42 protein-coding genes (1 of these 42 running past the window's edge) are annotated in these 57,671 nt (G+C 33.5%); 26 read left to right on the top strand and 16 right to left on the bottom strand.

Going from position 1 to position 57,671, the window contains the following annotated elements; genetic code table 11:
• The 4 genes from AC2A07_RS03355 to AC2A07_RS03340 all read right to left on the bottom strand — a co-directional run.
• On the bottom strand, positions 1 to 2,285 hold the 5' portion of the coding sequence (locus tag AC2A07_RS03355) for a reverse transcriptase domain-containing protein (protein WP_484049204.1). It extends 1,039 nt beyond the left edge of the window; 2,285 of the gene's 3,324 nt are visible here — the first part of the coding sequence; it begins with the start codon at positions 2,283 to 2,285; the stop codon falls past the left edge of the window.
• A 464-nt stretch (positions 2,286 to 2,749) separates the two neighbouring features.
• A complete protein-coding gene (gene drt3b, locus AC2A07_RS03350) occupies positions 2,750 to 4,705 on the bottom strand; it encodes an antiviral reverse transcriptase Drt3b (RefSeq protein ID WP_317739368.1) in 1,956 nt (651 codons plus the stop codon).
• 1 nt (position 4,706) lies between these two features.
• Entirely contained in the window at positions 4,707 to 5,924 is a 1,218-nt protein-coding gene (drt3a, locus tag AC2A07_RS03345) for an antiviral reverse transcriptase Drt3a (protein ID WP_317739369.1), read from the bottom strand.
• Between the two features lie 223 nt (positions 5,925 to 6,147).
• Positions 6,148 to 6,369 carry a helix-turn-helix domain-containing protein gene (locus AC2A07_RS03340; protein WP_484049203.1) on the bottom strand — a complete coding sequence of 74 codons (222 nt, stop codon included), beginning with the start codon at positions 6,367 to 6,369 and terminating at the stop codon, positions 6,148 to 6,150.
• Between the two features lie 622 nt (positions 6,370 to 6,991).
• Between AC2A07_RS03340 and AC2A07_RS03335 the strand changes: the two genes are divergently transcribed.
• From AC2A07_RS03335 to AC2A07_RS03325, 3 genes are read left to right on the top strand one after another with little or no spacing between them, the layout of a single operon-like run.
• Entirely contained in the window at positions 6,992 to 8,293 is a 1,302-nt protein-coding gene (locus AC2A07_RS03335; RefSeq protein ID WP_484049202.1) for a TlpA family protein disulfide reductase, read from the top strand.
• A 55-nt stretch (positions 8,294 to 8,348) separates the two neighbouring features.
• Complete coding sequence (locus AC2A07_RS03330; protein ID WP_484049201.1) at positions 8,349 to 11,528, top strand: SusC/RagA family TonB-linked outer membrane protein; 3,180 nt, start codon at positions 8,349 to 8,351, stop codon at positions 11,526 to 11,528.
• An 11-nt stretch (positions 11,529 to 11,539) separates the two neighbouring features.
• Positions 11,540 to 12,889 (top strand): RagB/SusD family nutrient uptake outer membrane protein, encoded by a 1,350-nt coding sequence (locus tag AC2A07_RS03325; RefSeq protein ID WP_484049200.1) that lies wholly within the window; start codon positions 11,540 to 11,542, stop codon positions 12,887 to 12,889.
• A gap of 59 nt (positions 12,890 to 12,948) precedes the next feature.
• Here AC2A07_RS03325 and AC2A07_RS03320 read toward each other — a convergent pair whose 3' ends face one another.
• Positions 12,949 to 13,263: a hypothetical protein gene (locus AC2A07_RS03320; RefSeq protein ID WP_484049199.1), complete on the bottom strand. Its 315-nt coding sequence runs from the start codon at positions 13,261 to 13,263 to the stop codon at positions 12,949 to 12,951.
• A gap of 280 nt (positions 13,264 to 13,543) precedes the next feature.
• A complete protein-coding gene (locus tag AC2A07_RS03315; RefSeq protein ID WP_484049198.1) occupies positions 13,544 to 13,972 on the bottom strand; it encodes a MauE/DoxX family redox-associated membrane protein in 429 nt (142 codons plus the stop codon).
• Between the two features lie 312 nt (positions 13,973 to 14,284).
• Here AC2A07_RS03315 and AC2A07_RS03310 point away from each other — a divergent pair, with 312 nt between their 5' ends.
• The 14 genes from AC2A07_RS03310 (at position 14,285) to AC2A07_RS03245 (ending at position 34,802) form a co-directional block, all read left to right on the top strand.
• Positions 14,285 to 15,946: a helix-turn-helix domain-containing protein gene (locus tag AC2A07_RS03310; protein WP_484049197.1), complete on the top strand. Its 1,662-nt coding sequence runs from the start codon at positions 14,285 to 14,287 to the stop codon at positions 15,944 to 15,946.
• Between the two features lie 778 nt (positions 15,947 to 16,724).
• Complete coding sequence (locus AC2A07_RS03305) at positions 16,725 to 16,985, top strand: helix-turn-helix domain-containing protein (RefSeq protein ID WP_034706501.1); 261 nt, start codon at positions 16,725 to 16,727, stop codon at positions 16,983 to 16,985.
• Between the two features lie 15 nt (positions 16,986 to 17,000).
• Entirely contained in the window at positions 17,001 to 17,327 is a 327-nt protein-coding gene (locus tag AC2A07_RS03300) for a hypothetical protein (protein WP_484049196.1), read from the top strand.
• A 149-nt stretch (positions 17,328 to 17,476) separates the two neighbouring features.
• Entirely contained in the window at positions 17,477 to 19,618 is a 2,142-nt protein-coding gene (locus AC2A07_RS03295; protein ID WP_484049195.1) for a hypothetical protein, read from the top strand.
• The gene (locus AC2A07_RS03290; protein ID WP_484049194.1) at positions 19,611 to 20,777 is read left to right on the top strand and encodes a hypothetical protein; all 1,167 of its coding nucleotides are present in this window, start codon (positions 19,611 to 19,613) and stop codon (positions 20,775 to 20,777) included. Before AC2A07_RS03295 ends, AC2A07_RS03290 begins: the two co-directional genes overlap by 8 nt.
• Positions 20,778 to 20,779: 2 nt before the next feature.
• On the top strand, positions 20,780 to 22,843 hold the full coding sequence (locus tag AC2A07_RS03285) for a hypothetical protein (RefSeq protein ID WP_484049193.1): 2,064 nt from the start codon (positions 20,780 to 20,782) through the stop codon (positions 22,841 to 22,843).
• Positions 22,836 to 24,155, top strand: a complete 1,320-nt coding sequence (locus tag AC2A07_RS03280) for a hypothetical protein (RefSeq protein ID WP_484049192.1) — start codon at positions 22,836 to 22,838, stop codon at positions 24,153 to 24,155. Before AC2A07_RS03285 ends, AC2A07_RS03280 begins: the two co-directional genes overlap by 8 nt.
• On the top strand, positions 24,125 to 24,772 hold the full coding sequence (locus tag AC2A07_RS03275) for a condensin complex protein MksE (protein ID WP_484049191.1): 648 nt from the start codon (positions 24,125 to 24,127) through the stop codon (positions 24,770 to 24,772). Before AC2A07_RS03280 ends, AC2A07_RS03275 begins: the two co-directional genes overlap by 31 nt.
• On the top strand, positions 24,769 to 28,011 hold the full coding sequence (locus AC2A07_RS03270) for a DNA repair protein Rad50 (protein WP_484049190.1): 3,243 nt from the start codon (positions 24,769 to 24,771) through the stop codon (positions 28,009 to 28,011). Before AC2A07_RS03275 ends, AC2A07_RS03270 begins: the two co-directional genes overlap by 4 nt.
• Before the next feature lie 3 nt (positions 28,012 to 28,014).
• A complete protein-coding gene (locus AC2A07_RS03265; RefSeq protein WP_484049189.1) occupies positions 28,015 to 28,968 on the top strand; it encodes a toprim domain-containing protein in 954 nt (317 codons plus the stop codon).
• 15 nt (positions 28,969 to 28,983) lie between these two features.
• Complete coding sequence (locus tag AC2A07_RS03260) at positions 28,984 to 31,137, top strand: KAP family P-loop NTPase fold protein (RefSeq protein WP_484049188.1); 2,154 nt, start codon at positions 28,984 to 28,986, stop codon at positions 31,135 to 31,137.
• A gap of 16 nt (positions 31,138 to 31,153) precedes the next feature.
• Positions 31,154 to 32,056 carry a hypothetical protein gene (locus AC2A07_RS03255; protein WP_484049187.1) on the top strand — a complete coding sequence of 301 codons (903 nt, stop codon included), beginning with the start codon at positions 31,154 to 31,156 and terminating at the stop codon, positions 32,054 to 32,056.
• The gene (locus tag AC2A07_RS03250; protein WP_484049396.1) at positions 31,972 to 32,367 is read left to right on the top strand and encodes a HEPN domain-containing protein; all 396 of its coding nucleotides are present in this window, start codon (positions 31,972 to 31,974) and stop codon (positions 32,365 to 32,367) included. Before AC2A07_RS03255 ends, AC2A07_RS03250 begins: the two co-directional genes overlap by 85 nt.
• 1,346 nt (positions 32,368 to 33,713) lie before the next feature.
• Complete coding sequence (locus AC2A07_RS03245) at positions 33,714 to 34,802, top strand: fatty acid desaturase family protein (protein WP_484049186.1); 1,089 nt, start codon at positions 33,714 to 33,716, stop codon at positions 34,800 to 34,802.
• 616 nt (positions 34,803 to 35,418) lie between these two features.
• On the opposite strand, the gene AC2A07_RS03240 is transcribed toward AC2A07_RS03245, so the two are convergent.
• Positions 35,419 to 37,824 carry an outer membrane beta-barrel protein gene (locus AC2A07_RS03240; protein WP_484049185.1) on the bottom strand — a complete coding sequence of 802 codons (2,406 nt, stop codon included), beginning with the start codon at positions 37,822 to 37,824 and terminating at the stop codon, positions 35,419 to 35,421.
• Between the two features lie 694 nt (positions 37,825 to 38,518).
• Here AC2A07_RS03240 and AC2A07_RS03235 point away from each other — a divergent pair.
• Positions 38,519 to 39,574 carry a hypothetical protein gene (locus AC2A07_RS03235; protein WP_484049184.1) on the top strand — a complete coding sequence of 352 codons (1,056 nt, stop codon included), beginning with the start codon at positions 38,519 to 38,521 and terminating at the stop codon, positions 39,572 to 39,574.
• A gap of 282 nt (positions 39,575 to 39,856) precedes the next feature.
• Here AC2A07_RS03235 and AC2A07_RS03230 read toward each other — a convergent pair whose 3' ends face one another.
• Positions 39,857 to 40,570 (bottom strand): hypothetical protein, encoded by a 714-nt coding sequence (locus AC2A07_RS03230; RefSeq protein ID WP_484049183.1) that lies wholly within the window; start codon positions 40,568 to 40,570, stop codon positions 39,857 to 39,859.
• A gap of 24 nt (positions 40,571 to 40,594) precedes the next feature.
• Positions 40,595 to 41,152 (bottom strand): hypothetical protein, encoded by a 558-nt coding sequence (locus AC2A07_RS03225; RefSeq protein ID WP_484049182.1) that lies wholly within the window; start codon positions 41,150 to 41,152, stop codon positions 40,595 to 40,597.
• Positions 41,153 to 41,421: 269 nt separating this feature from the next.
• On the opposite strand from AC2A07_RS03225, the gene AC2A07_RS03220 reads away from it, so the two are divergent.
• The 3 genes from AC2A07_RS03220 to AC2A07_RS03210 all read left to right on the top strand — a co-directional run bounded on the left by AC2A07_RS03220 (position 41,422) and on the right by AC2A07_RS03210 (position 44,385).
• Entirely contained in the window at positions 41,422 to 42,108 is a 687-nt protein-coding gene (locus tag AC2A07_RS03220) for a hypothetical protein (RefSeq protein ID WP_484049181.1), read from the top strand.
• A 199-nt stretch (positions 42,109 to 42,307) separates the two neighbouring features.
• Complete coding sequence (locus tag AC2A07_RS03215; RefSeq protein WP_484049180.1) at positions 42,308 to 42,682, top strand: hypothetical protein; 375 nt, start codon at positions 42,308 to 42,310, stop codon at positions 42,680 to 42,682.
• 566 nt (positions 42,683 to 43,248) lie between these two features.
• Positions 43,249 to 44,385 carry an alpha/beta hydrolase-fold protein gene (locus tag AC2A07_RS03210; protein WP_484049179.1) on the top strand — a complete coding sequence of 379 codons (1,137 nt, stop codon included), beginning with the start codon at positions 43,249 to 43,251 and terminating at the stop codon, positions 44,383 to 44,385.
• 181 nt (positions 44,386 to 44,566) lie between these two features.
• On the opposite strand, the gene AC2A07_RS03205 is transcribed toward AC2A07_RS03210, so the two are convergent.
• Both AC2A07_RS03205 and AC2A07_RS03200 read right to left on the bottom strand, forming a co-directional pair.
• Entirely contained in the window at positions 44,567 to 45,118 is a 552-nt protein-coding gene (locus tag AC2A07_RS03205; protein WP_484049178.1) for a hypothetical protein, read from the bottom strand.
• Between the two features lie 772 nt (positions 45,119 to 45,890).
• Positions 45,891 to 46,784, bottom strand: a complete 894-nt coding sequence (locus AC2A07_RS03200) for a cation diffusion facilitator family transporter (RefSeq protein ID WP_484049177.1) — start codon at positions 46,782 to 46,784, stop codon at positions 45,891 to 45,893.
• Positions 46,785 to 47,187: 403 nt separating this feature from the next.
• Here AC2A07_RS03200 and tkt point away from each other — a divergent pair, with 403 nt between their 5' ends.
• The 4 genes from tkt to zwf all read left to right on the top strand — a co-directional run bounded on the left by tkt (position 47,188) and on the right by zwf (position 53,009).
• A complete protein-coding gene (gene tkt / locus AC2A07_RS03195) occupies positions 47,188 to 49,197 on the top strand; it encodes a transketolase (RefSeq protein WP_484049176.1) in 2,010 nt (669 codons plus the stop codon).
• Between the two features lie 230 nt (positions 49,198 to 49,427).
• Positions 49,428 to 49,892 (top strand): RpiB/LacA/LacB family sugar-phosphate isomerase, encoded by a 465-nt coding sequence (locus AC2A07_RS03190; RefSeq protein ID WP_484049175.1) that lies wholly within the window; start codon positions 49,428 to 49,430, stop codon positions 49,890 to 49,892.
• A 129-nt stretch (positions 49,893 to 50,021) separates the two neighbouring features.
• The gene (gene gndA / locus AC2A07_RS03185) at positions 50,022 to 51,458 is read left to right on the top strand and encodes an NADP-dependent phosphogluconate dehydrogenase (protein WP_484049174.1); all 1,437 of its coding nucleotides are present in this window, start codon (positions 50,022 to 50,024) and stop codon (positions 51,456 to 51,458) included.
• A gap of 36 nt (positions 51,459 to 51,494) precedes the next feature.
• Positions 51,495 to 53,009: a glucose-6-phosphate dehydrogenase gene (zwf, locus tag AC2A07_RS03180; RefSeq protein ID WP_484049173.1), complete on the top strand. Its 1,515-nt coding sequence runs from the start codon at positions 51,495 to 51,497 to the stop codon at positions 53,007 to 53,009.
• Between the two features lie 249 nt (positions 53,010 to 53,258).
• Here zwf and glk read toward each other — a convergent pair whose 3' ends face one another.
• On the bottom strand, positions 53,259 to 54,335 hold the full coding sequence (gene glk / locus AC2A07_RS03175) for a glucokinase (RefSeq protein WP_484049172.1): 1,077 nt from the start codon (positions 54,333 to 54,335) through the stop codon (positions 53,259 to 53,261).
• Between the two features lie 256 nt (positions 54,336 to 54,591).
• Here glk and AC2A07_RS03170 point away from each other — a divergent pair, with 256 nt between their 5' ends.
• Positions 54,592 to 55,083: an RNA polymerase sigma factor gene (locus AC2A07_RS03170; protein WP_484049171.1), complete on the top strand. Its 492-nt coding sequence runs from the start codon at positions 54,592 to 54,594 to the stop codon at positions 55,081 to 55,083.
• 515 nt (positions 55,084 to 55,598) lie between these two features.
• Here AC2A07_RS03170 and AC2A07_RS03165 read toward each other — a convergent pair.
• From AC2A07_RS03165 to AC2A07_RS03150, 4 genes are all read right to left on the bottom strand, one after another.
• Complete coding sequence (locus AC2A07_RS03165) at positions 55,599 to 55,841, bottom strand: hypothetical protein (protein WP_484049170.1); 243 nt, start codon at positions 55,839 to 55,841, stop codon at positions 55,599 to 55,601.
• A 56-nt stretch (positions 55,842 to 55,897) separates the two neighbouring features.
• Positions 55,898 to 56,158 carry a hypothetical protein gene (locus tag AC2A07_RS03160; RefSeq protein WP_484049169.1) on the bottom strand — a complete coding sequence of 87 codons (261 nt, stop codon included), beginning with the start codon at positions 56,156 to 56,158 and terminating at the stop codon, positions 55,898 to 55,900.
• Positions 56,159 to 56,282: 124 nt separating this feature from the next.
• Positions 56,283 to 56,756 carry a hypothetical protein gene (locus tag AC2A07_RS03155; RefSeq protein WP_484049168.1) on the bottom strand — a complete coding sequence of 158 codons (474 nt, stop codon included), beginning with the start codon at positions 56,754 to 56,756 and terminating at the stop codon, positions 56,283 to 56,285.
• Positions 56,756 to 57,671: RHS repeat-associated core domain-containing protein (locus AC2A07_RS03150; protein WP_484049167.1), on the bottom strand; the 916-nt coding region annotated here is incomplete at its 5' end. The genes AC2A07_RS03155 and AC2A07_RS03150, both read right to left, overlap by 1 nt.

Raw genomic sequence — 57,671 nt, 5'->3', positions numbered from 1 at the left:
GACTTCATTTCATCAATTTCTTCATCATATACTTCATCATTATATTCTTCAACAATATCATACAAAATATTTGTTTCAAATATTTCGGATCTTGTGATTGTATTTCGGTTGAATTTTTGAAATTCTTCAAAAGCAGAAGCTATGCAACATTCCCAAAATTTTATTGGTCTTGGCGAATTTTCAAGAAGTTTACGATCAATTTCATATTCTCTTATGTGTAAATTTTTATCAATCATATTTAAGTCACCACTTTTACCTTTTTTGGTAAAATTCAAAAGGGGTATAGAGACATAATGATGTCTAATCATATTTGCTTTTCTAATTCTAAAACCTATCCTTGCTTTCTTGCCGTTTTGGTAAGGATTTGCAAATGAAAATTCAGAAAATAACAATGAGAAATTTCTGCGACTTATTTTATTGGATTGAAATTCGAAATTTTTATTTACATCATAATTTTTTAAAAATTTTAAATTCAAAGAAATGCTCATTTCGAATGCAAAAAATAAATATTGATTCAGGGTATCTTGAATAAGCATTGCGACATTTCTCCTCAGATTACTATCATTATTTTTATTATTAACATTAATATTTTCTATTTGTTCTAAACTATGAAATAGAAATTCTGTAAATGCATTTGGATCGTCATTTACTACAAACAGCGTTAATATTTTCTCCCAAAGCTTGTAAAATGTTAAACAATTTTCACCTTTAAAGAACCTTAAAATTATTTCTTTTTCGAGTTCTGGTATTTTTTCTCTTTTTCTGAGTCCTTGATTTATTTTTTGAGATAAGTAAACAGATAATCCAAATCTATCTTCTTTGTAATCTTTCAGTGTTCTTATCTTATCCTCCGTACCATCATATGATAAATGATATGCACTTTCCTCGAATTCGATTAAATTGTCTTCGTCATTTGGCATATCCCGAAACTCACTGGACTTCTCTTCAATTTCTTTTTTTAGTTTATCAATAACAATGCTTGATTCATTTTTGTCAAAATAGTAAATTAGAGTTTTGTCACTTTGACAATACAGAGAACTATATCCATTTATTTTGAAAATCCTATTTTCTGGTTTACTAAAATTTCTATCCGTGGTAAATGGAGAATCAACAACTTTTATTAAAGGATAGAAGTTTTTTAGAATATAAATCTCAATTTCGGTTAGATCATCTAAATTAAAATTAACATTTTTATTATGAGCTTTTTCTTTATAATCTTTGAATGATGTATAATATTCGTCAAACATAGCACTTTCATCATCTGTTGTGTTAGGCTCTGATAAAACAATTAGTATATCATCTACATATCTACCATAATAAGCAGGTTTGTATTTATCTAATATAATTTTGTCAAAATCTTTTAGATATTCATTAGCTATTACCAGAGATGATTGAAGACCTATTGGAATTATAAAAGTATTAATTATACCATTTTCTGTAACCTCATTGGTGAAATCGAATGGAATTTTTAATTGCAGAACTTTTTCTGTAAATACTCTATGAATCTTCTCCATTATTAGATTGAGATTATCAGGAATTTCTCTTCTATTACTATAATAGCGAAAATAATTTTCAGGTATCCTTGCAGAATAGTAATAGTCTTTTATATCTAAATTTAAAAAAAGTGTGTTTTTGTTATTACTTAGTAATTGCTGTGCGGTAGTAACTGCATCATCTCTCCATTTCTGATACTGAGAAAAGTACGGTTTGAATAAAGCGGATCCAAAAACAACATTTGTTTTGTCTTTGTTTAATAACAATCTATTTCCTAAACATTCATCAACTAAATCCGCATCCTTTTTTACGCCATCATTAATTGTCCATAAGACAGAAATTATATGAAGTTCAATTGGTGCATTTATAAATGCAGTAACTTTATCAAGTAGATATTCTTTTTTAATTCTTTTATTAGAAATGATAGTATTTAGCGCGTTTTTTTGGGAAAATTTTTTTGGATAAACTGTTACTGTAATATCGTTTAGAAGATCATCAAAAAACTTTGCATTTTGGTTGTAATCATTTAATGCTTCTATTAATATTTTAAACTTATCTTCTAAACTTATTTTCCGCGCATAAAAAGGTTTTTTTACGCCATCATCATCAATTTTTAATCTAGCATATCTACTTGTAAATTTAAAATCAGAAAAGATGAAATCATCTTTTGAAGAATTCGTTTCAAATTCGACTAATTGTTCTCTTAACAATAAATCACCTGAGTCATAAAAAATCGTTGTTTTTAATTTATTATAGGCATTTTTAATTTCTTCAACGGTGAATTTTCTCATATTTCTTTGGAGCATAGTATTTTAGTTTTTTTTATAGCTCACAATTTAATGAAAAAAGCTATATATTTAAATGTAATTATAATAAAAGGATTTTAATGACAATTAGGCAAAATTGCAATCAATTAGTCAAAAAAGATATTATCAATTTTTCAATATAAAGTATCATTCTTTTAATATAGTAACTAATAATTAAAGAAGGCTGGAAGTTACCTTCCAGCCCGCATTCTATAAATAAATATTCAAATAGTTTCCTAATCTTCAATCAATCTATAAAACGTGTTACAATTTAACAAGCTATCGTGTGTGATCTGACTTTAGATTTCTCTAAAACTAAATCTTCAATTCATTGTTTTTTGTTTTCTTACGCGTTGAAAACGCAAACTACAATTGTGTTATTATACTTTATTTTAGTAAACATAAATAAAGTAAATTCGCCCCTGCTCAATGGTAACCAGAAAGAATTTCTAGTAACTAGAACTCCATTCCTTTTTCTTTAAAATTCTTTCTAAGTCAATATCTTGATCCCAATTCATAAACCATTTTTTTTGTAATTCAATTTTATCAATTTCCAATTTAATTTCAGCATTACTAGCTTGCAAAATTACATAATTTGAACTTTTCATTATTGTTCGCTTATGTTTTTCCTCAATAAAAGGACAATTAATCATATCAAAGAAAAGTAATAAATATTCAGATTTTAAAAATATATTTTCTTGTTTAAATCTTTCAATAATTTCTGTAACTATTTTTTCTTTTATATCTGCGTAAATAGTTTCATCACTAAAATAATAAATTAGAGTTACGAAATGAAAATAATTTAAATTACATAATTTACCATCATCTAAGTTAAAATAATCTGTAATTTTTTCAGCGCTGAACTGATAATCGATTCCTAATTTTTTTAATGCAAGCAATAAATTAATAGTTTCAATACTTGTTTCATTTTTCACTTGTTTTCGATGAAAATTAGTTAAAATAAATTCACTATCTCTATAAATCTTTGAATAAATTGAATGTTTTATATCTGGTCTTGTTTTACTTTCCAGGTACTTTACTAATAAAACAATTATTTGAGCTATTCTAAAAGTTGTGTTAGTATTAATATTTACAGAATAGCAGTATAATACAATATCCAACAACATTAAAAAGAAGTTTTCACTGCGTTCAATGTTGTAAAGTTTAACCTCATTTTTTAAAATGTCAACCAATTTTGATTTAAAGAATCTTACAACATCCTTACTTAAGGCATCATAGGTTAAGTCATTTCTTTTTACAATAGTTTGAAACTTTTTGATAAAGTTTTGTGATAGAACATATGGTTTATTTATCTGCTTTATTTGTTTTACAGTATCATTATCTACAATACTTTCTTCAAATAAGTTGTCGTAAAATTCAATTAAGAACTCTTTTATTTCTAACTTTCCAACTGTAATATTTGATAAAAATGGAGAGATTTTTATATTTCCTTTGTTTGGGTTTAGATAAAGTTTGTAAAATTGTAATTCATTCTGAAACGTTTTCTTGACAAGTTCAAGTGTTTCTGAAATATTTGAGAATACGAAATAGTCATCAACATATCTTCTTACATCATAATCAATTCCAAATTTCAGATTTAGGTTATTCAATTTTGTTAAAACATTTAAATCTATTTGCTGTAATATTATTTCCGCAAAAATTCTAGAAATTTCAGGACCAACCACAATTCCGTTAGTTTCATTATAGTTTGAATGTTGCATTAACTTATCAAATGTATTCTCAAAAGTAGATTTGTTACTGTGAATTTTAGCTGATTCTTTATCTTTAACTGCCCAAGTTATAGAATGTGTATATATGTGATAAAAACATTTACTAATGTCAAATTCCATTAGAAAATTATATCGTTGTTCTAATCTTTGAAATTCGGTTCTTTCATAAAATTTATATATTAAATCAATAGGCCTGTAAGTGTAATATGATTTGATATATTGAGATTCCGCATCTAAAATATCTGGCTCAACTTCTTTGTCCGGATTCATTAAATTTTCTTCATCAAAAACAAAATTAGGAGAAAAATAAAATTTAGCGATTTTATTTATTTTTCTCAGCGAAAATGGACTCTTAGAACAAAGATGTAACATCAAAGAGTCATAGTTTTCAAATAAATTAATATATCTTTTTTGAGTAAAAGGATGAATAACACTCAATGTTCTAGTATCACCAATAATATTTTTCTTTATGTCATAATTGAAAGGTAGTGTGAATTGTTCATTCCAATCTTTATATTTTGAGCCTTTTACTTTTTCTTCAAAATAGGTTAATTCTCCATTTTTTATAATGTTATATAAACCCTCATTGGAAAACAACATAGGAACTTCATAAGGAAGTAGTTCGGTTAGAATAACTCTTGATTTATCCTCTTTATTTATTTTTATTCTTCCCATTTTACCAACTTTTAATTATTTGTCCCATTTCCACAAAAGTGAAAGAGTTGAATGTTTTATTTCTAAACCCAGCAATAAAACAATGTTTTTTCAAAATATCTCTTTGAGTATTTGATAATCGTGCATTTAGTTTAATGCCAAGATTTCCTTTTCGACTGTAAATAATTTTTTTATGGAATATATTTAATTCTTTTAAAATTTCTAAGTTATTAATGTGGGTATAATTAAAGTATATTCCTGCTTTCAAAATACTTCCATCGTTACTTTTACTTATTCCATAATTTCCTGTTAAAAATTTTATTCGTTTTTTTAGCAGTTCAAAATCATTAGTTTTTGCGTAATCTACGTATGATCTAACTATTCTTGATTTTATTTTTTTTATTTTTTTATATGCTATACTTACTTGTAATTTATTCTCTCGTTTGCTTTCCGTTTCATTTAAGTAAAATCTATAACCCAAGTACTCAATATTATTATGGATAGGTCTTTTATTGTATCCTTTTTTTAATATTTTAAAATTTGTTCCGTCTATCAATTCTGTTTTGTCATCATTGATTTGTAAATCAAGTTTTTCTTCTGAAATAATAGAATTTAAACTTTGAAATAATTCTAATGCTCTTTCTTTACTATTTAGAAATATAATTATGTCATCGACAAATCTTGCATAATAGTAGACATCTTTGTGTCTTTGAATTGCTTTATCAAAGTTTCTCATATAAATTTCTGATAGTGAAGAACTAATATTTAATCCTCTTGGGAGCCCAGGGTAGGAAATTATATTAGGATTTTCAAAAACTTTTTTAAGCAGGAAGATTGAATAATAAGAAAGCATCGCATCATTTTTCAATTTTCTGAAAATTCTATCTCTATTTATACTTTCATAAAATGCTCTAATATCTGTTTTTATTATCCAAAATGGAGCGGTTTCTTTAAGTAAAGTTTTAACTTGATGAATGATAAATTTTCTATTTGCTTGTTCATCTTTATAAATTCTTTTAATATTATCATTAAGCTTTCTCAAAAGTAATTTTTGAGATATGTTTTCTAAAAAATAATATTCGTCATTGAATTTAATATCAAATTCAAAGCTCTCGTTTAAAACTTGTTCTTCAAGAGTAGCAATTTCAGATTCAACATCTTCTATGTCCAACTCATTACGAATTAGTTCACCTTTTTTTAAGTATTTTATTAGTTCTTTAGAGTTGAAGTTTTGTTTCATCTATTGTGATCTTGACCAAAATTTATCTTGAAATTTTACCAGTACTAAAATACATTTAGCTTTTTAATTTTAATTACGGATTTCCGTAAACAACAAAAATAAAAACTATAACAAAATTCTTACTCAGTATTTTCACTGAATTTTCCAGCCATTATAAAAGTTTTGTATATTCTATAAAACCGAAAAATCCCAACTGTCGTTAGGATTTTTTTATTATCTTATTTTAAAGTCCAACCATTTCAAAGAATTTGGATAATTTAATATTTTTAGCCTCACATATTCTCATTATGGTAATTAAACTTACTTGGTAATTTTCGTCTTCTCTAATTCTCCTTACAGTCTTCTCATCAATATTATTTTCGGTTGCAAATTGACTATTATTGTTGATAGGAACAACCCATTTATCCCTTATAAATTCAACAATCTTTCTATTGGCAATTTTCATATAAGCAAATAAAAGTGATATTTCATAAAATAATTCGGACTTGAATCCGAATTGTCAATATTTTTATTATATTTGTAAAATAAGTTATTGAAATGTAACTTTGCGATACTTCAAAGAATATTAGAAGCTATTGCTTAGAATCTCGACTTGAAAACTGGTAATTAACGAAACGAGAGGATAAGTAAAGTAGCTCACGACCTAGGCGTGGGCTCACTTATCTGTTTCAAGGTATACCAGTACCCCAAGTCGGATATGTTGAGTTCCATGCCGTTTTTGTTTTCCATGCTGTCAGCCATCTCTACACTCCTAAGCCGCTTCCACGATATACAGTATCAGATTGCATGATACAATGGGGTGTACAACCCATTGCGGCTCTACAGCTTTCACGGGACACAATTTTCATTCATATTAATTTTTTTATGATTGTTTGGGCAGGAGATTTTCTCTACTAAGGAAGTCTCCTCCCAAGCATATCATTTTCAAACAGCAACTAAAAACAAATATCAAAACACAGATAATTTAAAGCAACCATTAGAAAAAGAAAAAGCCCTTTCCTCAGTTTGCAGGCCACAGGAAAGAGCATAATCAGTCATTAATAATCATTAAAAACCTATTCAAAAATATGAAAAATATTTTTTGCAGGGGATTTATGTCCTTTGCTTTTACCATAGTGTCAGCAACCACATCCTTTGCCCAGAACAAGTCTCTTAAAATTGGAGATCCCATTCCTGAAAGTTTTTGGTCAACACCTTTAAGGACGGTCAACCATCCTCAGAAAACAATTAATCTTTCAGAAGATAAGAACAAATTAATCCTAATCGATTTCTGGAGTACGTGGTGCAGTGCCTGTTTGATGAGTCTGCCTAAAATTGAAGCCTTGCAACAAAAGTTTGGGGACAAGGTAAAAATACTTCCTGTAAGCAGTCAGGATAAGACCGCTTTGGAAAAATTCTTCTCTTCTTCAAATGGAAAGAAATATAAAAGTATGATGTCCACCTATGAAGACAAAAAGCTTCACGACCTGTTTCCACACGCAGGTGTTCCGTTTATCATATGGATCAAAGACGGAAAGTTGTTCAATACCACCGATGCAAGACAACTCACTGAACAGACCATCAATGAGGTGCTAAACGGTGACAAATCATCATTGCAGACCATTATCCAAATGGACAGAGCAAGACCATTGATGCTTTCAGAAGATTACGACCGTCAAAGAAATGTCCAACTTCTCAATTATTCATTCTTTGCCAAAGGACAAATCCCTGATATTGGTGCAGGAGGAACATATCGCAAAACAACATCAGGAAAAATCCACGGTAGACAATTTACCAATGTTCCCTTATGGAGTATATATTATCCTATAGGATATGAGCTTATCAAAAAGCAAGATAAAATGTCTTTCACAGGAAAAAGGATAATTATAGATGTCAAGGAACCAAAACAATTAATGCCGATAGAAAAAGCAGACGGTTCAAATGATGGAGCAAACCTCTATAACTACGAATTCATCATCCCTGAACAGAAATCTGATTCTCTCTACAATTATATGCTGGAAGATCTCAATCGTTATTCAGGCTATACTGTAACTTTTGAGAAAAGACCTGTTAAATGTTTTGTTTTAGTGAGAACAAGCACGAAAGACAAACTGGCAACCAAAGGAGGTGAAAAACGTTCCACATTTCCACTGACACCATCCATTCTTAAAAATGTACCGCTTAAAAATATGGTCAATATGCTTAACGGCGAGATTCCCATCATGGAATTGTTTATCGATGAGACAGGATACACAGGAAATGTAGACCTTGAAGTTTCGGGAGTCAGAGATATTGCCACCTTAAAAAAAGAGCTTCAGAAATATGACCTTGACCTGATAGTTCAAGAACGTCAGATTTTGATGATGATCATAAAAGACCGACGGAATTAATATTCCATCGCTTGAAAATCATTGAATTTACATTAACGCAAAACTATATCAGACTATGAAGAAATTATTAGTGCTTCCCGCCCTATGCTACTGTGTGCCTATAATGGCACAGCAGATGTTTACGGGAAGTGTTATCGACGAAACAACCCGTTTACCTGTATTAGGCGCAACCATCGCCATACAGAACTCAAAAACCGTGACTACTACGGACAGATATGGAAACTTCAGTCTCACAACCAATGAGAAGAAAATCAATCTTGTTATTCTTGGAAGAGGTTATGAAGAACAGATCATTGTTTTGGAGCTTCCTTTGAAAGAGCCCTTAAGAATCAATCTATCCGAAAAGGTAGCTCAAATTGATGAGGTAGTTCTAACGACAGGTTATCAGAAGATCCCTAAAGAACGTTCAACAGGTTCTTTCTCATCCGTGAGTAATGCAGCCTTAAATACACAGGTTTCCGCCAATATCCTTGACCGATTAGCTGCCACAGCCAATGGAATCGTTATCAACAAAGGAACATCCCAAGGAGGCTCACAAATTATGGTCAGAGGTCTAAGTACCATTCAGGGACCTAAATCGCCTTTGATTGTCGTAGACAACTTTCCTTATGACGGGGACATCAGCAACATTGACCCCAACATTGTTGAAAACATTACCATTCTCAAAGATGCCGCCGCTTCGAGCATTTGGGGAGCGAGAGCCGCCAACGGAGTAATTGTCATTACGACCAAAACAGCAAAATACAATCAGCCTGTGACGGTCAATTTCAATACTTATCTAATGACGAGTCCAAAGCCTGATTTCAATTATCTGAAAACAATGTCAAGCTCAGACTTTATCGATGTGGAACAGGAATTATTCAAGAAGAATTTTTACAACACCGATATAAATTCTACCAGTCACCCCGTATTATCTCCTGTGGTTGACCTTATGAATAAAGAAAAGAAAGGACTGCTTTCACCTGCATATGTACGAAATGAAATAGAACGACTGAAGACCATTGATTCCCGTGACCAATACAAAAAGTATATGTACCAGCCTTTGGAAAACAGACAGTATTCACTGAGTATGGCTGGAGGAGCTCCTCAATTTTCTTGGACTTCATCTTTAGGATATGATGACAATACCGGAAACCTAGGAGAAAAATATGAACGTGTGAATCTTCGTTTCCAAAATACCTGGCAACCGTTGAAGAATCTGACATTAAACACAGGAATCTTCTTTACCCATTCAGCAACCCAAAGCGGTCGCAGTGCTTTTGGAAGTATTATTATGAAAACAAATGCCGTCCCTTATATGGAAATGGCAGACGCATTCGGAAATCCATTGGCAGTTTCAAAATCCTATGAACAGGCTTACAAGTCAGCATTGGGTAACGGAAAATTACTGGATTGGAATTATTACCCACTTACCGATTGGGAGCACAATACAGCCAAAAGCAAAAGCTCAGAGATCATTCTCAATGCAGGATTGAACTACAAAATATTGAAAGGATTGGATGTTGATATAAAATATCAGTATCAGAGAACCACAGGACTTGCCAATACGCTGTATGATGAGGAAAGTTACTTTGTAAGGGATTATGTGAACAGGTTCACAGTCATCAATAGTAATGGTAGTCTGACTTACAATGTTCCCAAAGGAGCGATAATGGATAAGACCAACTCGCAATTACTGATCAATAATTTCCGAGGACAGCTCAATTTTAACAGAGGTTTTGACAAACATCAGATTTCAGCCATTTTGGGAAGCGAGGTAAGGGATGCCAACTCACAGTCGGGCAATAACCGATATTATGGCTATGACCCCAACAACCTTTCGTTTGGAATGGTCGACCTCAGCAAGAGATTCCCGATTATTGCAGGAGGTACAGGCTTTATCGACAATCTGAACTCTTTGAGGGAATCCACCAATCGTTTTGTATCGGTTTATGCGAATGCTGCCTACACATTTGATAACCGATATACCATCTCCGGAAGTGCCCGACGTGATGCCAGCAATCTGTTCGGATTGAAGACTAATGACCAATGGAATCCTTTCTGGTCAACAGGGATTTCGTGGAATCTAGCCAATGAAAAGTTTTATACTGTAAGCTGGCTTCCGAATCTGAAGCTAAGAGGTTCATACGGTTTCAATGGGAATATCAATCCTGCGATGGTTGCTGTAACGACTATGGCATTACTCGGTGTTTCAACATATACACAGGAGCAGATGGCAAGATTTGACAATTACTACAATCCCCAGCTTCGGTGGGAAACGGTCAGAATGATAAACGCAGGATTAGATTTTGCAACCAAAAATAACATGATCTCAGGTTCTGTGGAGTATTTCCAGAAAAAAGGAGAAAACCTTTTCGGACAGGTTCCGCTGGATTATACCATCGGATTGAGCAGTCTTGTATGGAATGTTGCAGGAATAGAAGGAAAAGGCGTTGATGTGGAACTCAAGACAATCAATATCAATAAATCCTTTAGATGGCTTACCACAATTAACTTCAGTACTTACAAAGATAAAGTGACGAAATATTATCCGAGCAGTACCATAGCAAGGAACTTCGTGCTTGCCTCTGTTCCTATATCCGGAATTGAAGGCTTGCCTGTCTATTCGATGTTTGGCTACCAATGGGCAGGACTCGACCCTCAGACAGGCGATCCAAGAGGTTATCTGGACGGAGAGGTCAGTAAGGATTATGCCAAGATAATGGGAGCCGATGTCAAAGACCTTCAGTATTTCGGTTCTGCAATACCTACTGTTTATGGTTCCTTCACGAATACCTTTGCTTACAAACAATTAAGCCTTGATGTAGGGATTACCTACAAGATGGGTTATTATTTCAGAAGACCATCCATTAACTACACCAGCTTATTCAGGGAATGGAACGGTCACAGCGATTACGAGCAAAGATGGCAGAAACCAGGTGATGAAGTCTTTACCAATGTGCCTTCTAATCAATATCAGACGAATTCCAATAGGGATGCATTCTACGCAGGTTCGGCTGCACTTATTGAAAAAGGCGACCATATCCGTCTGCAGTACATCAATCTTGGATATGAGATCGGTAAAAGGCAATGGCGTGATCTGCCAATTAAAAGTTTACAACTGTATGCCAACGTCAGCAACCTCGGCTTACTCTGGCAAGAGAGCAAAAGCGGGATCGACCCCGATTTCAATTTGGGAAACAACACCTTAAAACCTCCTATGACCTTTACATTAGGATTAAAAGCTAAATTTTAAAATGGATAGAAATGAGAAAAATTAAAATACTACTAACATCGTTATCATTAATTCTAATCTCTTTTGGATGTAGTGATTTTTTAGACGAAAAGTCTGACCTGAAGCTGGCAACTCCCGACAGATTGGAGGACAATCAAATGCTTCTCAATAATTATGGTTTCCTCAACGTTGATTTTGCTTCGAGTGGAGAAACAAGTTCAGATGATTATTATCTTACAGATGCAGATTACAATGGTTTGAGCTTCGAGGCGACCAAACGTCTTCATATATGGATGCCGGACAATGTAGCTCCTCCCATTTCCTCAGGAAATGATTGGTCTACGTGTTACAGAAGTATTTATGTCTGTAATGCAGTTTTATTCAATATGCAGGATAAAAACTTTACAGGTGAGCAGGCAGATAACATCAGAGGACAAGCGTTGGCACTCCGTGCTTTCCGATATCTAGATGCAGCTCAGATCTGGTGTCCGGCTTATAACCCTCAAACCGCCGGAACAGACTTGGGACTTCCGTTAAGATTAGACCCTGATATGAATATCCCATCGGTACGCTCAACGGTCAGGCAGACCTATGATCAGATCATCAGTGACCTGCAAACTGCAATACCGCTACTTTTGCCTAAGCAAATTTCAGGGATGCGCATATCGAGAGCAGCAACTTATGGTTTATTGGCTCGTACCTATCTTTTTATGGGAGATTATGACAATGCCCTTAAGAATACAGAACAAGCACTAAACATCAATAACGACTTGATGGATTTTAATACCCTGAATCCCAATGCTGATTATCCCATTGAGGAAATGAATAAAGAAATTCTTTTGTGGACAGCTATAACCTACGAATCTCATTTAATGCCTGCAAAGATTCCCGATCACATTTACCAGATGTATGATAACAATGACTTACGAAAAACCATTTTTTTTGGAAAAAATACGGCTAATGAAATTCTATTCAAAGGATATTACAACAATGTCAACGGGCCGATCATCAGTGTGGCAACCGACGAGCTTTACCTGATGGCTGCAGAATGCAATGTAAGACTGAACAAGATTCAGGAAGGTATGGGGTATCTCAATAACCTGCTTGTCAAAAGATGGAAAACAGGAACTTATGTTCCGATAACAGCCAGTTCACAAACAGATGCGTTGAATATTATTTCAAGAGAAAGAAGAAAAGAGCTTTTGATTCGTGGGCTAAGATGGTCTGACCTAAAGAGGTACAATCGTGATGGGGCAAATATTACATTGACAAGAACTGTTAATGGGCAAACCTATACTTTACCGCCCAATGATCTGCGATATGCCATAGCAATTCCTGAAGATATTATTTCGCTTACAGGAATGCCACAAAATCCAAGATAAAATAATAGGGTTGACAAATTATTGTCAACCCTACTTTTTAATACTTATTGAAAGGACTCTTATTGTCGTTTTTCAGTAGGATTAATATCAAGGACTTCACCATTAGTTAATCCCCCAATCACATCAATTAAATCTTGTCCTTCAGGAACTGTGATTTTACATGGTTTATTCCCTGTAGTAACACATCCTGAACCTGCTCCTTCTGCCCAATTGGATACATTAGAGAATGCACCAGCAGCAACACTACTACTGTTATAAAAATATTGCATTGGTGCTGCCTTTTTTTCTGCGATTTTAAAAGACATAAGAGCACCTGTAAACATAATGGCAGCTATCGCTACTGCATTGATTTTCAAAAATTGGTTGAATTTCATTTTATTGGACTTTTTATACATCAAAAAAGATTACCATAAAAACTTTTAGAATCTGCCTGAGAAGTACGATTGAGAAGGTAAAATAATTAGCTATACCCATAGATTAACGAATCTTGTCGTACCAAAATATCCTATTCTACCTATTCTCAAACAAATTGTTGTTAATAAATTCATTTTAGAGTTTCGGATTGTTAGACAGTTTTCGACCGTCTAATTCTAAGGTTAAACTTCAATAACAAATTCCAATCATAATCGTCCGTAAGTAATTACGGTAACATACTTATTCAGCAGGCCTGCTGTATTTTAGATTTAAACCTAAAGCGATAACAGAAAGAACGACACATCCAATGTTAAAATACAGATGATGATGCCAGCTCATTTTTTCCAAAATTCCTCCGCAGGAACAAGGAAGATTTTCAGAGGTGTGGATTATAAAAAAAATATAACCTGTGAAGATGAGCATTAAAATAAAACTTCCAATCAATCCTGTATTTCTGGTCTTCCGATAACACAATAATCCAGCAATGATCAATTCTAGAATAACGATTGCAAAAGGTATGAATCCAGGGTATGCACTTAATAAAGGTGATTCCGAAATCTGAATCTGAAAATTTTCAAAATCCATTATTTTACTGATGCTGGCATAACAAAACAACAGTATAAAGAAATAGCTGATGAATTCTACGACTCTTGTTTTGACTTTTTTCATAATATTTTATGATTTATTTAAAATTGATTTGCTGATTGATTCACTTGGAATTCTGAAGTCTAAATTACACTGACTGTGAGGTTGAGAAAAACAATAGTGGGAAAGAAATATGTTTTCTACGTAATGAAATATACATCTTTCCCACTATATTAATTTTTAACTAATTGAAAATTAATCATTTATAAAGCTAGTGGTAATAGAACCGAACTCGAAGCTTGTTCAAGTACATTTTGTAATAGATTTTTCAGGTAAATTTGAATATATCATAATGTTATGCATTATCATCATAAGATTTCATTTCTGATTTTTAATTTGTTCTTCTTTTTTCTTAACGCCCAGGAATTACAAAGTTTATCATACAAGACGATTTCAGACTTGTATGAAAACTATCCTGAAAACGATTCAAGGGCAATGGTTTTTGTGAATAAGTATATAGGTAAAGCAAAAAAAGAAAGTAATTGGAAAAAGCAGATTATAGGTTATGAAGATGCCATATACTACACCGAAGACATAAACCGCAAATTGTCTTATGCCGACAGTGCTATAGTGATGGCATTCAAATCAAGTGACCGTGATATCATTTCAAGGGCATACCTCGGAAAAGGCATTATCTACTATTATAACAAGAGACAATATAAATATGCTTTGGAGCAATACCTTAAGGCTTATCAATTCTCTCGGAATTCAAGCAACTATTATCTGATAAATAAAATAGACTATCATCTCGGGATGGTAAAAAGTTATCTGGGCTACTACGAAGAAGCTGCAGTTCACTTTAGAAATACTACGAAGTATTTTGAGGAACATATGAAAGACAACCATCACCCAAACATAAGGTTGAATAATGAGTCAGGCTATTTTAATAGCATTTACCGCCTGAGTAATTGTTATGAAAATCTTCGTTTATACAACAAGGAAGATTCATTGATTAGCATCGGGTTACAAAAATTGAAAAACATTAATGAGCATTTACTTGAATATGGCTACTTTCAAAAAGGGAAAGGTGTACAACTTTTAAGAAAAGGGAATACAGATGAAGCACTTAAACATTTGAAACTTTCACGTGATATTTTGGTCAATAATCAGGATTATAACTCATTAACCGCTGTTTATTTTTACTTAGGGAAACTGTATTGGCTCAAAGGAAACAGAGCAGAATCACTGGTTTATATGAATAAAGTGGACTCTATGATTAACAAGGTTCAATTTACTACTCCCGAGATCCGGTCAAGTTATAAATACCTCATTAAGGATGCAACAGAGAATGGTAGTTTGGGTAAGCAATTGTATTATAGTGACCAGTTTTTACAAACGAATTCAACTTTGAATGTTGATTTTGCAATGCTGTCTTCAAAAATCCACGAAGAATATGATACGGAAAAATTACTAGAAGAAAAACAAATATGGGAGAATAAACTGCATAATGATTTTTACTTTCTAATTGCTACGCCAGTTGTGATTTTTCTTCTATTTTTTTTTGTAATCAGACTGCGTAATAGAGAAATTAAATTTCCTGGAAAATTTATTAAACTATGGAAAAAGTTCAGGAAGTATTATTCTTTTCTAATTGCAAACAAAAAAACTTCTGAAAAGAAAAAAACACACAGTCCCGAAATCATTGAAGATATTAAAGAAAAACTCAAAAAGTTTGAAGAAGACAAGCGATTTCTTGACAAAAACCTGACATTACCAATGGTTGCGAAAATGTTTGGCAGAACACATTCCCAACTATCTTATGTACTGAATGAACATCTGAATGTTTCTTTCCCGCAGTATCTAAAGATTTTACGAATCGGATATATTACCAATCTGCTTGTGGAAAATAAAATGTATCTGCAATACAAAGTTAAAAACCTGGCTCAGGAATGTGGAATGTCTAGCCGACAATTATTCTCAACCCATTTTTTCGAAATTAACGGAATAAGACCGATAGAATTTATAAAGAACAGGATGAAGGAAATCGGTGAAAATTGATTTCTATATAAATGCGGTGCTGCTCTTTTGGGATGTCCCAAATACATTTTGCAATGTAAAAAAAAGCGCATTTATTGAAATATGGAAAACTCATCCCGGCTTTTCCTTCAGAGTTTCCCACATTCCAACAAAGTTTTCACAACAACAGCAGACCTTTTAAAAATTCATAGATGTGTAAAATAGATACAGGTACTCAATCGACCTGCGTAAAAAAGATATAGGTAGGTATTTTTCCTGTATAATATCAACCTGAGTAAAAGAGATACAGGTATTCGATTGACCTGCGTAAATTAGACACAGGTTCTTGGCTGACGTGTGTAAAATAATACAAGGTCAACATGCGTAAAAAGAGGCTAGGTGTTATTTTCATCATATGTCATCTTCCAAAATAGATTTACAAAAAATAGATATTGGTTTTCAATTAATTACATAATAATTATGATTCTGTTTCTTTTTTTGGAGCTCTGAAATAACATTCGTTGATTTTAACGGCAAGATGTGTCTTTGTATATACAAACTTTTCAAGTTTTATATACAAAGACTCTCTTGCCTTTTTTGCAAAAAGGGAAAAAAACTGCGGAACTTGTTTTTTGTTTTTCTTAAAATTAGTTTAAAGATTCCAAATCATTCTTATTTATTCTTTTTTAATCTCCACGTATTTCCAAATTATTCCAGATTGTTCTTATTCAATCCAACTCCCTTCAATACTATTGTTTTAACGATTTTGATGTTCCAATTTTGCAAAAGAAATTTTATCAAAAACAAAAATGAAGAAATTATGAGAGTAAACCTTGTTACCAAAGAAGACCTTCAGGAGTTCAAAACCGAATTGCTTGAAGACATTAAAAATCTTTTTAATATCAAAATTTCAGAGCAGAAATTATGGCTGCGCTCATCAGAGGTCAAAGAACTTCTGAAAATTTCTACCGGAACATTACAGAACCTCCGTGTCAGTGGAACATTATCCTATACTCGTGTCGGTGGCACATTATATTACAATTACAAAGACATCGAGAAAATGTTAAATGGCAAAGGATAATTTATTATTAAGAAAATGAATTACATAAAACATCTTACAGGCTTCTATGAAAAGGTGGCTCAGGATAATACACTTAATCCCACACACATCAGCCTGTACTTAGCATTATTCCAATTCTGGAATTTCAACCGTTTCCGAAATCCGGTCAGTATTTCACGTGATGAGGTGATGCGAATCAGTAAAATCCATTCAAAAGCCACCTACCACAAATGCCTGAAGAATCTGCATTCTTCGGGCTATATTGATTATCGGCCGTCTTATAATCCGTTTACAGGAAGTCAAGTTTTTATGCTGGATTTTGCTGGGGATTTGAGATGTATTCCTAAGCAGAGAAAAACATAATTGTGAATGTCAATGACTAAAATAAATATTTTATAATAATTATTTTATCTAATCATAATTTTAATAAATTTATAGAGTTTCGAGCTTGTTTTATTAGAGAATACGGAAAACCGTAATTTTTAATAAATATAAATTTTTAAATTTATTAAATGATATTATCATCAGTATATATTATTGACCATTTCTTATTTGAGGATGCTCAAGTTTTAAATTTTGGCGGACATAACTTTTATTCATTTTCAATAGATAAAGATTTGAAAAAAATATATGTTACAGTCACTCAAAATCAATCTTATATTCCTGAATTTTGGAATAAAAACATTCAGAACATTTCTGCAATAGTTGGGTCTAACGGAACAGGTAAAACAAATATCCTGAAAGCTATAAATAAGTCTTATAAGGATAAAACAAAGAGCATTTTTATTTACGAAGATGTTTTAGAAAATGACAATATAAAACTTGTTATACATAACAGAACAGCAGATTTTGCGGATGAAAACAGAACACTTGAAGGTTCTGAATATGAAATTATTTTAACTAACGTTGAAAACTATGTTCTCTATAAAGCAGAATCCGTAATACCGTTATACTATTCTGCCATTTACGACACGTCAATTCCAGATTTCTATTCATTATTGCCACTAGAATCAGGAAGTATTAGCAAAAATCTTTCTAATATATATTCTGACACTATTTTAAAGCAAGTTGCTTTCTTAAATAATCCAGTTAGTAAATTAATAAAACAATCTTTTCCAGATTTTCCTGTCTATAATTTGTTTGAAATCAGTGTGAAAAATTTAAATAAAAGAAATTTCACCCAAGTTTATAGTGATTCTAATATAGGAAATCCTGAGAAAATAGAAACACTTAAAATTAATATCGAAAGTGACTTAATGGAACAAAAATTTGGGAATCCAGAAAGTTTATTAAGGCACTATATATCAATAATTGGTAATGATAATTTATTTGATACTTTACAACAGATTTGGAATTTACCTCAATATAAAAATGAGTTAACTGAGAAATCTCATATTGTTCCTGACTCATCAAACTTTATCAAAAATTTTGAAATAATTATTCTATCTTTTTTAACGTTAAATGACACATTTATTATCACCGGAAGCAATGGAAGATTTGATTTTAATAAAATATTAGAGTCTTCAAATTTTGAAGAGTTTCTAGATAATTTTTTGAAAAAATACATAATCAGCCAAGATAAAATTTTTGAGAGTAATGAAAGCGATATTAAGCTTGAGAACTCGAATGAATTGATTAAAATTATTTCTTCAGCGTATGAAAGAATCACTCAAGTTAATGGTATCGATACATCGATGTTTAGAGATAAAATGCTTAGAGATATTGAAGGCTTACATAATATATTAGATTTCTATAAATTAATAAACGAACTTCAAATCCATAAAGAATTATCAAGCCTTAATTTTTTTATCAATAATGAAGAGATAGTTGAAAGCTCAGAGTTATTTTTTGCTTTATATTCTAAAGTTGTTGATTATTTCAGTAATATTCCCGGTATAAATCCGGATTTTTTGGAGGTTAGAACTGATATTAATCTTTCATACGGAGAAAAGTGCTTACTAAATCTATATTCTACGATGTTTAATTTTACAGTAAGTAATGATCATACTAGGAAAAGAGAAAATTACCTTGTAATATTAGATGAAGCAGATTTAGGCTATCATCCTATGTGGAAAAGAAAATTTGTAGACGCTTTAAACAATACTCTACCAATAATTTTTGAAGAATTAACCCCATTGATTTTCGAAGGTAATTCTTGGCTTCCAAATCCACTTTATTCAATTCCTAATATTCAAATAATATTTACTACTCACGATCCATTATCATTATCAGATATACCCAATAATAATGTTATCTACCTCAAGAGAAATCATGGTTTTACAAAGGTTCTTGAATTTGATGATATCCAGCGTCCAACCAAAACTTTTGGAGCCAACATTAGTGATTTGATTGCTGATTCTTTTTTTGTTACGGATGGCTTGATTGGAGATTTTGCTAAAGAGAAAATTGAGAATATTATTATTAAATTAAATCAATTAATAGAACGTAAAAATACTAATCAAGTTATTGATATTACAGAGGAGGAACGAGATAAAATTTACAAAACAATCAGTATTATAGATGAACCTATTATTAAAAATAAATTGATAGAAATGTACAATTCTGTCTTTGACATCGCTATTGAAAATGAAATCCAAGAACTTGAAGAAAGAATTAAACATCTAAAAAAATTAAAAGGCAGTCAAAATGATTAGTATTAGAGAGTGCGTTACAAAAGCAGATTTACGAAAAGTAAAAGATAAACATATCAGTTTTGTCTCCAAAGAAATTGAAAAAAGGATAGATTTTTATATAAATTTATTTGAATCAATTAATTCTTTTAGTACAGGTACAAAAGAAATTACTATAAAAAATGCAGTTAATAAGTTTATTCATGTAAAACAATATAATCCTTTTATTAAAATAATTTTTGCTGATCAAAAAAAATTTGATGAAACTAAATATTTAAATTTAAAGAAAACTCTACTTTTTAAAGCAGCAGCTCAAAATATTAATCTAGTTATAGAAAAACTAAAAAAATTAAAGTCTAAATATAAATTAATTATTGGCTTAGATTTAAGCTTAGCTAGTCAAATCAAGTTAGATTATTATAATAATTTAAGAGATATTTATTTTGAACCAATAGATTTTCTATTAAAAAAGATCTTTGATTACGAAGAATGGTTTGAAAATATTGCTCCTGATAAGGACTGGGGGCCTTATCAACTTACTCAAAGTTTAGGAATAAAGGTTTGTAGCTATTGTAACCGACAATATACATTTAGTTTATCAAAAGGTAAAAATAAAATTACCCGACCAGAATTAGATCATTTTTTACCGAAAAATGAACACCCATTATTAGCTTTAAGCTTTTTTAACCTTATTCCGTCTTGTACAATCTGTAATAGAGATTGTAAGGGTAAAGTGTCTTTCTCTTATACAGATTATTTTTCGCCGTACGAACCAAATCCAAAACATGAATTACTAAAGTTTGACTATATTCCAACTTCATATTTAGGTTCAATTGGCGAAACAGACGAAATAAAAGTTTTTGTCAAAAATGATGGAGCCAAACTTGAACCAGGCTTAAAAAATAAACTAGACAATACTTCAAAGATATTTGAGCATAATACAATCATAAACGAACACAAAGATATTGTTCAAGAAATAATACGAAAAAGACATATTTCTAATGATAGTTATATTCAATCTCTTCAAAAAGCTTTTCCTGAAGCTAAACTTACACTCGAAGAGGCATATAGATTAGCGTATGGTAATTTTTATAATGAAAAAGAATTTAACAAAAGACCTTTAGCAAAATTGACTAAAGACATTGCAATTTCTATTGGAGCCTTAAAAAAATATTGTAAATAATTATGAGTCTACAAATAATTGCTATAAAACCTTTAAAAGAATGTAATTCTGAATATTTAAAACTTTTGAAAGAAGATTTTATTTATTATTTCTACAGAGAGTTTTCAATAAATCCAAATAGCGATGAAGTTACTTTTAACAGTAAAAGTCCCGAAGGATTATACAATATAGTTAATCTAAATAATAAAGAAATAAAAGTTAATATTTCGGCAGTTTCAGGTAAAAATGGCTCTGGAAAAAGTACTTTAATTGAACTATTATTCCTTGCTATTAATAACTTTTCGTATAGGTTTAACAAGAAGAATAAAAAAGCAAATTTAACTTATGTAAATGATGTAAAAGTTGAGCTATATTTTAAAACTATTGAAACAGTAAGCAAAAAAGAAATTGTAAGGTTTTATAAATTAAAAGTTTATGACGATACAGTTGAGATTAATCAATATAAAAAAATTGGAGATAAATTCGTTATTGGAAGAAAGATTGAGGAATCAAGTTTCAAATTAAAAAATTTCTTTTATACTGTTACTATTAATCATTCTCATTATGCATATAATACTGATGAAATGGGAATTTGGTTGGATGGATTGTTTCATAAAAATGACGCCTATCAAACTCCCCTGGTATTAAACCCTATGAGAACCAGAGGAGATTTTGAAATTAACAAAGAGAATCATTTGGCAAAGTCACGACTCATTGCAAATTTAGTAAGGCCATCGACAAAGTTTGATTTCAGAAAACTAACGGATTATTTAGAAGCAACAGAGTTTAAAATTACTCTAAATGATACTAAGAAACATAAAGTTATTTATAATCTACCTATCAAAAATAGTGAAAAGAAGGAAGAAATTAATCTTCAAAATCTAAACATAAATGAAGATTTAGTTTATAGAAAACTTAATAAGTATTACAAGTTTAAATATGATAACAATTCTAAAGAAGAACTTCAAATTGCTTTTGATTATTTAAAATATAAATTGGTAAATATTTGTGTAACTTACTCTGATTATGAAAAATATTTTCTAAAAGAGTTGAAGAACTTTGATGAAAGGCTATTAGACGATTATTTTAAAAGACTATTTGATGAAGATCAAAGTCACATAACATTTAAATTAAAACAACTACTAAATTATTTACGTTTCATTGATTACGCTGGTAGTATAAAACTTATCGAAGAGCAAAAAATTCCAGTAAAATCGATTTCTGATTTTATTGCTAATATTAAAAATGAAAAAAAATATTTTCAAATCAGTTTTATAGAATTGATTCCTCCCTCAATTTTTAGTATTGATATATTATTAAAAACAAATAAAGGTAAACTTACTGAATTTAAAAAATTAAGTTCAGGTGAAAAGCAAATGATTTATTCAGTAAGTTCAATTCTTTATCATTTAAGTAATTTAGACTCCGTAAAAACCACAGCTACTAAAACAGCATATAACAATATAAATATTATACTCGAAGAAATTGAACTATACTTCCATCCGGAAATGCAGCGCAATTTTATAAATCATATTCTTAATAGTATTTCTGGGATACAATTAAATAATATCAAAACAATTAATTTTTGTTTTGTAAGTCACTCTCCTTTTATACTCTCAGATATTCCTCATCATAACATAATGTTTTTGGAAAATGAAGAAGATGAAGCAATTCAACTCTTTGTGGAAAAATCAACATTTGGTGCTAATATTCACGATTTATTAAAAGACGGTTTTTTTATGGACAAGGGCTCTATTGGAGAATTTGCAAAAAACAAAATTTCAGAGACTATTAATTGGCTTAATGATTTGAAGGATAAAAAAAACAGAATAGAAGAGTTAGACAATCTTAAAAAATTAAATACAAGACAAATTATTGAAAAAAGACAGGTTAGTGAAGTTATTAGAAGCCTTTCCTTCGCAAACAAAGATCACTTAGAACTTATCAAAATAGTCGACGAACCAATTATCAAGAGTAAGTTACTAGAAATGTATTCTGAGATTTTCAGTAATGACGAAAGAATAATTTATTTAGAAAAAGAGAAGAATAGAATTGAGGAAGAAATCAAAAAATTAAAGAGTGAATAAAGAAACCAATCCAAACTTTGACTTCGTCAAAATACTAAACGAAGACAAAACGTATAAACTTCTTTTCCCAGAAAGGGAAGTGGGATTGGCTATTGTTCTAATTTTTGAGAAAATTGAAAACAAAATCTTTGAGGATGGTAAATTCACAGAAAAAGATTTACATGAAGCATTTGAACAGATTTATATAACCAAAGAGCGCTATCCTAAAGAAGTATACAGTGAGCAGATAATGAACTTACAAGAATACTTCTTGGATTATGACCAACAAACTCAAAAGTACTATTTCAAAGATTATGCATATAAGTTTTGTAAACACGCAAAAGAAACTTTACAGGGAGCCTTTAACCCAACCCGAATTCAGAAAATCTGTATTCATCTGACAAACACTTTAAGAAACTCTAATGATCTTAAATTTTGGTTAGAAGATGAGTTTAAGAAATACGAACCCGACTTAAGAGAACAAATAGACTTTCTTGATCGCCAGATTTCTCTATCAATAGACGACTTAAAGAAAGAAACCAATCTGTTAAACCAAAGCTTTATTGATGTTTTGGTAGCAACCGAAGATAGTTTGACAAAGTCCCAATCTCATGTAAAAGAATTACGATCCGCTTATTCAGAAACCAAAACTATGAGAGGTTTATTAGAACAGAAAGACAATTCTGATAATGATATTAACACCTTGATTTCTGAGGTACATTCTTTCATTAAATATATCAATGACCGATTAAATTCAATTGACCGTAAATTAGACAGGATTCAGCCTAAAATTCGCCAACTTTTTTCAACTTTAAACAAGCCTGCCTTCAATTCGAAAATTGAAAAATTTATTTCATTTCTTCTTAAGAATAGCGTACTGGATAATAAAAAAAATATTATTTTTACTCAGGGCATTCCCTGTCCAGTCATACATATACCTACACCGAATTTTACCATAATTAGTAGAGATAAGGAACTGTTTCCGCCTAAACCAAAAGAAAGAAAACAGTATAAACAGAACGAAAAAGTTATTCGTGAAAACAAGGAAAGAATGCTTGCTAAAATTAAGGAAATTGATACGATTCGAAAATGGGAAAATTTTATTTTATCTGAAATAGCATTGAGAGACCAACTTAATTTGTCTGACGTATTTTTTAGAATTTTAAAAGAAGAAAACAATAGCCAGATAGCCGTAACGGTTCTTTTTAACTTGATAAAACATATATACGGTAATCCTGAAAAATTACAGTTAATTACAGAAAAATCATTAGTGACAAATGATGAATTTAAAAATGTTTCACTATGGAAAATGTTGATAACAAAGCTACAGTAAGTGATTTTTTATATGCAGAAAATGCAAAAGAATTTTTTGCAGAAATAGATTATCTTTTAAAAGATGGAATGCACTTTCAGAAACAAAGTAATCAGATTCGTTATTTTAATTTTATCGATAAGAACATTGACAGTCTAAAGCTTTATTATCAGGATTTTTTTGATGTAGAGCTTTCTGAAGGAGGTGAAAAACCAAATAATTATTTCTTTTTAGATTTTTATGGTAATAGTCGTGGAAACATATCTCCACGACATAGGGAAATATTGAAAAGTGAGTATGTAATCATTGGTTTTATAATCTATAAAATCATTTATATTGATAAGGAAATAGATTTAGATTCAGTTCAAAAGCTAAAAGAAAAAATAAGAATTGAATATGAAGACTTTAAACCAGGAATATATAGGCTAATTGCAAAATCAAGAAATATTACTCCGGGAAATCTTAATGATAATGCAATAGACAATACAATACAATCAGCATTGGAAGAGTTTAGAAAAATTGGCTGGATTGAATTAAGTAAAGATGAGTTTGGCTTACTTCCGGCTTTTGACAGGCTGATAAAGGTTTATGAAGAGTATATTCTGAATATTGATGAAACACTAAATGAATTGAAATGAAAGACTATCCAAGAATAAAAAGGTTATCTACTTTGGGAATTGTTCATCATCAGAATTTTGATTATGAATTCAGTTCTTTCAGAACAGATTTTGTTGGAGAAGGAGGAGCAGGAAAAAGTATGATTTCCGACCTTCTGCAATTGATTTGTGTGGGAACAAAAGCATTTCATTCTCCAACAAAAGGTACCGGGCCAAGAAATCCACAAACGATGGTGCTACGAACTGAAGGTAAAGGAACAGATATGGGATATGCATTTATCAATATTGAAAAGGATGAAAATCAATATTTGGTTATAGGTATTTATTTGGAGAGTTCAGGCACTTCTAATATGTTTATTATTCAGGACGGAAATAATTTTGAGACGGATACTCAGTTGATTCCATTTTCGAAATTGTTGGGTGTTGAGGATTTTCAAAAGAACAACATCATTTTTCCAATTAATGAATTAAAAGAACACATACAGAATAATCTAAACCTTACTTGTGTATCTTGGGAAAGAACAGCTAATTATCATAAGATACTTTTCAACAATAAAATATTACCAATAGATCTTTCGCTCAACAGTAAAACTTTAGATAATTATGCTAAAATCATACAGGCTTTTTCCAGAGAATCTTTAGATGTTAGTAAAAGCTATAGTTTACAATCTTTCTTATTTGGAGATGATAAAGAACAAGAATTAATTAAAAAGTTTTATGATACCGTAGAAGAATTACAAGAAGACACAAGACAGTTTGAAAATAATTTGGAAGAAATAGAGTCGTTAACCATCAAACAGACTCAACTTAGTAAGTTACTGGATTTAAAAACTACAAAAGAAGATGCTCAAATATTATATTTAAAATCTTCCTACAAATACTATATAAATCAAATTTCCATAAACTCGAATAAACTTCAAACTCTGTTAAGTGATTATTATCACAGTCTACAATCATTTCCTTTGTTGAAAGAAAATGTTTACGAAAAAATCACTTGGATAAAAAAAGAGTTAGAAAATATAGAATCAAAATGGGAAGAAGCTTTTAAAGCTAAAAATGAATTGGATAGTAAAATATTTAAAAGAAAAAAATTCTTCTCGTGGATGCTGGCGTTTAATTGTTCACAAGAAGAGCTTATAGAAAAGTTCAATAAATACCATAAATCGAAAGATACTATAAACAAAATAAAAGAATTAGAAGAAATTTTAAAATCTAAAAATATTCTTACTGCATTCAAAAGTAATGAGTATAAGGAGAGAAATATCGTCAATCAAATTGATAAACAACTTGAGAAGTTAGAAAGAGATTTAGAACTTAAGAATAAACTCAAAGCTTTAAATAATATTGATGACAAAAATTCTTTGGCTCATTGGGCTTTAGAATCATCAAGTGAACTAAACTTGAATCAGGAAGCCATTATTCGTAAATATCAGAATGAAGGTGTTAAAATAGAAACTCCGGTTGATTCCTCCAAAAGATATATTCCCACTCCTGAAGCGTTACTAAACAATATTGTTGTATATAAAATTGAAGATAAGGCGTTTTGGCTTAATCTTAACGGTGTTATTGAATTTTTTTCAACGGATTTTTCTCCAATTTTCAATACCCAAGATAAAAGTAAGATAAAGGAACATTTTGAAAAAGAAACTACAAGTATTCTAAGTGATATTACAAGCTTAGAAAAAGAGATAAAAGAAAAAACAATTTTAAAAAATGTTTTCGAGAATTTAGAAAACCCCGATGGATATCTAAAAGCGTGGAATACTCAAACAGATTTGGAAGACCAACTTGAGACTCACGAAATGTACGATATAAATACAGAAGATTTCTTAGAATATTCCAATCTCTATACTCAAAATTCCATTGAGGAAGTTTATAAACAAAGTAAAGCGGTTTATTCTGAATTAAATATCAAGAGAAGCAATTTAATAACCCTCAAAGATAATTTAACAAGAGATTATGAAAACTTCTTTACGCCAGAGACTAGTCAAGAGATAGAAAATATTAAAAATAATCACGGTTTTGCTTTCGAAGAAAATTTTGACAAAAAACATTTTTTCTCTTCTATGTTAGATACTGAAGATTATTATAAAGAGTTCAATAAGATTTATCTTCAGGAAAAATCAAAATATGACACAACGGAAGATATCATTAAATTGGATAAAAGAATTGTAGAATTGACTTCAAACAAAAATGAGATATATTCACAAAATATTGATGCTTTAAAGGATATTTCCGATTCTTCAGAGGAGTTAACCCAGCAACCAATAGAAGAATTTAAAAACAATTATGATTCAACAAAAAATAATTACGATTTAGAATATAACCTCTTAGTTAGACAGTACTTAAAAAATAATGTAAATCGCTTCGAAAATACTGGAGACTTCCAGTCTTTATGTGAAGAGATTTTGCCATCCGAAATTTTGAATGACATTACCATATTAGAAAAAGAAGTTATTGAAAAAATAGGTAAACATCTTAAAGACATTAACTTAAAGAACCGGAGATTAAATAGTCGAAAACTTCAAAAACTTGCCGTTATCGTTGAAGAAGTATCCAGTGAAGTAAGTGACCAAAGAAATGATATCAGATTAATCAATAATTTTCTTAATTCTAGCGAAAAAGAAATAACAGGAGGTCACATAGTAAGTCTAGAGGATTTTAGTGAAGATTCATTTTCTTCTGGATGGATGAATACTTTTACCGATAATATTACTAAAGATTTTGAATTAGGTTTGGATGATTCATTATTTGAATCAGAAAAAGGAATTTCAAATGATTTGGAAAGATTTCCTTCTTTAAAAGAAAAATTATTAGAAGCATTTTACAGATCGGGTGGTTCGAGAAACTTAAAGCCAAAAATTGAAGAACTATTGAATCCGAAATCGTATTATAATGTAAAATTTTCAATTAAAACAAATCAAGGGAAAAAGAACGATGGCAGTACGAGTCAGGCGTATGCTGCGATTGCTTTATTATGTATTGCGAAATTATCTTTATTAAATAAACAATTAAAAAATAAATTTATTGAATCTATTCGGTTTATGGCTATTGATGAAGCAGAAGGTTTAGGAAGTAATTTTGATATGCTTTACAAAATTGCTCAAGCAAATGACTATCAGTTGCTGTCTCTATCTATTAATCCTAATAAAATTGATATAGAAAAACAAAACATATACTTACTTCATAATAGTCGAGAGGATGAAAAAGTTAATTATGATCCAATACCTATTTTTGGATCAACATTCAATAATTTATAAATTATGAGAAGCATTGAATGGAAGCATTTAAAAGGTCTTCATCAACTTTATGAAAATGGAAAGACTAAATTAAAAATTCTCAATAACGAGTATATTAATTTAGTACTGTTCAAGCAAAAAAAACTAATTAAGTTCCAAGAAGGAAATCATTCTGTTGTAATGGTTACTAACAAAAAAAGATTTGCAGATTTTTATGAGCAGAATTATTTAAAAACCTATAAATACTATGATGATTTTTTTACAGATTCCGGTATAGAAAATAACGCAAAGAAAACTTTCACAGAAGAAGATTTAAAAGCATTGGTCTTCATTTATTATAATAGAGAAGAGCTTAGAAATAATCTTACGACTCAAAAGAAATTCTCTGCGCAAGTTTTTAAATATGAAAATTCTAAATATTTGGAGAATAAACCAAGTTTGAAAAATGCTGTTTTACAATTGTTAGAAATTAACGTATTTCCAGAAGTAGATCCCAAAAATCAGCAATGGAGATTTATTGTCGATTGTTTAGATCCTAAATTCGTAGTATTATGCGAAAATCTTGATTGTCTTAAAGTGCCTATAGAATATCAGGAAAACAATATAGAGTTATGGTATGTAGGCGGAAATAATACAAAACCTTTAATACATATTTCACAAGACAAGTTAAACCTTCCGATTTATTATTTCTGTGATTGGGATTATAATGGTCTAAGTATTTATTCTCGGATAAAACAGATATTTAATGATAAGAACAAGAATATTGAGATAATACAGCCACTACCAAACGCCAAAAGGTTACCTGTTTCCGTAAAGCATCATAAAAGTGAATGGAATAAAGCTGATTTTTCCAATTTGACAAAGAATCATTTCACAGAAACTCAAGTTGAATTAATTAAGGAACTTATAACAAATGATGAATGGATTGAGGAGGAGTCTATGGATTTAATAGCAATTATGAAGGAAATCAATATTTAATATATAGTAAACAAAATGGAGCAAATATATAATTCAGATAAACCGATTGATGATAAAAATAAGGATCGATTTAACAGAAATAAATTTTCTTCTAGAATATCTCAAACCATAATCAATAGAAAAAGTGATGAAGGATTAGTCATAGGACTATATGGAGTTTGGGGTGAAGGTAAAACTTCAGTACTTAATATGATTCAAAATGATTTAGAAGAGAAGGATGATATTTTTGTGGTAAAATTTAATCCTTGGAGATTTAAAGATGAAGATTCTCTGATCTTAAATTTTTTGAAAAATATTTCAATCGTACTAGATAGGGATTTAAATAATGCTAAAGAAAAATTCGTAGGATTTATAAAAAAGTATGGGATTGGAGTCGGAGTAGGTGTGCTAAATATCGATTTGACCAAGATTGGAGAAGCTCTTTCTGATACAGAATTGGAGAAATTAAAAGATCGAGTAAATGCATTTTTAAAAGAAAGTAAGAAAAAAATTGTTATAATTATTGATGATATTGATAGACTGGATAAGCAAGAATTATTTTCATTGTTTAAGCTAATTAAATTGACTGGAGATTTTTCAAATACATATTACATATTATCTTTTGATGATGAAATGGTTGCTTCTGCGATTGGAGAAAGATATGCTTCAGGAGATAAATTATCAGGATATAATTTTTTGGAAAAAATTATTCAAGTTCCTTTGAGAATACCACAAGCACAATCACAAGATTTACTAAATTATACTTTTGAGTTATTAAATAATGCATTTTCGGAAAATCAACTGGATCTACAAACTGAGGAGGCTCAAAAAATTGGGTCATTGATATCTCAAAATATTCTTCCAAGAATAAAAACGCCTAGACTAGCCATTAGATATGCGAATTCACTATCTTTTCTAATACCACTATTAAAAGGAGAAGTAAATAATTCAGATTTAATATTGTTTGAAGGAATTAAAATCTTTTATCCGGAATATTATCAATTTATTAAAAATTATCCCACATATTTTATTGAGTCTTACTATGGATATCGAGACTCTAAAGATAATGCTAAGGCTGAAGAATTAAAAAAAGAACTGGAAAAAAAAAGTTCATCATACTCAAATAATGACAAAAAGGCAATTGAAAACTTACTGAAAGAATTATTTCCTTATACAAAAGAAGTTTTTGAAAACTATAGTTTTAGTAATGGTGACATTCGCTGGGAGAAGGAGAAAAGGATTGTATCACCCAAATACTTTAATAGATATTTTGTTTATAGTGTATTAAATGATGAAATTTCGGATGTATATTTTGATGAATACATTAAGTCTCTTACAGCAAAAAGCTTTGAAGAACTATCTAAGGAAACACTAGAAATAATTAAGAGAATTGGCCCTAATGATTTTTTAAGTAAAATTAGCTTCTATGAAGAAAAACTAAATTGGGATGAAAAGAAATGTCTTGTAAATCTGATAGCAGATTCACAAGATCAATTTGAGGGAATGAAAGGAGGGACATTTATGTTTGGATTTCATAACCCAAGAAAGGAAGCTGGAAGATTCATTGCCAGAATGCTTCAATCTCAAAATGATGAAAACGAAAAGCTTATTTTAGCTCAATCTTTATTAAAAATAAATATTCCGTTTACTTTTTCAAGCGAATTAATGTGGTGGTTTAAATATGGTAAAACAAATGGAATTCCAACATTTATTGGAAGTGATTTACAGAAATTAGAAAGAGAATTCATTGAACGAATCCTAGAAGAAGCATCACTTGATAATAGTAATATTTTTATAAAATTTGAAATTTCAATTTTCGCAGTACTTGACTATTGGTACGATTATGATAAAGACCAAGTATATCAATATTTTGAAAAGAACCTTTTAGAAAATAATAAAAATATTAGTAGAGATATAATAAATGCTCTCACAAGCACTATATATATTTCATCAAATCCAGAACCTTATAAAGTTGATTTTAAAAAGGATTCTTATGAATTATTGAAAAAATATTATGATGTAGATAAATTATATGATGCTTTAATGGCAAATTATAAAGAAGAAATTGAAGAAGCAACTGTGCAATTTTTTGATATGGATGAAGGCCAAAATGAGTATAATGCAATGAGACAATTTGTTCATTGGTATAATGAAGATAAAAATAATTTGATCGAAGATAATAATCAATAATCTATTAGAGAACTTAATGGAAAATAGTCTTGGCAAAATTCAAATAGATGATAAGGTTTATTTTGCCGAATTGCAAACAAACCTTAAAGATGTTTTTAACCTTAAAATTTTAGAATTTGAATATACAGGTAGAATCAAAATTGATATTTGTATAGGATTTTTTGAGAATTTTGGTGAAATTACTTTAATCGCGGGAACAATTGGCTCAGCATCAGTCGGAGGTTTAGAGATTCATAGTTTTAAATTTGAGTATCTTATAAAAGGTGTTCATTTTCTTAAAATTGAAGATATAAAAGCTAATATTGTTAATTTTGAATCAGAAATTTTGAAAAAGGTATTTACTGATTCAATTCTTGATTTTGAGGGTAATCACAAGGAATTATCACTTAAACCGATAAAACTCGTAAATTCTTCCAGAATTAAAGTTAATTATTACAATGGTAAGAGAACAAGCTGGGAACGAAAACTTAAATATGCCGTTACTCAATATAAATATTTAAATGTAAAACATCTTGGAGGAGCAATAAATATTTGGGACTTGTGCAGATTGTTGGACAGAATTAAAGATTTATTCTACCTTATCGGATTTTCTGATGAAGAGTCAGATATTTATACATTCTTATACTATAATGGAAGAATTAAACAATATTTTGAACTTTTCGGTTGGAATTATAATATAAAACCTTCAAGATTTACCTATTTTAAAACTTACAATTTAAATTTTTTAGAACTTATTAGCCCAAATTCTATTTATGAATGGATTTTTAATGAAGAATATCAAAAATTATTTAAATTATTATTTGAAAAACATTTTTTGAAAGTTCATCATAGAGAATTGTCTTTTATAAATTCAGTATATGTTTTAGAAAGGTTTCACAGAAAGTTTATGCTGAAAAGTCTTCTTTTGATAAAAGAATAAAATATTTTCGTCAATTATTTGAACAGCTTTTACCTGAAAGAATCGATGTTAATCAATATTTAAACAAAATTGAACAAACTCGACATAATATTTCACATTTTGAAGATAAAAACAATGTGTTTAAAGGAATTGATTTATACTACGCATCTATATATATTGAGATTGTTATAGTAATTTCAATACTTGAAAAAATTGGAATAAAATCTGAGCAAATTATTTCTCTAACTACATTTTCTAAAGAACATATTGACGGTATGTATTTGCATAATAAAAACTTGGAATATACTTTTCCATCCGAATTGTTTAAATGATTTATGAATAAAAGTAACAATTTAGCTTGAATATAAGCGAATTATTAATATGTCTGAAAAATTTCAAATCTAGATTGGCAACTAAAAAAATAAAACAGAAAACAAAGATATTCGCTGACAAGTCCAATAGCTAAATTTCCATAAGGCTTTCTTTTTTTTCTTCTTTTCTTTTAAAAATATTTCAACGGTGAATCTCAGGCGCAAAGAGACGGATTAAATTCCTAGTTTTAACTCAAAAAACTTGTTCAAAATTTAGCAATCTTTACTTGCAAATCCGAACGGAAATTTCTACTTTTACTACGTAAAATTTTTATATTGGATTTTACCGCTTTTTGCAAATGCCCTATTTAAGGCCTTTCACAAGATGCTACAGCGAAATGCTTATCAATAAAAGGACGGGAAGAAGTTACAAAAACCCTCTCTCTCCCGTTGGTTAAGAAATTAAAATAAGAAGCCTTTAAATACAACCAATTTAAAGGCTTTTTTTGTGTTTATGATTGATCTAAAAAACTAATCAAGTATTATAGAAAAAAGGGCTTTCTGCTAATTTTTTGATTAATAAAGGGTATGTCAGAACCTTAAAAATAAATAATGAAACATTATCGCCAATTTTTATTATACTATTTTTCAGCCTATCACTAACAGACTGTAACAAAACTTCGGTAAACGGAGATTTTAGTATTTCAGAATTTAATACTTTAATCTCAGGAACAGGAAGTTTTAATGTACGACATGCTTTTGAAATGGATAACAAATTTTATACTGAAAAAACATACGATTTTGTGTATGATACTTTTGTATGGAAGAAAGAAATTTATGATTCACGGCAGTTTAGGGAGTTAGGGCTTCCCCTGTATTGGACAAAAGTCAATCTTACTTTTTAGAATCATAAAAAAGTAGTCGGAGATTCATTAATCCTGATAAAAAATAACAGGAAATTTATTTTTAAAAGAGCGAAAACGACTGAATCATAAATACACGAAAGTGAAGTTGCGAAAGGGCTCTATAGTATTTACTGAGATTTTTCTACAGTGATCTCATTACACTCTTTGACTATGAAGTATGACCACTCAATCTAAAAAGCGAAACTTTACATCTGAAAATAAGTGTGTTTGTATTTATTTATTATTGGCCTGGAAAATTAAACACTGAAAAGTAATGGGTCATGGATACTGCAGGACCAAAAAAGCGTAATGAGTTGAATCGAAACATACTAAAAGAATCATTACTCCGTTATATACAATACAGTCCTGTAATGTACAGGAAATTTCAATATTCTCCTTATTCCAACACACGATTTTAGCATATCTGTTTGTTCGCATAAAGTAGATCAATCATGATACAGTATGTCACAAAAATTAAAATTCTCATCTGCCTCCGGTTCCCGTTTTTATGCAACCGTACGAAGCAGGGTAGAGCAGTATTTCAGTCAGCATCAGATAAGTCAGCATGCCAATAACCGAATGTGGGGCAAAGCTGTCTTTTTCCTTATGGGATTCACGGGAATTTACCTTATCATCATTTCCGGGCTTTTACCCCTTTGGATGCTTTTGCCATTGTCAGCATTGCTGGGAATATTCAGTGCGTTTGTAGGGTTCAATGTGTGTCATGATGCGATCCATGGTGCACTCTCAGGCAATAAGAAAGTCAATAAAATCTTCGGATTTATTTTTAATCTGGTCGGCGCCAATCCATACGTCTGGAGTATTACCCATAATGTGGTTCATCATACCTATACCAACATACCGGGACACGATGAGGACATTGAAGTCGCACCGGGATTGATCCGGATTGCTGAAGAAGACGAGGTGAACCCTATTCAGCGGTATCAGCACTGGTATGCTTTTCCGCTTTACAGCCTGGCCTCGCTGTCGTGGGTATTTCGTAAAGATTATGTAAAGTTTTTTCAGAAAAAAATCGGAGCGCATCAGAGTAAACATCCCAAACTTGAATATTTTAATTTATTTTTCTACAAGGCACTTTATTATTTTCTGTTTATTGTATTGCCATTACTGGCGCTGGATGTAAGTTGGTGGCAATTTCTGATCGGTTTCCTGCTTTTACATATTGCCCAGGGGCTGACGATGGGATTGGTTTTCCAGCTGGCTCACGTAGTTGAAGGAACCAATTTCCCGGTGCCCAACGAAACCGGACAGATAGAAGAAGCCTGGGCGGAGCACCAGATGCGTACAACGGCAAATTTTGCAACCCATAATAAGCTCGCCGCATTTTTTCTGGGTGGGCTGAACAGGCAGATCGAGCATCACCTGTTTCCTAAAGTCTGTCACATCCATTACGGGGAAATTTCGGTTATTGTGAAGAAGACTGCATTAGAGTTTGATCTTCCCTACATCGAAAATAAGAGTTTTTCATCGGCACTGCGGTCGCATTTTCTAACGCTCAGAAAATTTGGTAAAGAAGCTGCAGTTAATTGACCGTTGGGTAATCAATAAGTGTAATCGTACCATGAAATCAGCATTTTAGGCAGAATGTTTTATAAGCATTTGCTTTTATTGTTTGGGATATCCGGACGATTTATTGTCTACCTGTACAAATAAAATAAAATGAGGTGTTAAATATTTTTTTTTATGATTTTTATCATTACTTATTTTAACGAACGGTTATTTCCCACTTCACGCTTTGGCTATCCATAATTCTTAAACCGGGCTCTCTGTACCGGTTTCTTTTTATTCGTACTTTATTGTGAAGTCGGTAAATCAAAATCTTCGGTATCATTCCATCTGCTGTAATAGTAGTAAACCAATTCCCGTTCAGGTAAATAACGGAGAATAAAATGTATACAAAATGGCAATCAGTTTTTGAGAAAACTATTTTCCTGTCATCTGTTCTTCTGTTTTTGCTCCTGATGATTATTGTGTTCAGAATGATATTTTTTCAAATATAGTAGAGAAATAGCAATATCTCTTACTTCGGGAATTACAGAAAAATGCACAGAAACTTTGTTATGCTGGTAATCGGAAGGTTTACTGATTCATATAGATGAATTCATGAAGCAGCATCCAGTATCAGGAGCTTAACTGTCATCAATACTTAAAGCCGTTCCTGCTCTTCGGTTTTTTTACTGCTGGACTTCATCATTTCGCCACCAAAATGGTATTTAAACGAGAGCCCGATAATTCTTGAATACGGTTTGTCATTATACCTGTAATCTGTAATGTCGGATAGGGATCGGGCTCTATACCTATTCGTATTAAATACATCGTTTACAGATAACTGAGCCACCAGTTTTTTATCCATAAAATACTTTTTAATACCCAGATCAATACTACCTGTAGGCTTTGTGATATAGATGCCTCTCAGCTCTGATGAGTAGAAATAAGCAGCAAGATTAATGCTGAAATCAGAAGATAGTGACAAGTCCTGCTGCAGGGAGGCTGATAATGCCCATAGTTTTTTGATTTGGTCACCCTTTGACTGCGATATGGGATAAGAAGTATGACTCAGTTCAGAGAAAAGCTGGATTTCCCAAAACGGGAAAGGCTTAAACGGTACAGATGCCGTAAAGTCAAAACGATGGCGTTTACCGAAGTTGTCACTTTGGCTTTTAATACTAACCCCATTATCATCAATAATGAGTCTTCTGTTAATATAATTGACACTTTGGTTGTATGATGCCGAGAAAATATATTTGCTTTTCAGACTGTAGGAAAGTGATGAAATCCAGGCCAGTTCGGGTACAATTCCGGGGTTTCCGGAATAATAGAAGTAGGGGTCAGAGTACCAGCGGACAGGATTCAGATCTGCATACGAAGGTCGGTTAATTCTTCTGCTGAACGATACATTCAACTTATTACTTTCATTAAGAAACTGACTGATGGAAATTGAGGGAAATAGTGTTATGTATTTCCATCTGTTGGTAATATCCTGCTTAACTGTATAGCCGTATGCATGGGTCTGCTCTAAACGTAAACCGGCATCAAGGGTTGTTTTACCAAAAACTCTTGATCCTGAAACATACGCAGCAGCAATTTGTTCACGGTATTTAAAATGATTACTCATTGCTTCGATTTTCACAAAATTTCCAGCCTGTAAACTATCAAACCTGAATTGGTTATCATTTTCAATTTCAACATACTTAATACCTGTTTTAAAGTTGAATTTTTTAAAAGGCAGATCGGCATCAGCTTTTACAGAGATAATTTTTATAAATCCTGGCTGATGGGATTTCTGTTGGGACTTCTGCTGAAAAGAGCCGTCAGGACTATAATTCCCCGTCACCATCAGTCCGTCTGAAAAATTGCGGTAAGAAGTATGACTGGCATCAGCTGTGATTTTTTTTCCTAAACTGTCCACATCAAACTGATAATTAAAAAGTACAGAATTGTAATGATAGGGTTCGTGAATATTGTTGTCTGAATGAAGATAAGAGTGAAGTTTGCCCATCTTATTAATCCTGTTCAGTATAGTACTGTTGGAGCTTTTAAAATCGTCAAGGTAGCCGTGATAGGCCACACCGATTTTATGTTTTGGCAAAAACTGCCATTCTGTACCAGCCCGCCATGTGTAATATTTGATTTTGTACCTGACCTCACTATCTTTATCCAACTGTAGCAGATTGCCTTTATCGTTTATCGTATTAAGGGTTTTGTTCTGCCGGTAACTGTGCGGAGTGTTGTAATCAAAAGAGCCGTACAAACTTAGTCTTTCAGTACGCAGGCTTGTTGAAAGATTTTGGTTGGTCATCCATAATCTACCGTAAGAAACAGATGAACGCAGATCTACCGCATAGCCTTTTTTCAGAGATCTTTTTGAAATAATATTTATGATTCCCGCATTTCCTGCCGCATCAAATTCTGCGGACGGAGCGGTAATGAGCTCTATTTTTTTGATGTCTTCCGCACTCATTCCTTTCAGGTAATTTGCCAGCTGGCTGCCCGATAGATACGTCATTTTTCCATCAATCATTACACTTACAGCAGAAACTCCGCGAAAAATGATTTCTTCGTTTTGACCGACAGTTACTCCGGGCAGTTTTTTAAGCATATCCAACGCCGTTTGTCCTGTGGTCAATGCAGAATTCTCTACATTAAAAGTCAGTTTACCTTTATCGGCTTCCAGTATTTTCTTTTTACCTGTTATCACGATCTCCTGTACCATTCTGGACTTTTCTTCGAGAAAAATATCCAAAACGTATTCTTTCTGAACTGATGAAATATTAATCGTGTCGCTTGTATAATCATTATAACCGGGATGAGAGAATTTGACTGTATATCTGCTGTTCTGACGTACTGGTAACCGATAATATCCCAGACTGTCTGATTGTATATACTGTTGATCGTTGAGGTTATCTATGTTTTTAATCTCAACCTTAACGTAAGGAACCTCAGCTCGATTATCTTTAACTTTTCCTTTCAGAACAGACTGTTGTGCTGACAAAGACTGGCCTGCAAACATCACCGTTAATACAAAAACGATATGGAAAATAGAAGAACTCACTATTTTTTAATAGATTATGTTATAAGTGTAACTATGTCGAAAAAAAATACTTCTTCTAATCTCCACTGTAATAAATTCTGCCATAAACACATAATTTTTTTAAGATTAATACCATTCAAACAGAACGGGCTGCTTATCTTTAGTTCTTAATTTATTAAAGCAACTGTATTGCAAATATAAAAATTATTTCTTTTATGCAATTATGTTGCGTTATTTTTTTAATAAAATGAAAGGACATGAATTCTGAGCAATTGGAAACTGGAAGTAAAGAAAATCTAAACTTGGAAAAAATTGAATTTGTGGAAAAATTACCGGTTTTTGGTATACCATGTGGGTACAGTCTCATACGTAGTGAATCATATATCATCTTTTAGCTTGTATGTAGCATCTGGAGTTTCATTTTGAAGGCTTCATTTATTCTTCTGGTCATAGCAGACTTCCTGTGTTCTCATTATTATCTGTTAATTCGGAAGGCTTATCACATATACTCTCATTAATCTTCAGAACTGAACTTACAATATCTTTTGTGTTTTGATCAGCTTTTTCTTCTGCAGCGATGGACAATATTCACTGATTGGAATTGGTCGATGGGTGCTGCACAAGTGTAGAACGTAGGTTTTAATGATTCATCTGTTTTACATTCCGGACAGGTATTCGGCTTACTTTTTGCCTCGAAATCAGCAAATACCATCTTATGAATTTTAAATCTCTTTTTTATGTTTCTTCTTTCCTGTTTTTTACCGGAATCACTGCAGTCCAGTGCCGGAGTGATGGGGAGAGTGATGATCCTGCCAATCAGGACGGAGCTGTCGTTTATGCCGCCGGCCGTGAAGATTATAAAGCCAAATACTGGAAAAACGGAAAAGAAGTATTACTGGCAAAAGGTTCCGGCAGTTCTGACGTTATGGGAATGGTCGTTGTAGGGGATGAGGTACACAATGTAGGATATGAAATCAATTCCGCAGGTAAATATGTCGCCAGGTATTGGAAAAACGGAGTGGCTACAGACCTGACGGACGGATCCAGGGATGCTTTTGCCAATGATATTTTCATCAGCGGAAATGATGTCTATATTGCCGGGCAGGAAATGAAGTCGGGTGAAACGACCTACGCAGCCAAATACTGGAAAAACGGGGTGCCGGTTACCTTAACGGATGAAGCACAGAATGTCATTGCCACAGGCATTGCCGTAAGCGGAAACGATGTTTATGTGATCGGGGAACGCAGGATGGCGAACTGGCTCACTCCGGTCACCTGTTATTGGAAAAACGGACAGCGTACGGATCTTTCGGATCAGAGTACAACTGCAGATCAGCAGGATATCACGGTATCAGGCAACGATGTGTATATGATGTGGTCTGTTGTCTATAACAGTTCGGGACAGCTTCAGACAAGTTATTCTAAAAATCTGGCAGCTCCCACCCTTATTCAGGACGGAACTTCCTATGCAGGTGGAACGGCCATTACTGTAAAAGGAAATGATGTCTATATCGCAGGCACCGGTACCCTGTCTAACAGTCAGTCTTTAGTTTCGAAATATTGGAAGAACGGTTCACCTGTTACACTGGGCTCAGACGGATCTGCTGCTTTAAGCCTCTATCTGTCAGGAAACGATCTGTATGTCGGAGGATACCAGCAGTCCCAGAGTGGTGGATCCGCAGCCGTTTACTGGAAAAACGGCAAAGCAGAGAACCTGACAAACGGTACGGGAAGTGCCATGATCAGACAGATCTTTGTAAAAGAACAATAAGTTGTTAATGGTTTTCTCAGCACTTGACAATATCAAATTTAAAAAGGGTTTTTCTGAATAGAAAACCCCTTTTTGCTGTTTTAAAAACGGGTAGATTTGATTACCTGTAAAGAGTGAGCAGAATTTTGCCTGGAAAAAAATCAGCTGCTTCAGTTTTACGTAAACTTCTTTCGATTCATGTTCTTTATTATGCTGTTAAACCATTTTAATTTGGAAAAGTCCGGGAGAATATTTTAGCTCAATTGATCTTCCTGATCATTTCATGACCATAAGTAATTTTTGTTATTTTGTTTTATCCCTTTTGTTATTTCCGAAAATGAAAAAAGCACATAACAATCCTATAACAGTAAAAATCGCTATCACGAAGCTTGTAATAAAATCATAAAATAAAGAGCCCTGAAAGTAAAACAGATCACCGGACAGAAACAGTTTACTTTTCTCCGGGTTTTTCTGACTGTAGAAAATGACAAAATCTTTTTTCCTGATTTTCTCCGAAACTGACTGGGAAAACTCATTTACCCGTTCATCATTTTCCTGAAAATTCCAGAAAGGGTAATATTTTTTCATGGCATCGGATTCTGTCTTCTTATACAATTCAGTACCTGCCTTGTAAGTATAAGAAACATCCGTATAGGAATTACCCATTCGTTTGTAACCATTGTGCCAGGCAGTCAATGCTCGTATTTGTTTTGCCTCGGTTGCTTTCCAGTTCCAGTGAGATATTTTGAATTCCTGGATTTTGAGAAAAGGTGAAAGGGACATCACGATAATAAGAACGAGATAAATGACACTTAAAATAATTGAAAAATCCCTGATCACATAACGGAAATCAGTCTTTATATCTTTTAAACGGTTAAAATGAACAGCAACCGTTATCAGAAATGAATATAAAAGATAGGTTATGGGGTTTTCTATAAAGACACAGATGATGACAAGTGCAGCCATCCCGAAATATCCTAAGAACCTGAAAAAATGATCTGTGAATTTTTTAATCATACTGTTAATGCTTACCTGTAAAAATTACATGCTCCATAAGCTCCATTTTGACTGGATTACTGAAGGATTGGCTTCTTTTACTTTATGGTAAAAGGTAAGAAAATTCCTGTTCCAGACAGAATAATTGTGAGTAAATCTGAACACAACTTCTTCTCCCTGATGACTGATTTTAACCTGCCAGATCCTGCTGTTATTAATCTGGTAAGAAGTTTTGCTGAGTTCCGTAATATCTTCTAAACTAAATTTTGCAGTCTGACTGTCCTTATTTACAGCATAAAAATACGAATCGTCAAAATAGAAATCGTCTGCAGAAACCATCTTTTTTTCAAGACCCAATAAAAACGGACTTCCTGAAATCTTAAGCATGCCTTCAGTACCTGAACTGCTGTACTGTACATTTTGACCTGAAGGCAGTGATATAAAGTATTTTTTATAGACCTCACGGAAAACCAACAGACCAAAAATAAGTCCTGAAACTGTAATGATGATAAGATAGATATCACCTGACTCTGATAGTGTAAGCGTCACTGCCGTAATTAACAAAGCATACAGCACTACCATGAAAATAATCCTTTTAATCATTTCATAAATGTAAGATTTATAATCCTCCCAATACAAAAAATATCCCATCCTGTTCTTCCGGACAGAATAGATCTTAAATATATCGGCTTCCAGGATTTTTCGGGATTCTGAAAGCAGCCTGCAGCCCAGATATACAAAAGTGTTTAGAAATTATAAACGTCATGACAGAAGATAATTCCGTTAAATTATTTTTTAAAATAGCAAGTATGATGATAAATGAATTAAATTAGCTTTACTTTATAGTATAACCACTGAAACAGATATTGACCGTGAAAAGTATTATTATTTTCTTCCTTTTCCCATTATTGATGGCTTGTCAGGCCACTCATGCTGACCTTGAGAAACTGTCATTTCCCATCGATATAGCATCTGTTGGGAAAAAATATGAATTAAGTAAAAACAGTGACCTTTCAGGGGTGATCATTTACAACAGTACCGATCCTGCATTGCTGCACTTCTCCGGATTTTCTTTTTCCGGAACGCTTAATACGCAGTACCAATCGATATTATCCACCAATTACGCATCTTTTTACGAAAACAGGAAAACCAATAAAGTGAACGCCTACAGGCTGGAAATAAAAACAACTTCGAAAGCAGAGAAGTTTGAAAAACTATTGGAAAAAAAATTAGGGAAGACAGATTTCTATTACAGGAATTCGGAATTTTCCTACAGGGTATGGAATGCGGGCAATAAGATTTACCTGTTCGAGACCAACAGTACAGGAAAATACAACGGTGAAAAATTTACATCCTGCAATCTGTATATCGTTGCTAGCGGAGATCAGCAGCTGAAAGACTATTTTATTTCAGGAGGCTTTCAGTACTACGGAGACTATCTTCGTGAGAACAGTAAGCCTCAGCATACCGGAAAAAAATACACCTATAGAAATTTTGTGGATGAAAAGGAAAAAGAAGATGGAAGAGATTCATTTTATTTGAAAGATTATGTTAAATAAAAAGATTAAAATGATATGAGAATCAGTGGCAATTATTTGGATAGGGTAAGATATGTCATTTTTCCTATGGCTATGATCTGTGGATTCATCTGCGCAATTTTCTCTGCTCATCCGTTACATGCTTTCCTGTGGCTTGGAGGAATGATTTTTTTTTGTCATCTGGCTGCTTGATACAGCATTCATTTTTCAAAAGTTCGGAATGAATCTTAATAAACTGTTTCTGACAGATACTATTCTGTTTAATGACACTGAAATACAGCCCTCCCAAATTGTTACCGTAAAAACTGAAAATATATACCCGGATTCCATCATTTCCAAATGGAGAATCAGTATAATCTGCCTGACATTGAATAATGGCTCAGTTCTTTATATTCTTGCAAAACCACATTCCCTGTTTTTCTACCTCAACTATTTTGCTGGAATATTCTCAAATTATTATAAAGACCGTAGGAGGGCTAAAAGTGGTCTGCAGAGGGGCTTTGCACCATTATCCACTTATTTTGTCAGAGAAACACCTCAAACTTTAGATCTCTTGACGGTAAGATATCCTGAACTAAAACTAAAATCTATCTAATGACAAGCTGAATGCTGAGTCTGTTTAATGAGTATTGACAGTAAATTGTAGATATTCATTCAATATTCCACAGTGCAAAAGAACTTGAAGTTTAGGTTAATTCCGCTATTTTGCAACGCAAAGTTTTAATTAATTAGTCATCCTATTAAAGGAGCAAAGAAAGGAATCAATGAAATTGATTTTTATAAAGCGAGCTTCATAAGCGGCTCTGCCGCCCATCTTTGCTCCTTTAATATAGCGGATTGCATAATAAAACTTTGCGTTTAAAAAAATAAATTCTTCAATATCATCATAAGCCATGATTTTCCAGGTTTAGATTCCTCCGGATATCGAAGATTCGATGAAATCAAAGACAAACTGTACGCTGAGAGTGGAATCTGTTTGGTAAACATTGAAAGTAAATTACAAGTATTCATTCTATACTTCGACCAGCATCCAGTAAATATTCTGTTTTCTTTATTCCGAACTGAAGTTAAATATTTATTTTTGCTGATCGTTACAACATATACATTGCGATGCTCTGTACAAGCGGGCTCATAATTTTCTACAATTTAAAAAAACAATTCATGCAATACTTTAAAGTTAAAAATCTGGCTGCTATTCTCGGTCTTTGTTCGACGCTTCTGTTTTCCCAGGAATTCAGGACTTCAGCAACGGTAAGGCCGGGAAAAGAGTATCCGAAGGTGAGTACTGATGGAAAAGCTGTGTTTAGAGTGTATTTTCCTAATGCAGACAAGGTTGTTTTGGATGGCGGGGACGGAATGAAAAATGTAAAATCAACAGTACACAGGAATCCGGACGGTTTTTGGGAGATTTCTGCTGATTCCATGGAAATCGGTTTTCACTATTACTGGTTCAATGTAGACGGGCAACGCACCAATGACCCGAATTCACAACTTTATTTCGGTTACGGTCAGCCTACGGGCGGGATTGAGATTCCTTCCGGTGAAGATTTTTTTTTGGAGAAAGAGGTAAAGCATGGCAGCATTGTTAATGACAGTCTCAATTCGGTCATTACCAAAGGAAAACGAAATTTTAAAATCTATCTTCCGCCAGGGTACAGGACAGGTAAATTTCCGGTCTTATATCTCTATCACGGCACAGGTGAAGATATTACCGGCTGGGAAAAACAGGGAGACATCAGGAATATCCTCGATAATCTTTTTGCGGAAAAAAAAGCAAAGGAAATGATTGTAGTAATGGATTACGGAGTCGCACTGGATCCTGAACAGGAAAAGCAGCCTGATGATTATCCAAGAACGGTTCTTTCGACAAAAAATCTGGATCAGGTTATCATTCAGGAACTGATTCCTTATATTGAGAAAAAATACAAAACCAATGGTAAGAGAGCTGTTGCCGGACTTTCACGGGGAAGCTACCAGGCTATGTATATAGCGTCCGGTCATCCGGAACTGTTTTCTGCTGTCGGTGTATTCAGCCCTGTAATTTATGAAGGAACATCTGAAGATCCTTTTAAAGAATTGCCGATTCGCAAATTGATCGGTTCGAAACGGAAACCGTTCTTCTTTCTGGGAATAGGAGAGAAGGAAGATGCCAGGTTCACCGAGTACAATCAGACGGTTACCCGTTATTTAGATCAGCATCAGTATCCTTACTTCCAATACAGATCCCCTCAGACTTACCACGAATGGCTGACCTGGCGAAGATCTCTCTATCAATTTGTGCAGAAGATTTTCAGATAATGATCTGCTCCTACCGTTTTATTTCAGCTTAAGGGAGTATTAAAGGGTATCAACATTTATACGCTGATACCCCTGAATATATATATTATTGCCCTGTTTTATTGAAATGTCCAAAACGTAAAGATAAACACCGTAGACAATATCTATTTCGTGGGATCACCTTTATAACGAAGCTGTTGATCTAATTCCAGTCAACGTTCAGTTGGTTAGCTTTTGCGAAATCTTTACCAGTATTTAGCAAAGCGCTGTACAGTGTTTCAAATTTCAGCCTGTACTTCTGATCGATCGACTGGATCACTGCATCCTTTTCTGCCTGGGACGCTTTACCGTCACAAAGTTTTGCATAATTCGTGTACTCATTTTTATAGACAGGAATCACATATTCGTAAAGCGCTATCGACTGTTCCTTAATGGTCTTTCTGTCATCCGAACCTGCAGACAGGGCTTTTATATCTTTAAGCGATTTTTCCATATACAGAATATTGTTCTGTATCATTTTAGTGGCTTCGTTACCCTGTTTTTTGCTTGAGGGGATATCCGGATATTCCACAGTCTCATCATTGATATGTTTCGCCAGTATTGGTGTTGCGAAATCATTGATGGTATTCGTATTTAAAACAGCGGTGTCAAAAAATTTGTCAGCAGGTTCTGAACATGAATGGATCAAAAGGGCGAAAACTACAAATAGCGCAAAAGCGCAATACCGGGTGATCGTTTTGAAAATGTTTTGCATAATTTATATTGGTTTTTTAAGGTTCTGTCAGATGTTCAGTGCCTGTTAAATTGCATTCAATCCCTGTCGAAATGCTGATGAATACTTACAAATTTAAAGAATGAACCGAGTTGAGTCTGTCTGCAAATTTCAGACCTTAAGCTTGATGTGGAAACAGGTTTTCCATAACAGCTTCATACTCCGATGTATTATTTTCAGTCATTTTTAGTTTTGCAGTTAATTCCGCAGTACAGATGATTTCCTCAGATCATGATTGGATAGCTATATCTGCTGACCGGTCCCTATTTTTTGTTCTATAAAGTAGATTGCTGCAAAACCGGATTTTTAATTTTTTATTCTTCAGGTTTATAACTTAAATCTGATTTTCCGGCTTAAAATTTAAATAACCTCAGTTCGGGATGAGGCTCTATAAGACGCAAAGCTAAACAAAAATAGTAATTACGTGATTTTCTAAGATTTATGATAGACAAAGGCGTGAAACTTATCAAGGTAATACAAAATTCTTGTATAACTTTGATAAACGAAGTGGCATTGTTTAACTTGAAAGCGTTTCAAAAAGTAGAATTTCTTTGTTTTTCTTTGCGATAAAATAGCATTGTTTTGAAAATCAATTATTTAAAAAAATGTTTATCCCGAACTCAGGTAAATAAATAGATGATCATCAATGAGTACAGTTCCTTATGCGAAGAATGTCATTTTTGTCCCGTAAAAGGGAGAGCATCGTTAATTAATGAAAGGGATACCCTTCTAAATGATTTTCGGTTGTATGAATTTATTCCGGCTGAATGATGACAAACCGAACCAGATGAAATTCTTTTTTGATACTTTCACGAATCCGGTGAATTGCTTCAGTGATCTCTTCGGTATCCAAATGCTCTTCAAAATCTATAATAAGCATTAATACAACTTCCTCCGGTGACTGATAGGTGGATAATATATGTTTTGTTCTAACGACTGCAGTATCTTTTTCAGCCAGTTGTGCAATTTTTCCCCTTGTTTCAGGAGCAATTCCTTCCCCCATCAGTAAACTCCTGCTTTCTCTCGCCAGGATAAAAGAAACAAAGACAAGGATCAGCCCTACAATGACAGAGGCAAGCCCGTCTAATTCCGGAATCTGATATAAATGACTGAAACTCATCAATACCATTACAGTCAGCAGACCTGCCACTGCTGCACCATCCTCAAAAACAACCAGAAAACTTGCGGGGTCTTTGCTTTTGATGACCGCATCCCACCATTTCACGCCGTTTCGGGTTTTATTGAATTCCCTTACTGCAATAAACAGGGAAGTTCCCTCGAAAATAAGGGAAAGTGCCAATACAATATAGTTCCAGAACGGATCTTTCATCAATTCAGGTTCTATAATGTGAGAAATTCCCTGATAAACAGATAAAGCACCACCAAGACCAAAGATCAGGATAGAAACGATAAAAGACCAGAAATAAAGTTCCTTGCCATATCCGAAAGGATGAGATTCGTCAGCCGGTTTTCTGCTCCTTTTTATTCCGTATAAAAGCAATAGCTGGTTAGTGGTATCGACAGTTGAATGGATACCTTCAGAGATCATGGAAGAACTGTTGGTATAGGCTCCCGCTATAAACTTTGTCAGCGCAATTAAAAGATTGGCGGCAAGGGCACTGTAAATTGATTTGTGATTGTCGGGCATTGTATTATTGATATGAACAGGGGAGTGAAGAGGTATTTTAAAACTTCATCTAAAATATTAACCAAAGCTAATGTAATCAAATCATTTTATAAAAATATTGCTTTCTGATAAAAAACGGATAATACTTTACAACATTTAATCTGGGTAAATCTCCTGCAGCCGTTTTTTGGTAATCCGTGATATTTACAATCTGGCTATCACTTTTTTTGCCTTATCAGCTGACAGTCCGGGATTATTAAATTGGTCACAGTTTTGATGTAGAAACCGCGGCATCTTAATTAACCCGAACAGAAAAAGGAATACAAAGTTTTTGGTGCTTTAATGATCCCTGAGTAAAGGTCAGTTATAAGATCAAAGTAAAGAATAGACAAAATCATAGAACCAGTTAAAGCAAAATATAATAATGGAAAATGAAAATTTAATTCAGAAAAGTATCAATACCGTAAGAGTTTTGGCGGCTGATGCAGTGCAGAAATCAAATTCCGGACATCCCGGGACACCGATGGCTTTAGCTCCGTTAGGTCACGTTTTGTGGTCGGAAGTCATGCATTACAATCCAAAGAATACAGAATGGGCAAATCGGGACCGGTTTGTACTTTCCTGTGGTCATGCCTGTATGCTGCAGTACAGTTACTTACATTTGACAGGATATGAAATCACTCTTGATGATATTAAGAATTTCAGGCAGTTACACAGTATCACTGCCGGTCATCCTGAGTACGGGCTCACCCCGGGAATTGAAGTCACTACAGGTCCTCTGGGACAGGGATTTGCCAATGGAGTAGGGATGGCCATTGCCCAGCAATATATGGCAGCCCGTTATAACCGGCCGGATTTTACCATTTTCGACTATAAAATATATGCCATCTGCAGTGACGGAGATCTTATGGAGGGTATTTCTGCTGAAGCTGCATCGCTCGCAGGACATTTGGGACTGGGAAATATGATTTATTTTTATGACAGCAACAATATTACGATCGAGGGGAATACTGATCTGGCTTTTGATGAGGATGTATCCAAAAGGTTTCAGTCTTATGGATGGCATGTACAGGATCTACCTGATATCAATGATCTTGAAGCAATGTCCGCTGCGATCAGAAACGCTCAGATGGAAACAGCACGTCCTTCGCTGATTAAAGTATACAGCCACATCGGTTACGGAAGTCCCAATAAGCAGGATTCTGCAGCTGCACACGGTTCTCCTTTAGGGAAAGATGAGGTACGGCTGGTAAAGGAAAATTTAGGATTTGATCCTAATAAAGATTTCGTCATTCCTCAGGACGTACTGGATTTTTATCATAAAGCTGGAAGGGAATCTGCGCAAAAAGAAGAGGAGTGGAACGAACTCTATGAAAATTATAAAAAAACACATCCGGATCTTGCCAGGGAATATGAAGCTGTTATCTCAGGTCAGTTTCCTGATGGCTGGGAAGAAAAACTGCCGGTTTTTGAACCTGATACACCTGTTGCAACCCGTAAAGCTTCAGGAAAAGTACTGAATGCGGTCGCAGAATATTTGCCTCAGTTAATCGGGGGTTCAGCGGATCTGTCACCTTCTACCAATACTGTTCTGGAAGCTTATCCATCCTTTTCCGCACAGCACCGGGACGGCCGTAATTTCCATTTTGGGATCCGGGAACATGCCATGGGAGCAGTTCTCAACGGAATGGCCCTGAGCCATTACCTGATTCCGTACGGAGCAACATTTTTGATATTTTCAGATTATATGCGTCCGCCGCTGAGGCTTGCTGCAATTATGAAAATACGCCAGATCATGGTTTTTACGCACGACAGTATTGCTCTGGGCGAAGACGGGACAACCCATCAGCCGGTAGAACAGTTGATCGGATTGCGGACCGTGCCGAATATGACCGTAATCCGCCCGGCGGATGCAAACGAAACTGCACAGGCCTGGCGCGTTGCCATCCGGCATAAAGACGGACCTGTTGCAATTGCATTGACCCGACAGGAAATACCGGTCATCGATCAAAAAAAATATGCAGGTGCAAAAAATCTGGAGAAAGGCGCTTATATTCTTTCAGATTCTGAAGGTGAACCGGATCTCATTCTTATAGCCAGTGGGTCAGAAGTTCATCTGATCCTGGAAGCCCAGGAAGAATTAAAGAAAAACAGGATCAATGCAAGAGTGGTAAGCATGCCGTGTTGGAATTTATTTGATCAGCAGACTGCTGCCTATAAGGAAGAAGTATTCCCGAAAAACATGCGTAAGCGACTGGCAGTAGAAGCCGGTTCACCGATTGGATGGATTAGATACACCACTGATGATGGTGATGTCATCGGGATCGACAGGTTTGGCGAATCAGCGCCGGCGGAAGAAGTCATGAAAGAATATGGATTCACGGTCGAAAACGTGGTAAAAAAAGCGAAAGCTCTGCTTTTGAAAGATGAATAAAATAGATGCTCATCCATCTTTTTTCACTAAGAATCATTGGCTGTCCCTAATTAATCATCAATAAAAACCGGAGAAGCTCTCGTTTTTGTTATAAATCTTATGATAAAGGCAAACGGATTTGTAACGACGTTTAAAAACAATTATTTATTACAAACGGCGTGTACTTCGTATTAAGATTATAAGTATAATTAATAATGGATATTAAAAAAAATCCCTGTATAAAAAAGAAAATGTCAACAGTATTGGTAAAAATAGGAATCTGCGCAGATCATGGCGGTTTTGAACTTAAAGAAAAAATCAAAACTTTTTTAGCCGAAAATCACTTTGAACCGGTTGATTATGGTGCCTTAGCGCTTAATGATACAGATGATTTTCCGGATTATGTAGTTCCGCTTTCGAAAGCTGTAGCTGCCGGAGAAGTTTTCCGTGGTATTGCCGTCTGTGGCAGTGGGGTGGGGGCCTGTGTGGCTGCCAATAAAATTTCAGGGATAAGGGCAGCACTGATTACCGACCATTTCTCAGCACATCAGGGAGTGGAAGATGATGATATGAATGTAATCTGTCTTGGCGGCCGCGTAACCGGCTTTGCAAATGCAGAAGAGTTGGTTCTGGCTTTTCTGAATGCACAATTTACCGGAACCGAAAGACATCTCAGACGGTTGAAAAAAATTCAGGATCTGGAGAACAGTCATTGAAATAGCAGGTATGGATCTGATCTGAATATCTCTTTTTGATCACGAGAGTTATACTTTATATTAAAATAAGTGAACAGTTATCAGCCGGATTAACCGTAATGTTTAATTTAAAAAAAATAAAATCTACAGATGGAACACGAAAATAAAAATCAGAACGCATTCGGAATGATAGGATTGGGTACGATGGGATCCAATCTTTTACAGAACATTGCTGATCATGGGTATCACTGTGCCGGATACGATATCAGTACCGATAAAGTAAACGCCCTTAATGGGTTAGAAATTCAGAATATCCATGGGTATTCAGATATTAAGGAATTTGCAGACAGTCTCCAAAGTCCGAAAATTGTCATGATGCTGGTTCCTGCCGGAGAAATCGTAGACAGTGTGATCAGAGAGCTGCTGGCTGTTCTGGATAAAGGCGATATCATTATAGACGGTGGGAATTCCCATTACACCGATACTGAACGTCGTTATAAAGAACTGGAAAACAAGGGTCTTCATTTTGTCGGAATGGGTGTTTCAGGCGGTGAGGAAGGAGCGAGGACAGGTCCAAGTATGATGCCAGGAGGGGATCAGGAGGCATACGAAATCATAAAACCGATCCTGATGAAAATCGCCGCTCAGGTGAACGGCGAACCTACCGTTGCTTTTATGGGAGACCGTTCTGCAGGCCATTTTGTTAAGATGGTGCATAATGGAATTGAATATGCGATCATGCAGCTGATCTCCGAATCTTATGAAATCATGAAGAAAGGGCTGAAAATGGAGAATGACCGGATATATGATGTGTATAAAAAATGGAATGAAGGTCATCTGAAATCATATCTGCTCGAAATTACAACTGATATTTTCGCATATAAAAATGAAGGGGAGAAACATCTTCTACTCGATAATATCAGAGATGAGGCGAAGGCAAAAGGAACCGGTAAATGGACCTCTCAGGCTGCTATGGATCTACATCTTCCCACACCCGTTATTGACACATCCGTTTCAATGCGTGATCTTTCCAGCTTAAAAGATTTGCGGATTCAGGCTTCCAGGATATATCCCGAAATTACAGAAATAAATTATCAGACAAATGAGAATGACTATCTGGACAAGCTGGAGGAAGCATTTTACTTTGCAATGGTTTCAGCATATGCACAGGGAATGCATCTGCTCTACCAGGCTAATGAAGAATTCAACTACGATCTGAATCTGGATCTGATTGCAAAAATATGGAGGGGGGGCTGCATTATCCGATCCGGATTTTTAGAGGATATTTTTACGGCATTCAATAAGAATCCGAAACTGGAGAATTTACTTTTGGATGAATCTGTTGCCGGAAACCTTACCCAGAGTATTCCGGATATCCGCACAATTGTTTCTGATGCAGTGGTCCACGGTATTTCAGTACCTGCATTTTCAGCAGCAATAAGTTATTTTGATAATTTCAGGAATGAAAATATGCCGACCAACCTTATCCAGGCCCAACGGGATTATTTCGGTTCCCACACATATGAACTCAAAGGGAAAGAAGGAGTCTTTCACACCAAATGGTTGATGGAAAATATTAAAAATTAAAATATTATTTCATCAGAATTTTAAAAACAGTAAACAATGGCAAATACATCAGACATAAAGGTATATCCTACGGTGTTAATTATTTTCGGAGGTAACGGCGACCTGGCCAAGCGGAAAATTATTCCGGCGCTGTATAACCTTTTTCTTGAAAAGAGGCTTCCTGAAAAATTTGCAGTTATCGGGACGTCGAGAACAGCTTTTTCCGATCAGAAGTACCGGGATTCTTTATTGGAAGGGATCAATAAGTTTTCCCGCACAGGGAAGGCTAAAAAAGAAGAATGGGCCGATTTCTCTTCCCATATTTCCTATCAGGCAGCAGATATCAAAGATGTTGCTTCCTATAACGAATTTAATTCGAAGATTAGCAAGCTGAGAGAGGAGTGGAAAGAAGACTGTTCCATCCTGTATTACTGTGCGGTTTCTCCTGATTTATTCTGTCCTATTGCAGAGAACATTTCTAAAAGTAAATTAGAAAACAGTAAAGAAACTGCACGCATCATCATTGAAAAACCATTCGGAAGAGACCTGGAATCGGCAAAGGAATTAAACAGGAAGTTGCTGACTATTTTTGATGAAAAACAAATCTACAGGATAGATCATTATTTAGGAAAAGAGGTCGTTCAGAATGTGATGGCGTTTCGTTTTGCGAATACAATTATGGAGCCTCTCTGGAACCGTACGCATATCGAACATGTGCAGATTTCTGTTACGGAACAGATCGGAGTGGAAGACAGAGGAGGGTATTTTGATCATTCCGGAATTTTACGGGATATGATTCAGAATCACCTGTTGCAGTTACTATGCATCATTGCCATGGAGCCACCCGTTAATTTTGATGCCGACCTTGTCCGTGACCGCAAAGTGGATGTTTTAAAAGCAATCCGGAAAATGGTGCCGGGAATGATTGATACCGTAGCCGTGAGAGGTCAGTATGGCTCAGGATGGGTAGAAGGGAAAGAGGTTGCCGGATACCGCGAGGAAACCGATGTACAGCCGGATTCTAATACCGAAACGTACGCTGCAATGAAATTTAATATCGATAACTGGCGATGGCAGGGAGTACCTTTTTATCTTCGCACGGGAAAAAGGCTTTTTAAATCAGATTCGCACATAATCATACAGTTCAGGGAAGTTCCCCATAATATGTTCAATAATGGAGAACAGCATTTTTTGAAACAGAACAGGCTGATTATCAGTATTCAGCCAGATATGGCGATCAGATTTCAGCTCGAAAGCAAAACACCGGGTCTTGAAATGGCCCTGAATACTGTAGATATGGTATTTGATTATTCCGAAAAAACAAAGACCGATTCTCCGGAGGCTTATGAAACGCTTCTGCTGGATGTAATTTCCGGGGATCAGACTTTATTTATGCGGGCAGATCAGGTAGAAGCGGCCTGGGAAGTAGTCATGCCGGTTCTTGAGTATTGGGAAAATAATACAATGAACAATTTCCCAAATTATCCCGCCAATTCGTGGGGGCCGGAAAATGCAGAAGCCCTCATAGCCAAAGACGGCTTTCACTGGATTAATCTTCCCGAAAAAAAATAAAAGCAGAGATTAACCGGTTTTTTCAGATTCGTCAGATGTTTAAACGTGCCAGGAAGTGCATTACATGATGATGATAAGGTTCGAAAGATTAAAAATAGTCCCATTAAAAAGAATAGAAAAAAGACTGCGCCTTTTTCATTAAGAGTGATTACAGTACTTTGTAAACATAAATTTTATACATAAACCTACGGAACATTTGGTACTGAACGGATGAATCAGTATGTATAAAAATAGAGAAATAAGTTATTATTAATCCACAATTCCCATGGCCGCATAGTAGGCCGCACCCATCAAAGCTGTCTTATCATTAAGAACAACTTTGATGGGAATGGTTTTGAGTAAATGTTCCATACGTCCCACAGCAATAAAATTTTTGTAAAATTTTTTTTTATCAATCAGGCTGAGAATTTTTGGGGCAATTCCTCCTCCAATATAGATTCCTCCGGTTGCATTAGCCTTTAACGCAAGTTGACTGGATTCTACAGCGAGATATTGTAAAAACAGCTGCATGGTTTCAATACACACAGGATCTGTTTTTTCTATGGCTGCTGCAGATATCACTTTGGAGGGGTTTTCACCCTTTATTTGTTCCGTCAGCCAGTCAGGTTCTTTTATGTCTCTGTAATTTCTTAAAAATTCGTAAATATTGTTGATGCCCTGTCCGGAGATGACCCTTTCCCAGCTGACGTGATTAAATTTCTTATGTAAAAATTTCCATAATTCCAGATCCAGTTCATTACCCGGTGAAAAATTAGAATGACCACCTTCTGTGGCATAGGGATGGTAATGGGATCCGTCCCAGTACAGTCCTGCTTCACCAAGACCCGTTCCCGGTGAAATTACTACCGCATTACCTTTGGTTCCCTCTCCTTTAGAAAGGATTTTATAGTCCGAATCCCCAAGGGCAGATAAGCCATAAGCATTGGCCTGCAGATCATTAATAAGCAATACCTTTTTTATATCTAAATCAGATTCTAATTTCATGGAGTCTATTTCCCACGCAAAGTTGACTCCCCGGACTTTATCACCATCTATGGTGCCGGCTACCCCCAAACAGGCACAATCAATAACCGAAGTTTTATCTTCGTGGAAATGGCGGATTGCTTTCACAAATGAACTGTGATCCGTGGTAGCATATCGTTGGTTTTTGATGCAAACCAATTTGTTTTTGTCAATCCTGAAAAGGGCAAACTCTGTTTTGGTTCCGCCTACATCGGCTGCTAAAAAGATTCCGGAACCAGGTAATTTTTTATGTCCCGAAGGGTAAGCCATTGATAAAAAAGTATCTGAAATGTCAGGTAAGGTAATTTCCGGAAGATTTTTCATAGTAAAAGACATTTATAAAGGAAGGTTAATTTAAAATAATTTTTTAGATTATTTTTTGTTTTTTATTTAAAAATGATCGTCATGACTTTACTATCTGTTTACGGCTTTTTAATGCCAGCAAACTAATGTCTTCCGGACAGCTGATGATGATTAATTCTTGAAAATATAAAAGTTAACCTATCCTTAATATAGGGGTATATGCTTTTGGGTAATTTTGTGCAACAGGTTTTTAACTCTCCAAAAGGGAATCACTGAAATGGACAACTTTAAAAAAATATATTCAGAATATAAACACAGGGTGTATTTTTTTGCAGCAAAATATGTTTCTGAAGAAGAAGATATTGAAGAGATCGTTCAGGATATTTTCATGCACGTCTGGAAATATCTTACAAAAGCCCAATCGGATTCTGAGATCGAGGCTCTGATATTTAAATCCGCAAAGCAGGAAATTTCGAATTTCTACAGAAAGAGAAAAATGATATTTGTTCCTTTGACGGATTCCAGGGAAAGTCCTGACGAAGAAGATTTTGAAATCGATCAGAAAATACAGGAGGAACACCAGCTGAAGAAAATAGAAACCCTTCTGGAGCAGGTTCCGGAGAGAAGCAGAACATTTTTCGTACAGAATAAAATGCAGAATCTCAGCCTTTTTACCATCGCAAAGGAAAACAATATTTCGAAAACGGCCGTAGAAAAGCACGTCAACAAAGTCTTGAAATTCATACGTTCAAATCTTAATTTTTTCTGAAATAAATTCTGTACTGCATAACTTAATTGTTATCTGAAAAATGATGCTCATCAAATATGTGAACTTTCTAATACCTCCAAAAAGCGGTTGGTTTTGTTATTGCTCACAGATTACAAATCCGCAAAATCGGGTATCGTTGGTAAATGCTTATCTTAATATACGATAAATTATGGTATGAAGAAGATATTTTTTTAAATATCAATTACAGACATTCATAGTGAGCTGTCCAAAATTTTGTTTCTTTAATATTATTTTTTTATCAAAAATCAATAAGTATTTAGTAATACTGCCACAATATTTTAAACCTTCTTTGGAATTGGATATAACATCAACTCTTAGAGAATCATTTCTTAACTCATTAAAAATTGCGATGTGAGAAGGTCCTTTAAATTTATCCTTAGTAAAGACATTTTGCCTCGTATAATAATCTGATGATTTCCATGATTTTTGCCAGTATTTTTTATTCAGTTTAGATAAACAAATATTTCTTTTAGTTGATTGGGATTTATCAATGTTTAACCAGTTAAAATAACTGTCAGATTTATATAACGGAAAAAACTCTCATAAAGTGATATCCCATAGGCTTTTGGATTTAGGATATCTTTATAATATTTTTTTGTCCCATTATTTTTGAAATCTTTTTTGATATACTCAATTCCTTTCTCATACTTAGTACAAACACATTGTCCATATATTACAAGATTAAACTCTTTCAAAATTGCCAATATTTGGCTGTCTGTAAATTTACTCGTTCTCATATCCTAAAATTAATTGTTTTTTGTTTATAATTTTAGGGGTATAAAATGTCCAGTTTTTAGGGAGACTTACAATAATAAAAGATATTTGGATCTGTCTGATCCGGTTCTGTATAGACCGCATCTGATAATCTGTTTAAACCGTCATATGCGTAGGTATATCTTTTTCGGCTGTTGATTTTAGACATATTCCAGTCAATTTCTGCAATATTCCCATTATATCTTCCAGATCCGACAGCGTTGTATTCAGGATCTGTGTATTTCATTTTGTAGCCGAAAAAATCTGTTCCAAGATTCACAGGATCATTGATCTTCGTCATCTATCTTTATAAGCTCGAAGTCGGAAGACTTTGCGCAGCAGGGGGAAGATGCTCTTTCTAACGTGCTGCAAGATGTAAAATAAAAAGCCAACTCATTTGAGTTGGCTTTTTATTTTAATTTTTATTATCGCTGGATTTCGCCTGTTCCGTTTGTAGCGTAACTTTCTAATATATTTATGCTTAAAAAAGAAGCATCTTTATTTATATCAGAAAATTTTTCTGCATCTTTTTTATAGATAATTGGTTTATATTTTTCCTCATTTAATAAATAATCTTCAAAGAAAAATTTCTTATTTATAGGATTGAAAATCTTATAACGATAGTTAGATTCTTTCCTTAACAGAATAATATTTGGCAGTTTATCGCTAAAATATATAGTAAGATAATTAAGATTTGACGTTTCAACATAACCATCTTTTGGCTTTGTAATTCCGTAATATTTTCCTGGGATTAAATAACACGTTCCTCCCCATCTTTTCCACATTGTAATATATTCTCCATTGGTTGCTTTGAAAAAAGAACGGCTTTGGTCATACCAAAGAAATAATCCTAAAAAAATGCCCAAAACAACAACAAAATATTTTATTATTTTTTTCATTATTTCGGTGTTATTGCATTAAGAATAGGGTGGTTTTGAACCCATACTTTGTGTCCCAAATCATACCCAACTTTTTGTGCTTGTTGCGTTGGTTTTCCTTCTGTGGCTAAACGACCTTCTTGCACGCTTTGAAGAGTATCAAATCCCACTCTTGCTTCTGCCCAACCTAAACCATTACTTCCTGCAATATATCCCGCTCCAAAATTCCCGACATCTCTGGCTGAAGCCATAACTCCAACATTATCAGTTTTAGTTCCTGTATCTGTTGAAAATAAAACGCCTCGATATGTGTATTGAGTTACGGTCATTCCTTCAGGTCTTTGATCCGTTCCTCCTGCTTCTCCATTAGGACCATTAGTTTTGAAATCGTATTGTTCATTACCTTTTCCATTCGCCATATAGTTAAAAATATTCGGACCATTTTCTCCCATCAAATTATTAAGGAAATCATTTCCACTCATATCTCCGGGATTTATTATAGCACCCACAATTGCATTTCCATCATCTCCCATAAATGAATTTGGGGTCAAAGAATTAGCAATGTGATCAGAGGTTTCTACGTTATAATTTCCTTTTGCATCTGCTAAATAAATTCCTGTATTTCCATCGTCTTTAGCACTTACAACGGTATAACTTCCATCTTTATTTAAATTTACACCTGTGCTTTCAACCCCACGTCCATCCGGGTCGATAAATCGTATTGGATTATTTACAGTGTAATTATAAGTAGAATGTCTTCGATATTGTTCCGCTAACGGGTCAACAACGCCCCATCTTCCAATATCCGGCATATAAAACCTCGCTCCGTAATCATACATTCCGGTCTCCTGAATTTCCTTGCCATTGTACTTATAATTGTAATAGCTTCCCAGATAACCTTTATTAACACCCCCTATGTGATTAAGTCCGAAAGCG

The organism is Chryseobacterium sp. HNCC26DJ238 (genome assembly GCF_057180465.1).
The sequence above is the reverse complement of the archived record's forward strand: the minus strand, read 5'-3'. Positions and strand labels throughout refer to the sequence as shown.

Coding starts and splice junctions, on each gene's coding strand:
- drt3b (WP_317739368.1), bottom strand. CDS start 4,705: ATGGGAAGAATAAAAATAAATAAAGAGGATAAATCAAGAGTTATTCTA.
- drt3a (WP_317739369.1), bottom strand. CDS start 5,924: ATGAAACAAAACTTCAACTCTAAAGAACTAATAAAATACTTAAAAAAA.
- AC2A07_RS03340 (WP_484049203.1), bottom strand. CDS start 6,369: ATGAAAATTGCCAATAGAAAGATTGTTGAATTTATAAGGGATAAATGG.
- AC2A07_RS03335 (WP_484049202.1), top strand. CDS start 6,992: ATGAAAAATATTTTTTGCAGGGGATTTATGTCCTTTGCTTTTACCATA.
- AC2A07_RS03330 (WP_484049201.1), top strand. CDS start 8,349: ATGAAGAAATTATTAGTGCTTCCCGCCCTATGCTACTGTGTGCCTATA.
- AC2A07_RS03325 (WP_484049200.1), top strand. CDS start 11,540: ATGAGAAAAATTAAAATACTACTAACATCGTTATCATTAATTCTAATC.
- AC2A07_RS03320 (WP_484049199.1), bottom strand. CDS start 13,263: ATGAAATTCAACCAATTTTTGAAAATCAATGCAGTAGCGATAGCTGCC.
- AC2A07_RS03315 (WP_484049198.1), bottom strand. CDS start 13,972: ATGAAAAAAGTCAAAACAAGAGTCGTAGAATTCATCAGCTATTTCTTT.
- AC2A07_RS03305 (WP_034706501.1), top strand. CDS start 16,725: ATGAGAGTAAACCTTGTTACCAAAGAAGACCTTCAGGAGTTCAAAACC.
- AC2A07_RS03300 (WP_484049196.1), top strand. CDS start 17,001: ATGAATTACATAAAACATCTTACAGGCTTCTATGAAAAGGTGGCTCAG.
- AC2A07_RS03295 (WP_484049195.1), top strand. CDS start 17,477: ATGATATTATCATCAGTATATATTATTGACCATTTCTTATTTGAGGAT.
- AC2A07_RS03290 (WP_484049194.1), top strand. CDS start 19,611: ATGATTAGTATTAGAGAGTGCGTTACAAAAGCAGATTTACGAAAAGTA.
- AC2A07_RS03285 (WP_484049193.1), top strand. CDS start 20,780: ATGAGTCTACAAATAATTGCTATAAAACCTTTAAAAGAATGTAATTCT.
- AC2A07_RS03275 (WP_484049191.1), top strand. CDS start 24,125: ATGGAAAATGTTGATAACAAAGCTACAGTAAGTGATTTTTTATATGCA.
- AC2A07_RS03270 (WP_484049190.1), top strand. CDS start 24,769: ATGAAAGACTATCCAAGAATAAAAAGGTTATCTACTTTGGGAATTGTT.
- AC2A07_RS03265 (WP_484049189.1), top strand. CDS start 28,015: ATGAGAAGCATTGAATGGAAGCATTTAAAAGGTCTTCATCAACTTTAT.
- AC2A07_RS03260 (WP_484049188.1), top strand. CDS start 28,984: ATGGAGCAAATATATAATTCAGATAAACCGATTGATGATAAAAATAAG.
- AC2A07_RS03255 (WP_484049187.1), top strand. CDS start 31,154: ATGGAAAATAGTCTTGGCAAAATTCAAATAGATGATAAGGTTTATTTT.
- AC2A07_RS03245 (WP_484049186.1), top strand. CDS start 33,714: ATGTCACAAAAATTAAAATTCTCATCTGCCTCCGGTTCCCGTTTTTAT.
- AC2A07_RS03235 (WP_484049184.1), top strand. CDS start 38,519: ATGAATTTTAAATCTCTTTTTTATGTTTCTTCTTTCCTGTTTTTTACC.
- AC2A07_RS03230 (WP_484049183.1), bottom strand. CDS start 40,570: ATGATTAAAAAATTCACAGATCATTTTTTCAGGTTCTTAGGATATTTC.
- AC2A07_RS03225 (WP_484049182.1), bottom strand. CDS start 41,152: ATGATTAAAAGGATTATTTTCATGGTAGTGCTGTATGCTTTGTTAATT.
- AC2A07_RS03215 (WP_484049180.1), top strand. CDS start 42,308: ATGAATCTTAATAAACTGTTTCTGACAGATACTATTCTGTTTAATGAC.
- AC2A07_RS03210 (WP_484049179.1), top strand. CDS start 43,249: ATGCAATACTTTAAAGTTAAAAATCTGGCTGCTATTCTCGGTCTTTGT.
- AC2A07_RS03205 (WP_484049178.1), bottom strand. CDS start 45,118: ATGCAAAACATTTTCAAAACGATCACCCGGTATTGCGCTTTTGCGCTA.
- AC2A07_RS03200 (WP_484049177.1), bottom strand. CDS start 46,784: ATGCCCGACAATCACAAATCAATTTACAGTGCCCTTGCCGCCAATCTT.
- tkt (WP_484049176.1), top strand. CDS start 47,188: ATGGAAAATGAAAATTTAATTCAGAAAAGTATCAATACCGTAAGAGTT.
- AC2A07_RS03190 (WP_484049175.1), top strand. CDS start 49,428: ATGTCAACAGTATTGGTAAAAATAGGAATCTGCGCAGATCATGGCGGT.
- gndA (WP_484049174.1), top strand. CDS start 50,022: ATGGAACACGAAAATAAAAATCAGAACGCATTCGGAATGATAGGATTG.
- zwf (WP_484049173.1), top strand. CDS start 51,495: ATGGCAAATACATCAGACATAAAGGTATATCCTACGGTGTTAATTATT.
- glk (WP_484049172.1), bottom strand. CDS start 54,335: ATGAAAAATCTTCCGGAAATTACCTTACCTGACATTTCAGATACTTTT.
- AC2A07_RS03170 (WP_484049171.1), top strand. CDS start 54,592: ATGGACAACTTTAAAAAAATATATTCAGAATATAAACACAGGGTGTAT.
- AC2A07_RS03165 (WP_484049170.1), bottom strand. CDS start 55,841: ATGAGAACGAGTAAATTTACAGACAGCCAAATATTGGCAATTTTGAAA.
- AC2A07_RS03160 (WP_484049169.1), bottom strand. CDS start 56,158: ATGACGAAGATCAATGATCCTGTGAATCTTGGAACAGATTTTTTCGGC.
- AC2A07_RS03155 (WP_484049168.1), bottom strand. CDS start 56,756: ATGAAAAAAATAATAAAATATTTTGTTGTTGTTTTGGGCATTTTTTTA.